The 41,476-nt window shown below is 74.0% G+C and carries 27 protein-coding genes and 2 pseudogenes; 18 read left to right on the forward strand and 11 right to left on the reverse strand.

What is annotated here, in order from left to right:
* Positions 1–76 precede the first annotated feature (76 nt).
* Positions 77–1,624 carry an MFS transporter gene (locus ACWGB8_RS11950; RefSeq protein ID WP_452212709.1) on the reverse strand — a complete coding sequence of 516 codons (1,548 nt, stop codon included), beginning with the start codon at positions 1,622–1,624 and terminating at the stop codon, positions 77–79.
* A 421-nt stretch (positions 1,625–2,045) separates the two neighbouring features.
* Between ACWGB8_RS11950 and ACWGB8_RS11955 the strand changes: the two genes are divergently transcribed.
* The 3 genes from ACWGB8_RS11955 to ACWGB8_RS11965 all read left to right on the forward strand — a co-directional run bounded on the left by ACWGB8_RS11955 (position 2,046) and on the right by ACWGB8_RS11965 (position 4,787).
* Positions 2,046–2,699 carry a TetR/AcrR family transcriptional regulator gene (locus ACWGB8_RS11955; RefSeq protein WP_452212711.1) on the forward strand — a complete coding sequence of 218 codons (654 nt, stop codon included), beginning with the start codon at positions 2,046–2,048 and terminating at the stop codon, positions 2,697–2,699.
* A 263-nt stretch (positions 2,700–2,962) separates the two neighbouring features.
* On the forward strand, positions 2,963–3,646 hold the full coding sequence (locus ACWGB8_RS11960) for a ribonuclease HII (RefSeq protein WP_452212713.1): 684 nt from the start codon (positions 2,963–2,965) through the stop codon (positions 3,644–3,646).
* Positions 3,647–4,352: 706 nt separating this feature from the next.
* Complete coding sequence (locus ACWGB8_RS11965; protein WP_452212715.1) at positions 4,353–4,787, forward strand: hypothetical protein; 435 nt, start codon at positions 4,353–4,355, stop codon at positions 4,785–4,787.
* A 419-nt stretch (positions 4,788–5,206) separates the two neighbouring features.
* Here the strand turns inward: ACWGB8_RS11965 and ACWGB8_RS11970 are convergent, their stop codons facing one another.
* Complete coding sequence (locus tag ACWGB8_RS11970; protein ID WP_452212717.1) at positions 5,207–5,854, reverse strand: hypothetical protein; 648 nt, start codon at positions 5,852–5,854, stop codon at positions 5,207–5,209.
* Positions 5,855–6,346: 492 nt separating this feature from the next.
* On the reverse strand, positions 6,347–8,575 hold the full coding sequence (locus ACWGB8_RS11975; protein WP_452212719.1) for a DEAD/DEAH box helicase: 2,229 nt from the start codon (positions 8,573–8,575) through the stop codon (positions 6,347–6,349).
* A 230-nt stretch (positions 8,576–8,805) separates the two neighbouring features.
* On the opposite strand from ACWGB8_RS11975, the gene ACWGB8_RS11980 reads away from it, so the two are divergent.
* Entirely contained in the window at positions 8,806–10,581 is a 1,776-nt protein-coding gene (locus ACWGB8_RS11980; RefSeq protein WP_452212721.1) for a DUF4192 domain-containing protein, read from the forward strand.
* Between the two features lie 121 nt (positions 10,582–10,702).
* On the opposite strand, the gene ACWGB8_RS11985 is transcribed toward ACWGB8_RS11980, so the two are convergent.
* Complete coding sequence (locus ACWGB8_RS11985; RefSeq protein WP_452212722.1) at positions 10,703–12,016, reverse strand: alpha/beta fold hydrolase; 1,314 nt, start codon at positions 12,014–12,016, stop codon at positions 10,703–10,705.
* Positions 12,017–12,901: 885 nt separating this feature from the next.
* On the opposite strand from ACWGB8_RS11985, the gene ACWGB8_RS11990 reads away from it, so the two are divergent.
* The 8 genes and pseudogenes from ACWGB8_RS11990 (at position 12,902) to ACWGB8_RS12025 (ending at position 24,297) form a co-directional block, all read left to right on the forward strand.
* The gene (locus tag ACWGB8_RS11990) at positions 12,902–15,124 is read left to right on the forward strand and encodes a glycogen debranching N-terminal domain-containing protein (RefSeq protein WP_452212780.1); all 2,223 of its coding nucleotides are present in this window, start codon (positions 12,902–12,904) and stop codon (positions 15,122–15,124) included.
* 370 nt (positions 15,125–15,494) lie between these two features.
* Positions 15,495–15,737: pseudogene (locus ACWGB8_RS11995) on the forward strand (NUDIX domain-containing protein); the annotation flags it as partial.
* Between the two features lie 147 nt (positions 15,738–15,884).
* Positions 15,885–16,388, forward strand: a pseudogene (locus ACWGB8_RS12000) (NUDIX hydrolase); the annotation flags it as partial.
* 497 nt (positions 16,389–16,885) lie between these two features.
* A complete protein-coding gene (locus ACWGB8_RS12005) occupies positions 16,886–18,511 on the forward strand; it encodes an ATP-binding cassette domain-containing protein (RefSeq protein WP_452212723.1) in 1,626 nt (541 codons plus the stop codon).
* A 3-nt stretch (positions 18,512–18,514) separates the two neighbouring features.
* Entirely contained in the window at positions 18,515–19,429 is a 915-nt protein-coding gene (locus tag ACWGB8_RS12010) for a hypothetical protein (RefSeq protein ID WP_452212724.1), read from the forward strand.
* 265 nt (positions 19,430–19,694) lie between these two features.
* Positions 19,695–20,633 (forward strand): FadR/GntR family transcriptional regulator, encoded by a 939-nt coding sequence (locus ACWGB8_RS12015; protein WP_452212726.1) that lies wholly within the window; start codon positions 19,695–19,697, stop codon positions 20,631–20,633.
* A gap of 741 nt (positions 20,634–21,374) precedes the next feature.
* Positions 21,375–23,021, forward strand: coding sequence for an RNA polymerase sigma factor (locus tag ACWGB8_RS12020; protein ID WP_452212728.1), 1,647 nt, complete (start codon positions 21,375–21,377; stop codon positions 23,019–23,021).
* A gap of 382 nt (positions 23,022–23,403) precedes the next feature.
* The gene (locus ACWGB8_RS12025; RefSeq protein ID WP_452212729.1) at positions 23,404–24,297 is read left to right on the forward strand and encodes a S1 family peptidase; all 894 of its coding nucleotides are present in this window, start codon (positions 23,404–23,406) and stop codon (positions 24,295–24,297) included.
* 243 nt (positions 24,298–24,540) lie between these two features.
* Here ACWGB8_RS12025 and ACWGB8_RS12030 read toward each other — a convergent pair whose 3' ends face one another.
* Positions 24,541–24,771, reverse strand: a complete 231-nt coding sequence (locus tag ACWGB8_RS12030) for a DUF7455 domain-containing protein (protein ID WP_452212730.1) — start codon at positions 24,769–24,771, stop codon at positions 24,541–24,543.
* 563 nt (positions 24,772–25,334) lie between these two features.
* Between ACWGB8_RS12030 and ACWGB8_RS12035 the strand changes: the two genes are divergently transcribed.
* The 3 genes from ACWGB8_RS12035 to ACWGB8_RS12045 all read left to right on the forward strand — a co-directional run bounded on the left by ACWGB8_RS12035 (position 25,335) and on the right by ACWGB8_RS12045 (position 29,805).
* Positions 25,335–27,446, forward strand: a complete 2,112-nt coding sequence (locus ACWGB8_RS12035) for a DNA gyrase/topoisomerase IV subunit B (RefSeq protein ID WP_452212731.1) — start codon at positions 25,335–25,337, stop codon at positions 27,444–27,446.
* A gap of 254 nt (positions 27,447–27,700) precedes the next feature.
* Positions 27,701–28,135 carry a DUF485 domain-containing protein gene (locus tag ACWGB8_RS12040; RefSeq protein ID WP_452212732.1) on the forward strand — a complete coding sequence of 145 codons (435 nt, stop codon included), beginning with the start codon at positions 27,701–27,703 and terminating at the stop codon, positions 28,133–28,135.
* A complete protein-coding gene (locus tag ACWGB8_RS12045) occupies positions 28,132–29,805 on the forward strand; it encodes a solute symporter family protein (RefSeq protein WP_452212734.1) in 1,674 nt (557 codons plus the stop codon). Before ACWGB8_RS12040 ends, ACWGB8_RS12045 begins: the two co-directional genes overlap by 4 nt.
* A gap of 77 nt (positions 29,806–29,882) precedes the next feature.
* On the opposite strand, the gene ACWGB8_RS12050 is transcribed toward ACWGB8_RS12045, so the two are convergent.
* The 6 genes from ACWGB8_RS12050 to ACWGB8_RS12075 all read right to left on the reverse strand — a co-directional run bounded on the left by ACWGB8_RS12050 (position 29,883) and on the right by ACWGB8_RS12075 (position 36,828).
* Complete coding sequence (locus tag ACWGB8_RS12050) at positions 29,883–30,785, reverse strand: sucrase ferredoxin (RefSeq protein WP_452212736.1); 903 nt, start codon at positions 30,783–30,785, stop codon at positions 29,883–29,885.
* 24 nt (positions 30,786–30,809) lie between these two features.
* The gene (locus ACWGB8_RS12055; protein WP_452212737.1) at positions 30,810–31,583 is read right to left on the reverse strand and encodes a hypothetical protein; all 774 of its coding nucleotides are present in this window, start codon (positions 31,581–31,583) and stop codon (positions 30,810–30,812) included.
* Complete coding sequence (locus ACWGB8_RS12060; RefSeq protein ID WP_452212738.1) at positions 31,574–32,581, reverse strand: hypothetical protein; 1,008 nt, start codon at positions 32,579–32,581, stop codon at positions 31,574–31,576. Before ACWGB8_RS12060 ends, ACWGB8_RS12055 begins: the two co-directional genes overlap by 10 nt.
* Before the next feature lie 10 nt (positions 32,582–32,591).
* The gene (locus ACWGB8_RS12065; RefSeq protein WP_452212739.1) at positions 32,592–33,875 is read right to left on the reverse strand and encodes a putative T7SS-secreted protein; all 1,284 of its coding nucleotides are present in this window, start codon (positions 33,873–33,875) and stop codon (positions 32,592–32,594) included.
* 31 nt (positions 33,876–33,906) lie between these two features.
* Positions 33,907–34,197 (reverse strand): WXG100 family type VII secretion target, encoded by a 291-nt coding sequence (locus ACWGB8_RS12070; protein WP_452212741.1) that lies wholly within the window; start codon positions 34,195–34,197, stop codon positions 33,907–33,909.
* A gap of 180 nt (positions 34,198–34,377) precedes the next feature.
* Positions 34,378–36,828: a DNA gyrase/topoisomerase IV subunit A gene (locus ACWGB8_RS12075; protein WP_452212743.1), complete on the reverse strand. Its 2,451-nt coding sequence runs from the start codon at positions 36,826–36,828 to the stop codon at positions 34,378–34,380.
* A 217-nt stretch (positions 36,829–37,045) separates the two neighbouring features.
* Here ACWGB8_RS12075 and ACWGB8_RS12080 point away from each other — a divergent pair, with 217 nt between their 5' ends.
* The 3 genes from ACWGB8_RS12080 (at position 37,046) to ACWGB8_RS12090 (ending at position 41,333) form a co-directional block, all read left to right on the forward strand.
* Complete coding sequence (locus ACWGB8_RS12080; RefSeq protein ID WP_452212745.1) at positions 37,046–38,425, forward strand: M16 family metallopeptidase; 1,380 nt, start codon at positions 37,046–37,048, stop codon at positions 38,423–38,425.
* A 23-nt stretch (positions 38,426–38,448) separates the two neighbouring features.
* Positions 38,449–39,816, forward strand: a complete 1,368-nt coding sequence (locus ACWGB8_RS12085) for a M16 family metallopeptidase (RefSeq protein ID WP_452212781.1) — start codon at positions 38,449–38,451, stop codon at positions 39,814–39,816.
* Positions 39,817–40,139: 323 nt separating this feature from the next.
* Positions 40,140–41,333 (forward strand): RtcB family protein, encoded by a 1,194-nt coding sequence (locus ACWGB8_RS12090; RefSeq protein WP_452212746.1) that lies wholly within the window; start codon positions 40,140–40,142, stop codon positions 41,331–41,333.
* The last annotated feature ends 143 nt before the right edge of the window (positions 41,334–41,476 follow it).

A 41,476-nucleotide genomic window follows, 5' to 3' on the forward strand; every position in this document is an offset into this window, starting at 1 on the left:
GGAGAGTGATCTCCCGACCGGCCCGCAGCCGATTCGTTTCTGCGTGCCCGCGCCCAGGTGGGGCGCGGTCAGTGACTCAGTGCATGGCCACACCGGAGCTGCCGGACGGCAGGTCGCTCGCCTTGGCCTTGATGACGAAGACCGCCACCACCAGCGCGAGGGCCGCGAGCACCGCACCCACGATGAACCCGTGCGAGATGCCGGTCGCGAGCACCTCGTTGGCCGCGAGCGTGCCCTTGGGGAACTCGTGCGTCTTCACGAGTTCGGCCTTCTGCAGGTCCGTCGCGGTGGCCATGAAGCCCGGGAGCTGCTTGTCGGCCTCGTCCTTGGCGTAGTGCGCGAAGACGGTGGTCAGGATCGAGAGGCCCAGCGAACCGCCGATCTGCTGCATCGAGTTCAGCAGGCCCGAGGCGGCACCCGTGTCCGCGTCGGCGACGCCGGCCACGGACAGCAGCATCACCGGGACGAAGATCAGACCCATACCGAAGCCGAAGATCACCGTGGGGCCGAGAACCCCGTCGATGTAGCCGCTGTCGGAGTCCATGAAGGTCAGCCAGGTGAGACCGATGGTGACCAGGGCCGCGCCGCCGGCCATGAACGGCTTCGGGCCGTACTTGACCTGCAGCGTGGACGCCAGCTGGGCGGCGATGATGATCGCCACGCTGATCGGGAGGAAGGCGAAGCCGGCCTTCAGCGGACCGTAGTTCAGCGGCCCCTGTACGAACAGCGTGATGTAGAAGAAGATGCCGAACATGGCCGCGGCCAGGCAGAGCATCATCACCAGGCCGCCGGTGCGGTTGCGGTCGGCGAACAGGTGCAGCGGGGTGATCGGCTGCGAGGTGCTGCGCTCGACCGCGAAGAACACGGCCATCAGCACCACACCGAGCGCGAAGGAGCCCAGGGTCAGCGGGTCCGTCCAACCGTCGGAGGCGGCGCGGATGAAGCCGTACACCAGGGCCACGAGGCCGATCGTCGAGGTGAGCGCCCCGGGCAGGTCGAAGCGGCCGGACTGGCGCTCGGACTCGGCGATGTAGCGCGGCGCGGCGACGGCGATCAGGATCGCGATCGGCACGTTGACGAAGAACACCCAGCGCCAGTCGAGGTACTGGGTGAGCAGACCGCCGGCCAGCAGGCCGATCGCGGCACCGGAGCCGGCCACCGCGGAGAAGACGCCGAACGCCTTGTTGCGTTCCGGGCCCTCGTCGAAGTTGGTGGCGATCAGTGCGAAGGCGGTCGGCGAACATATCGCACCGCCGATGCCCTGCAGGGCGCGAGCGGCCAGCAGCAGGGTGCTGTCCTGGGCGAGACCGCCGAGGAGGGAGGCCAGGCCGAAGATCAGCGTGCCTGCGATGAACACCCGCCGCCGGCCGAGGATGTCGCCCGCCCGGCCGCCGAGCAGCAGCAGACCGCCGAAGGCCAGGGTGTAGGCGTTGATGACCCAGGACAGGTCGGTGGTGGAGAACTGCAGCGCGTCCCTGATCTGCGGCAGTGCGATGTTCACGATGGTGGCGTCGAGCACCACCATCAGCTGGGTGGCCGCGATGACGGTCAGGGCCAGGCCCTTGCTCCCGCTCTTCGCCCCCTGTGGTGGTGAGTTCTTCGTCTTGACGGTGGAAATAGCCACGATTGTGCCCCCTGCTGGCTATGTGCTTCGCATGCTGCGGACATCGGTCCGGCATGGTGGTGCGGCTTCGCGCGCGCTATGAAGGAACGGTTGCGTTCACTACTCTGGACGATATCCGGTGCAGGATTGTGAACGCAAGCGTTCTCTAAGGTTGGTGACAATGGCTCAGTTGGCGTGGCGCGGTGGAGCGGCGGGCGGGGTTCAGGCGGGCGGGGTGCAGGCCGGCGCACCGGCCCCGACCTGGACGAACGGCGGTCCTGTCGCGGGTGCTTCGTCCACGGACCCATCCGCGGAGTCGTCTGCGGAGTCGCCCGCGGACCCGTCCGCGCCGGTCTCGCCGTCGGTGCCGGTATTGTCGGCGTCGGTGCCGCCCGGGAGGGTGTCCGGGGCGGCGTGTGGGTCGGTTCCCGGGGTGCCCGTGATGCCGGTCGCGTCGCGGCCGGTGGTGTCGGCGTCGGCCGGCTGCCCCGTGAAGAGTGCGGCCGAGGCGCTGACCCGGCCGATCCGCCGACGGGGCAAAGCACTGGAGGAGGCGATCTTCGAGGCCACACTCGACCAGCTCACCTCCGGCGGATACGCACGGCTGACGATGGAAGGCGTCGCCGGGGCAGCCCGGACCGGAAAGGCCGCGCTGTACCGGCGTTGGGCATCGAAGGTCGAACTGGTCATCGACGCCCTGGACTCCACTCTGCCACGCCCCACCGAAGCCCCCGACCTCGGGTCGGTCCGGAGTGAACTCCTGCAGCTCATCGGCAGTTTCGCTGCCGCCATCAACTCCCCGGCCGGTAGCGCCATGAACGTCCTGATGGCCGAACTCGACCACCAGCAGGCCGAGGTCTTCAAGGACTTCGCGAACGACCGGGTGATCCAGCCGACCCGGGCCACCATCGTCGAGATCCTCCGCAGGGGCGAGGAGCGCGGCGACGTCCGCCCCTGCTCGGCCGCCAGTCCGCTCGTCGCCGACATCGTTCCGGCGATGTTGCTGTACCGGATCAAGACCTGCGGCCGGCCCATGCCGCCCGCCTTCGTGCTGGAACTCGTGGACGAGGTGATGATGCCGCTCGTCCGCCGGTAGTCGGTAGTCGGTAGTCGGTAGCCGGTGGGTGGCGGTTAGAGGGTGACCGGTCGCCCCGGGGCGGCGCTGCAGGGGCGCGGCGGTGCGGTGGTGCCGGGATGCCGTGGGGCGTGCGGGCGTGCGGGCGTGCGGGCGTGGACGGTGCAGAAACGTGGGTGCGTGGACGGGGGCGGTGCTGGGCGTGGGTCTGGCCCCGACGGGGGTCGGACGGCGGTGCGGGCGGGCCTTAGGCTGGAGGTGCCCCGACTGAACGGAAACCCCTGATGCCCGTCGTCCCGCCGACACACTCCGTCGAGCGCTCTCTGCGCCGCGCCGGAGCCCGGATCGTCGTCGGCCTCGACGAGGTGGGGCGCGGAGCCTGGGCCGGACCGGTCACCGTGGGGGCGGCCGTCACCGGGATGCGCAAGCCGCCGGAGGGCCTCACCGACTCCAAGCTGCTCACCGAACTGCGCCGGGAGGCGCTCGCCCCGGTGCTCGCCGACTGGGTCACCGCCTATGCACTCGGTCACGCCACTGCGCTGGAGTGTGACGAGCTCGGCATGACGGCAGCCCTGCGGCTCGCCGCCGTACGCGCGCTCCAAGCCCTGCCCGTCGAGCCGGACGCGGTGATCCTCGATGGCAAGCACGACTACCTCGGCGGTCCCTGGCGGGTGCGCACTGTGATCAAGGGCGACCAGTCCTGTGTCTGTGTCTCCGCGGCGTCCGTCCTCGCCAAGGTGCACCGCGACGGCATGATGGCCGAACTCGGCGAGACGCACCCCGAGTACGGCTTCGCCGACAACGCCGGCTACCCGTCCCCGGTCCACCGCGCGGCGCTGGAGGAACTCGGTCCGACGCAACAGCACCGGACGTCCTGGGCGTTCATGGACGGGCTGCCCAGGTGGAGCCACCTGAAGCGCGGCCGGTTGCACGCCCCGATGGACGAGCAGCTGACGCTCGGCTTCTGAGCCCGACCCGCGGCTGCCCGTTCGGGCTTCGCGCGTGAATCGTCGCTGACGCCCCGTCGGTTCTGTCGGTCGGGCCGTGTGCCGGTCCGTCCGGTGGAGTGTTCCGTTCTGCCCGTCCGTCCTTCGGCCTCCCGGTGGTGTGTTGTGCGCCCGGACACGCGGGCGGGTGGTGTGGAGTCCTCGTCACGGCGGACGCCGTTTGGTCGCCGGGGAGTTGCCCATGGGTTGCCGCCCGGTCGCGGACAAGTCACGGATGCATACGGATGCGCCGATCCGGGTCCCAATGGGTGGGGCGCCCGTGCGCATCCGACCGGCATTTGATAGATATCCGGGTATGCCTGTCTTCCCCGAGGAGCCGGAGATTCATAAGAGCCTCCCGGGCCCCGGCGTTCCCTTCCCCCGCGAGTCGGACGCACAAGCCCTTCGCACCCCTGCTGTTGCCGGCTCGAACGCCGCCAGCCCCACCAACACCACCGGCGGGTCCGCCGTGGCCGGCTCGGCCCCTGCGGGTACGACCGCAGTGGCCGCTGCCCCGGTGCCCGGACCCCGGCCCGCGCCTCCGCGCCCGGCGTCGCCGCGCGCTGCCCGGCCCGGGCCGCCGCCGCGTCCGACGCAGGTCCCGAAGCCGGGTCCCGCGCCGCGCCGCCCTGCCACTGCCGGGCCGGAGGCTGCGGCAGCTCCGCCGGCCGGGAGCCCGGAGATCGCCGTGCAGTACGTGTCGGCTTCGACGGCCGATGCGCTGGCCCGCGCCGACGAGGCCGTGGACCTGCTGCTGGACTCCGACCACAACCCGGCCGACATCCTGGTGCTGACGGTCGGCTCCGCACACCCGTGGGCGCAGCACGAGCTGTCCTTCGGCGCGGCCGAATACTGGGCTCAACTCGCCGAGGGCGGTGACGTGTTCTATGCGGATGCGTTCTTCGCCGATGCCCTCCCTCCGGATGTCTCGTCGAGCCGTCCGGTGCGTCGCGAGGTCGTGGTCCTGGCCGTCAACGGCGGTGGCGCCGGTACGGATTCGGTCGCCGCGGCGTACGAGCGGGCTGTGGCCCATGCGTCGTCGCTGCTGGTGGTGTGCGGTGACGCCGGTCCCGCGGCTCTGGCGGCTGCTGCCGCCGGTTCGGCGCTCGATCGCTCGCTGTAGGTCCGTCCTCCTTGTCGTCGTGGTCCGTCCGGCCACGGTTGTGTTCTCGTCGGGTGCGGTACTGCCCGGTCGTGCGTGTTCGGTGCGGCCGGGTGGATCGTGTCCGGTTGCGTTGCGGCCGTCCGCTCTCGGGTGGGCGGCCGCTGCTGTGCGTTCCCTCCCCGTTCTCGTGGGAGCGGGCGGTGGCGGTGGCGGTGCTGTAGCGGGGCGGGTGCGACGGCGCACCCGGTTGTCCTGGCCTGCGCCGACCCGCTGCGGGCTCGGCCGGCGGCCCCGTCCGTGGGTGGTCGGGTGTCCCCGGCGCCCCGCCGTCCCGGCTGGGCCTGCCCGGGGCCGGGCCGGACGGGGCCGCCGTGCGGCAGCTGCGCGGGACCGCCGCCGGGGTGCCGAGGGGCGTACCGGTGGCGGACCCCGCGGGGTCAGCGGCTGGCGGTCCGCCGCACGGGCTCGCCCGCGGTCACGACCGACGGCGTCCACGACCGGTCCGTCCCGCGGGCGCGCTGCCCGCGTTCGGTGCGCGGGGTGCGGTCCGCTCCGGGCCGCGTCGGGCGCTGCCCTTCGAGGGCGGAGCGCGGTGGCAGCTCGGTCACCGTGTGGACCGGCCCGTCCGTCCATGATCCGGAGTGTGGCGTGCGTCCGCTGCGCTCCTCGCCCAGGATCTGCCAGCCGGCCGGGGCGAGGGTGATGTACGCACCGCAGCGCAGTCCGTGCAGGGTCGCCGCGTCGCGCAGCGCCCACATCCAGGCACCGTCCTGTTCGGTCCAGCCGGCCGTGCCCTCGCGGCAGCGGAGCAGGACGGCCGTCCGGACCGGGGCGGCCAGCCGCAGGTCGTGCGGGGTGACCTGGCGGAGGTGGGAGAGCAGGGCGTTGCGGTGCTGCCAGCCGTCGGTCTGGTGCGGCCAGGGGGCGAAGGAGGCGGAGGCGGTCAGCCGCTGCAGTGTGTCCAGGACGCCCACGACCACGGTGCCGGGTTGCGGCAGGTGGCGCTGGTGCAGCTCCAGGACGAAGTCGCGGGGATCCCGCAGGTGCGGGATCCCGGAGGCGGCCCACGTCTCCAGGTCCACCACCCGTTTGGGACAGGGGCTCCGGGTGGGGGGATACTGACCGCGGTCGATACCGTTGATCACGGTCCTCCTTCCCGACCCACGGGCACGCGGGTAGCTGCGTACGCCGAACACCGGGTCCTTGGGACCGGGCTCTGGGTACGGTCCAATTCTCACGGCAGATGGGTCGGACCGGCAACGATGAAATGATGAACGCCGCCCGAAAGCCCACGTTCTGCCGGATATATTCCACCGCCGTGCGACCGGCACTCAGGTGCCGCCGGACTGTGTTCCGGCCCGCCCGTAGGGCCCTGTCGATCGCCGCTCGCATCTGCTCCTCTCCCTCCTTTCACTTCCGTTGCCGTGCGTTACTCGGGCAGCCATTCGCCCGTTCGAGTGCCGTTCGAACTCGCGTCGCCGTTCTTCCCGCGGTGTGCCCCCGTTCGCCCCGGTGCCGGGCCCGGTAGGAGCGGGCCCGGCCCGAGCGGGTCCGGCCACTTCCGGGGCCGCGGTCGGTCAGCCCTGCACCCCCAGGACCAGCGGCAGCACCGCACTCGCCCCGGCCCTGCGCAGGAGCCGCGCAGCGACGGTGACCGTCCAGCCGGAGTCGACCAGGTCGTCCACGAGCAGGACCGGGCCGCCGGCCCCGGCGATCGCGGCCTCGGCCTCCGGAGGCAGTACGAGCGCGCCTGCGAGCGAGTGCAATCGCTGGGCGCTGTTGCTGCGCGGGCCGTGCGGGGGGCGGCCGCCCGCGTAGGCGACCTGCCCGAGCAGCGGCAGGCGGCCGATCTCCGCGATCCGTGCGCCGAGGCTGCCGACCAGTGCGGGGCGGCCGGCCGAGGCCATGGTGACCACCCCGACCGGACGCTCCAGCCGGGTGCCGTCGGCGTTCTCGGGCCCGGCCCAGCCGCCGGGGCCGCGCGCCCAGTCGGCCAAGACGGCGACGAGGGCGTCGACCATGTCGGCGGGGACGGGTGCGTCCGGGGTCTGCTCGGAGAACAGTGTGCGGAGGCGGTTGCCCCACCCGATGTCGGAGAGCCGCCCGAGCGCGCGGCCCGTCTCGGCCTGCTCGCCGGCCGGGATCCGGCCCTTGAGCGGCACGCCCAGCGCGTCCATCCCGGTCGGCCAGAGCCGGCGGGGCTCGAAGACCACGCCGGGGCGTCCCAGGGCGGCCCGGGCCGCGGCGAGCGTGTCGGCGGATACCTCGGTGCCGTGCGCGGGCCCGGCGCAGGAGTCGCAGCGACCGCACGGGGTGGCCTGCTCGTCGTCCAGCTGGCGGCGCAGGAACTCCATCCGGCAGCCGGTGGTGGCGGCGTACTCGCGCATCGCCCGCTGTTCGGCCTCCCGGGAGGCGGCGACCTTGGCGTACCGGGCGGTGTCGTACTCCCAGCTCTGGCCCGTGGCCGTCCAGCCGCCCTTGACCCGGCGCACCGCGCCGTCCACGTCGAGGACCTTGAGCATGGTCTCCAGCCGGGCCCGGCGAAGGTCGACCCGGGGTTCCAGGGCGGCGGTGGAGAGCGGGCGCCCGGCTTCGGCGAGCGCGTCGATCGTCCGCCGGACCTGCTCCTCGGGCGGGAAGGCCAGCGAGGCGAAGTAGCGCCAGATCGCCTCGTCCTCGCGGCCCGGCAGCAGCAGGACCTCGGCCCGGTCGACGCCGCGCCCGGCCCGGCCGACCTGCTGGTAGTACGCGATCGGGGAGCTGGGGGAGCCCAGGTGCACCACGAAGCCCAGGTCGGGCTTGTCGAAGCCCATGCCGAGGGCCGAGGTCGCGACCAGGGCCTTGACCCGGTTGGCCAGCAGGTCGGCCTCGGCGGTGCGGCGCTCGGCGTCCTCCGTCCGGCCGGAGTAGGAGGCGACCGGGAAGCCGCGCTCCCGCAGGAAGGAGCTGACCTCGTCGGCCGCGGCGACCGTCAGGGTGTAGACGATGCCGGAGCCGGGCAGCCGGTCGAGATGGTCGGCGAGCCAGGCCAGGCGGTGGGCGGGATCGGGCAGGGCGAGCACGCCGAGGGTGAGGCTCTCTCGGTCGAGCGGGCCGCGCAGCACCAGGGCGTGCTCGTCGCCACTGCCGGTGCCGAGCTGCTCGGCGACGTCGGCGGTGACCCGGGCGTTGGCGGTGGCGGTGGTGGCGAGCACCGGGACGCCCGGGGACAGGTCGGCGAGCATGGTGCGCAGCCGGCGGTAGTCGGGCCGGAAGTCGTGGCCCCAGTCGGAGATGCAGTGGGCCTCGTCGACGACGAGCAGGCCGGTGGAGGCGGCGAGCTTGGGCAGGACCTGGTCCCGGAAGTCGGGGTTGTTCAGCCGCTCGGGGCTGACCAGCAGGATGTCGACCGCGCCGGCCGCCACCTCGGCCTGGACGGCGTCCCACTCGTCGGTGTTGGCGGAGTTGATGGTGCGGGCGTGGATCCCGGCGCGGGCGGCCGAGTCCACCTGGTTGCGCATCAGCGCCAGCAGCGGCGAGACGATCACGGTCGGACCTGCGCCGCGGGCGCGCAGCAGGGCGGTGGCGATGAAGTAGACGGCGGACTTGCCCCAGCCGGTGCGCTGCACGACGAGTGCGCGGCGGTGGTCGACCACGAGGGCCTCGATGGCCAGCCACTGGTCCTCGCGCAGGACGGCGGCCGGCCCGGCGAGCTCGCGCAGCACGGCCTCCGCCCGCGTCCGGACCTCGGCGCGGTCGGCGGCCGTCGCGGCGCTGCCGGTGGCGGCGGGGGTGACGGGATTGGTGTGGGTGTCGGGCTGCTCCATGCCGTCCATGTAACCGCGTGAGTCCGACAGGAGGCGAACCGCCGTGTCCGGGCGGCGGTTCCGGGGGCCTCGAATTCGCTTCGGAGCCCGCCTGAATAATCGTCAAATGTGGGCCGGTGGAGTGAACGGCGCAGATCCGGACGAGTATAAGTAATATTCGTAGACCCGGCTCATCCACAGGAAAAAGGGAATTCAAGAAATTCTGGCGGATTCGCGGCAGTCTTCCGGCCATGACCAACGAACGCATCGCACGTCCCATCGGCCCCGTTCCCGGAGCGCAGTCCGTCACCATGCGGGGTCCGGCGGACATGGCCGAGCTGCTGCCCTACCTGATGGGCTTCTTCCCCGACGACAGCATCGTGGCGGTCGGCCTCCAGGGGCCGGACCTCCACCAGGGCGGGGTCATCCGCCTGGACATCCCCGATTCGACGGCGGACTGGCCGACCGTCGCGAAGGAAACGGCCGAGTTGCTGACCGAACTCTCCGCCCAGCGGTACCGCCGTCCCGAGCAGGTGCTGCTCTACCTGTGCCAGGACCCGGGCGACGGGCACGGCCCGCCGACGGTCGAACGGCTCGGTCCGCTCGCCGAACGGTTGCGGACGTCCTTCGAGCAGCGGGGGGTGGTGGTGAAGGAGTCGCTCTGCATCTCCGGCGGCCGCTGGTGGTCCTTCCTCTGCCGGGGCGAGGGCTGCTGCGACCCCGGCGGGAACCCGATCCGCCGGTTCGACCGGGCGCCGGGTCCGGTGTCCGCCGCGGCGGCCTTCGCGGGCCTGGCGCCGCGCGGCAGCCGCAAGTCCATCGTGACGGGCCTGTCCCCGGTCGGTCCGCCGGTCGCCGAGGGCCAGCGGCTGGCCATTGCCCGGGCGCTGGCCGGCGCGCCCGGCGGGGGCGCGGTCGAGACCCTCGGCGGGTCCGCGGAGCTCCGCGAGCAGTCGGCGGCGCTGCTCGACCGGGCGGTCGTGGAGTTCGCGGCGGGAGCCCGCGAGCTCGACGAGGAGCGTGCGGCGGTGCTGCTGGTGGCCCTGCGCGACAGACAGCTCCGTGACCGCGCCGCGGAGTACGCGGAGTCCGGCGAACTCGCACCCGCCCAGCGGCTGTGGCGCTTCCTCGCCAGGCGCTGCGTGCCGCCGTACACCGAGCTGGCCGCGCCGCCGCTCACCCTGCTGGCCTGGACGTCCTGGGTTGCGGGCGACACCGCGACCGCCCGCGTGGTCCTGGCGCACACCCTGAGGCTCGACCCCTCGTACCTGCTCGCCCAACTGCTGTACGAGTCGCTGAACGGAGGCCTGACCCCCGAGCTGCTGCTGGAGGGCGTCCGGGCCGAGCGTGCCCGCAGGGCGAAGACCGCCGGGCTCAGGAGCCCGGCGGAGGAGCTGGGGTCGGGCGACGACCCCGAGGACGGGAGCGAGCCGGTACCCAAGCGGCCGGGTGGCGGGTCGCCCACGCGCGGCGGTGCGTGCCTGCAGATCGAGGCTGCTCCGCCCGTCGGGCCCGGCGCGGTCGAGGCGGCCGCGGGGGCTGCCTCGACCGTCCACCAGGGGGCCGGGGACCAGTACGGGACGAGGCCTGCCGCCGGCGAGCCCGGGCCGGGCACCGTGGACGCCCCGGGCACCGAGGTCTCGACGACGGCGGACATCGGCTCGGATCCCGCCGACACCGGTACCGGCAGCGGAACCGGCCCCGGTCCTGACCCCGGCACCGGCACGGACGCCTTCGGCGCGGGCCCGGCGGGTCCGCTCTCGCCGGGTCTGTCGTCGCCCGGTGCGCCGCCGGTCGGCCCGCCGCCGGTCGGGGGGTACCGCCGGGCCCAGGCGCACCGTGTGCCCGGTTGTCGGCCGGCCGCCGGCCAGGCGGCGCGCTCGGCAGCGTCCTGCGACCGGCCCGCCGCGGGGCCGCCCGCCTCCGCCAAGGTGCGCCTGGGGCGCTTCCCCCGGCAGACCACCGCCGAGGCCCGGCGCAACTGCCGGGGAACGCGGCGCAGGCCCGTCGGGTCACGCCATGTCTGACACCCGGCGGCCCGGGCCGTCCGAGCGGTCCGAGCAGTCCGGGATGCGGCCGGTGGCCGGGCGGGGCGCACGCTCCGCCCGGCACCGGGACCGGCCCCGTCGGCTGCGGCTGGTGCCGCCGCTAGACCTCGCCGCGGACCATCGAGATCAGGCGCTCCAGGACCTTGCCGCCGCTGACCCGGAGCCCGTCGTGCTCCCACTCGTTGGTGATCCATGTCCGCAGTCCGCGCACCGACCGCGCGGTGTCCAGCGAGTCCGCGGTGTCGACGTACATGTCGTCGTGGTAGACCGCCGCCGCCACCGGAACTTCGTTGGCGGCGAGCTGCGCCGGGTCGTACAGGTCGGGCCAGTCCGTGCGGGCCGCGAGCAGTTCCGCCGTCTCCTGCAGCGGGCGCAGCGCCGGGTCGGTCTCGAACAGCGACGGGTAGATCATCTCGCCGGTGAACAGGACCGGGGCCCCGGATTCCAGCGCCGCCCCGGCGTCGAACTCCGGGAACTCCTTGCGGACGCGCTCGGCCGACCAGGCCGTTGCGGCCGGGTCCACCGACCGCTGTCCGTAGATCGATTCGTGCAGTACGGCGTACAGCGGGCCCTCGGCGAACGAGAGCTTGGCCTGGACGCCGGCCAGGAAGGTGTCCGACAGCTCCGGTCCGTCGACGCCGTCGACCCAGGCCTCCTCCAGCAGGTAGTGGAGGACGTCGGAGCCGGAGCCGGAACCGAGCAGCATGCCCAGGCCCTGGAAGGCGCCGACGGTGAGCAGTCCGCCGTCGGGCAGGGTCGCCGGCGACGCGGACAGGTGTGCGGCGATCCGGCGGACCGCCTCGACGTCCTGCGGGTATCGGGCGTAGTGCGCCTCGTTCTTGCGGACCACCCGCGGGTAAGCGGCGCGGTAGACGTCGTCGGCCGAGCTGCGCAGCCCGGCCAGACCGCCGGTGATGAACGCCTCCCTCAGGCCCTGGGGGGCGAACGAGAGGTAGGTGAGGGTGCAGAAGCCGCCGAAGCTCTGTCCGAGGACGCTCCACTTGCGGTCCGCGCCGAGCAGCCGGTGCCGGATCAGTTCGGCGTCGCGCACGATCGAGTCCGCACGGAGGTGCGCCAGATAGTCCGCCTGCTCCTGCGGGCCGCCGCGCCGGGCCAGCGTCTGCCGGTTGGCGGGAGTGGACCGCCCGGTGCCGCGCTGGTCGAGCAGCAGCACCCGGTAGTCGTCCAGGGCGCGGACCAGCCAGGTGTCGCGACCGAGCGGACGGCCGGCCTTGCCGCCGGGCCCGCCCTGGAGGAAGAGCAGCCAGGGCAGCTCGTCCTTCTCCCGGCCCGAGGCCACCACCTCGCGGGCGTACACCGCGATCTGTTCGCCCTGCGGGGCGGAGTGGTCGAGCGGCAGGTGGAAGACGTGGTCGGTCGTGACAATCCCGGGCAGCCGGCTGGCGGTGGACATACAACTCCTCGGTATCTGCTGATCACAGCGGGTCCGGGCGCCGTCCACGGTGTTGCCGGTGCGGGCGCCACGACCCCCGCACCGTATCCTGGCGGCGATCGAGCGCCGGTTCGACGGTTGCCGTCCGCGGCCATCGTCGGGGAGGGCGGCGCATCCGGTCGGCGGCACCGGGTCAGGGTGCGGTTCGACCAGGAACGGCGCCGGACGGCAGCAGGACGGCGGGGGTACGGGCCCGGGGGAACGGCGGCCCGGTCGAGCCGGGTGCCCGACCCGAGCGGCGACCCACGGGGGTGTCGACGCGTTACCTGCGGCCGGTCCCCGGCGTTCAACCCCGCAGGGGGTCGCCGGAGGACGGTGGTGCACGATCGCGGCGACCGCAGCGACGGGCCCGACGCGAGACCGGTCGCGGGCCGTGCCGGACCGGGCTCGCCCCGGCGCATCCGGGCCGGAGCGAGCCTCCGGTACGGGGCGCGCGAACGGACCGGCCTGCGGACCGGCAGCCGTGCCGGGCCGCTCGGCGGGCCCGCCGACGCCCCCGGGGGAGGGGACGCACCGGGCAACGGTCCGCGCGCGGTTCCACGGAGCCGGTGCGACACCGGCAGCAGGACCAGGAAGGACGACGACCACCTGTCGTAGGGAACGACTCGCCGGGTCGCAGGAGAGCAGTACCGGGTGCGGAGACGGACCCGGTCCGGAGCGGCGGCGGTACCGGGCGGTGCCGGGTGCCGCATGGCACGACCCCGCAACGGGTACGGCCGGACACGGCACACCGCCGACGGGACCGGCCCGACGGCACGGCAAGATCAGCACGCGAACGAGCATGCTCGCGGCCCACGGCCTGACCGGCCACCGGACCGCCGAGGGGAGGAGAGTCCGGTGACCGCCATGAGGCCACCACAGGCCATGCCGGCCGAGACCGTGGTCGGCGGCGCGCCGAGACCGGTCGGTCGTCCCGACCAGGGGCCGATCGGCACCGCGTCGGGTATCCCGGGTGCGCCCGGCATGCCCCCGGCCGCACCCGGGATGCCGCCCGGCGCACCGGGTGCGCCCGCGGGCCAGGCCCGACCGGCCGCAGCGCCGCCCCGCCCGCAGCCCGCAGCCATCCACCACGCGGTGCTCTGCGTCAACGCGCCCGCGATGGCGGCGTCCGGCCCCGACGGGCAACTGCGCGGACACGGGTTGCACGGCTTCTACCGGTCCGGCGTCCGGGTGCTGGCCCGGATGGAATTGCGCCTGGGCGGCGTCGAGCCGCTGCCCCTCCAGGGCGCCCTGACGACCGCCGCGCAAGCCCGCTTCATGGGGGCGGTCCGGGTCCCGGGCGACCTCGACCCCGACCCGGCCCTTACCGTCGAACGGCTCCGGCACGCCGACGGCGTCGAGACCGTCACCGTACGCAACAGCGGCAGCCGCCCCGCCCGGCTGCCGCTGGAGATGGCCCTCGGTACCGACCTCGGGCCGGTCGGCGAGATCGCGGCCGGACACCGCCCGCCGGACCTGCCCGGCCAGGTGCAGTCCGCCGGCCTGCGCTGGGCCGGCCCGGGGCACAGCGCCACCGTCTCGGCCAAGCCGTCGCCGCACGCGGTCCTCGCCGGAGCCGGGGTGCTCCGCTGGGACCTGGAGATCCAGCCCGGCGCCCGCTGGTCGGTCGAGCTGCGCATCGAGCTGGAGACGACCGCGCCGGGTCCCCGGCCGCCGGGCGGTCGCGGACCGGGTGTACCGCTGCCGTGGGCCGAGCCCGAGGTGCGCAGCGACGACGCCCGGGCCGAGCTGCTGGTGACGCGCTCGTTGGATGCCCTCGGCGGGCTGCTGTTCGCCGACCCGGACCGGCCCACCGACCTCTACGCCGCCTCCGGGGCCCCGTGGCGGTTCGGGCTCGCTCCGGCGGACGCGCTGTGGGCGGCCAGGCTGACGCTCCCGCTGGGCACCAGGCTCGCCGTCGGCACGCTGCGGGCCCTGGCCCGCCGCCAGCAGCAGCCCCCCGGGCCCGGTCAGGGGGCGGCCGGGCAGGGCGCACCGGGGCGGCGCCCCGACGGCCTGCTGCCCGGCGCCCTCCGGCACGGCGGGCCCGAGCTGCCCCCCACCTGCACGGCGACCGAGGCGACCCTGCTGTTCGTGACGGTGCTGGCCGAGGCCTGGCGCTGGGGCCTGCCCCGGCACGAGGTCGCCGAGCTGCTGCCGACCGCGGAGCGGGCACTCGAAGCCCTGCGCGGGGGCCTGGTCGACGGGTTCGTCACCGACCTGAGCCGCCCGGTGGAGGACCGTGCTGCCCACCCGGTGCCGGCCCGGGCCGAGGTCCAGTCCCAGGCGCACCGGGCCGCTCTGCACGGCGCCGAGCTCCTGGCGGAGTTCGGGCGTCCGGGCGCTGGGGAGTGGCGGGACTGGGCGGCCGACCTGCGCGACCGCTTCCGTGAGCGGTTCTGGGTAGACGACCTCTCCGGCGGGCGTCCGGCCGCGGCGCTCGCCCCGGGCGGGCAGCCGCTGCCCGCGGTGGCCTCCTCCCTCGTCCACCTGCTCGACACCGGGCTCTCCGCCGAGGGCGGTCGGCACGAGAGCCTCCTCGACCGCGAGCAGACCAGGCTGCTGGCCCAGCGCCTGGCCGCGCCGGAACTCGACAGCGGCTGGGGCCTGCGCACCCTGAGCGCCAAGTCCGTCCGGTTCAATCCGCTCGGCCACCGCAGCGGCGCGGTGCGGATCCACGAGACCGCGCTGGCGATCGCCGGGCTGGCCGAGTCCGGGCACGAGAACGAGGCCGGTGCCCTGCTGGAGGGCCTGCTGAGCGCGGCGGCGCACTTCGAGGGCCGCTTCCCCGAGATGTACGCGGGGGAGCAGCGCAGCACCGGCTGCCCGCCGGTGCCGCACCCGGCGGCCTGCCGCCCGGCGGCGCTCTCGGCGGCGGGCGCGGTGCACGCGGTGTTCGCGCTCGCCGGAGTACGGCCGGACGTCCCGGGCGGTCGGGTGCTGGTCCGTCCGGCCAGTACCGCCCCGCTGGGCGAGCTCCAGCTGACCGGTCTGCGGGTCGCGGGCGAGCCCTTCTCGGTGCGGGTCAGCCGGATCGGCGTGGCGATGGTGGAGGAGGCGCCCCCGCAGCTGCAACTGGTCGCCCGCTGACCCTTCGGAGCCGAGCCGTGGGGGTCCGCGCCTCGTCCGTCGGTGCTCGCCGGTCGGTGCTTCGGCGTTCGCCGGCCCGGCGAGTGCGCGCCCCGGCTCCGGGCGTGCGCGGCGGCCGCCGCCGAGCAGCCCTGCGGCCGCCCGCCCGACAGGCCCGGTCCCGCGGCTCGGCGCCGGGCGTTCCGGCCCGCCCGCGTTTCGCACCACCCGGACGCGCCGACCACCCGGACGCACGACACCACCCGGAAGGCCCGGGAGGCCCCTTCTGCCCCCGCCGCCGAGCGGGACGAAGGGGGCTCGATGGTGGCCGAAGGAGCCCGTCGTGCACCGGCCTGTGCTTATCGTCAGAGAGACGACTATGATCGGGTCCATGTCGCGTTATGACCCGTCGGCCTTCCCCCCGTTCGCTGTCACGGTCGACCTGGTGGTGCTGACGGTGCGGGATCACGCGCTGTGTGCCCTTCTGGTCCGCCGGGGCGAGCCCCCCTTCCAGGGCTACTGGGCCCTGCCCGGAGGCTTCGTGCGCCAGGACGAGGGACTGGCCGAGGCCGCTTCCCGGGAGCTGGCCGAGGAGACGGGTCTGCGCGCGCACTCCGCCCCGCTGCACAGCGAGGCCGGCTTCGGGGCGGCGGGCCACGGGGCTGTCGTCCACAGCGGGGTTGCCCACGGCGCCGTTGCGGGCGTCGGCGGTACCCAGGGCGTGGTGAGCCACGGGGTGCCCGGACCGGGGGGCGTGTCCCACGGGCCGGCGGGTGCCGCCACGGCGGGCGCCCACCTCGAACAGCTCGCGACCTACGGCCATCCACAGCGCGACCCCCGGATGCGGGTGGTCAGCGTGGCGTACCTGGTCCTGGCACCTGACCTGCCGACACCCCGTGCGGGTGGGGACGCGAGCGGTGCGCGCTGGGCGCCGGTGAGCGAGCTGCTCGGACAGGCGCCGGTCGACGGCGTCCCGCTGGCCTTCGACCACGGCCTGATCCTGGCCGACGGGGTGGAGCGGGCCCGCTCCAAGATCGAGTACTCCTCGCTGGCGACGGCCTTCTGCCCGACCGAGTTCACCGTCGGCGAGCTGCGCCGGGTCTACGAAGCGGTGTGGGGCGTGGTGCTCGACCCCAGGAACTTCCACCGGAAGGTCACCGGAACGCCCGGCTTCCTGCTGCCCTCCGGCGGGACCACCACCCGTCAGGGCGGTCGCCCGGCCCAGCTGTTCACCCCGGGCGGAGCCACCGTCCTCAACCCGCCCATGCTCCGCCCGGAAGCCTGAGCGGCGGTCGGCCGACTGCCGCCCGGATCCCAGCCGCCCAGCCCCAGGCCCAGACCCCGGCCATCCGGCACTGCAGCCACGAGAACCGCAGTGCCGAGTGCCGAAGCGGCGGGGCGCATGCGCGGGGTGTCACAGGCGCACCGTGCGAGCGCCTTGCCCGGCCTGCCCCTCGCTGCCGGCGCCCCGCCCCGTGACCCCACCGTCGGCCCCGCCGGCACCCGGCCCACCGCCACGGGCTCCCCACCCACCGGCCCGCCACCCCTGCGGCCAGCCGCCCACCCACCGCCACCGACGCGGCTGCCTGCCCGCCCGTCGCAGGATCGGATTGTCCCCTGATCGGGTGAGGTGTGCGGACGGTCGGCCCGCCCCGCTCCCGTAATGCCCGGAATCGCCGTCAACGGCCCCTAATGTGCTGGCGCGGGGGCGAGCGGGCGGAAAGCGCCGACGGTGCCGCAACGTGCGGACCGGGTCGGCCGAGGGCATGGGAGCAGCCAGCGATGATCCAGATCACCGGACTGACCAAGGTGTACCGAAGGGGCGTCCCGCCGACGGTACTCGACCTGACTTTCGACGCCAGGCCCGGCCTGGTGACGGCGCTGCTGGGTCCCGAGGGTTCCGGGAAGTCCACCGCGCTGCGGCTGATGCTGGAACTCGAACGCGGCCAGGGTGTCACGCTGTTCGACGGCCGGACCTACCGTCGGCTGCGCCGTCCGGAGCGTGAGGTCGGCGTCCTGCTGCCCGATCCGGGTCCGGGTTCGGCGGTGGGCGACGGCACTGCCACCGGCCACCCGGGGCGGACGGCCCGCGGACACCTGCGGATGCTGGCCGCGGCGGTCGGCGTCCCGGTCGGCCGTGCCGACGAACTGCTGGAGCAGACCCGTCTGGCCACCGTGGCCGAGCAGCGCCTGCGGGCCTTCTCGCCCGGCATGCACCGGCGGCTGGCCCTGGCTGCCGCCCTCCTCGGAGATCCGCGCACCCTGCTGCTGGACGCGCCCACGGAGGGGCTGTCGCCGCGCAATGTCGAGTGGTTCCACTCCTTCCTGCGCTCCTTCGCGGTGGCCGGCGGAACGGTGCTGGTCACCACCCGCACCCCGCAGGAGGCCGCGCGGCTCGCCGACCGGGTCGTCACCCTCGACCAGGGCCGGCTGATGGCGGACCAGCCGGTGACCGAGTTCCGCCGCACGCGGCTCAGTCCGGAGGTCGCCGTCCGCGGTCCGCAGATGGCGCGGCTCGCCGATCTGCTGGTCGGCCAGGGGGCCGAGGTGCGACGGGACGGCGGGGCGGGGCTCGCGGTGTCCGGCGTCGGCCGGACGGAGATCGGCGAACTGGCCTACCGGCACGGCATCCTGCTCCACGAGCTCGCCGACCGCGTGGTGGAGCAGCCCGCGCCCCGGGCGGTGCTCCCGGCGGCCTCCGGCCGCTCCGGACACCTCCAGGTCCGGCGTCCGGACGTCCGCCGCGGCACGCACCCGGAGACCCGCACGCAGTCGCAGGCGGAGTCCCGCGTGTCGGAGTCCCGTAGGGAGGCCCGCCCGGAGACCCACACGCAGACCCACACGCCGACGTTCGCGGAGCCGCATACGGATGCCCGCACCCAGGTGGACGCCCGCCCCGCCGACCTGCCGACCACGCGCCGTACGGAGGCGGTGCCGGCACCGGCCGCCGACGCGCGGCCCACCGCCGGCACAGCGCTTCCGGTGCCCCTCCCCGTGCCGGCCGCTGCGCCCGTACCGGTGTCCGCGCAGTTCCCCGCGCCGCTGTCGGTCCCGTCCCCGGTGGGGGCAGCCGCGGGGTCGGTCGACGCACCCGGCCCGAGGTCGGCGCCCGACCGGGGCGCCGCTTCGGTCAGGCGCACCGACGAGTCCGACACCTCGCCGACCGTCATGGTGGACCGCCTGTTCCGGAAGAGCGCCACCGATTCGGGCGGCCGCGCGGTATCCGTCCCGGCCCACCGCACGGACGGGGACACCGTCCGGCTCGGCCGGATCAGCCGCCAGGACCCCGGACTCCCCACCGCACCCGCACCCGCCGGCACGCACGGCCCGAGCACCCCCACCCCGAGCACCCCCACCCCGACCGGCACCACCCCGACCGGCACCACCCCCGAGCAGCGGAGCGAGTGACCCGTGCGAGTACTGGCCTATGAGCTGCGGCGTCTGCGCGGCCTGCGTTCGACCTGGCTCCTCCTCGGTGCCGTGCTGCTCTGTGACGCGGTGGTGGCGGCGGTGCTGGCCCACCAGACGCCCGACGGCCCGGTCGGCGGCGCGGCGGGGGTGCGGTTGCTGACGGCGGCGGTGCCGCTGATCCCGCTGCCGTTCGCGGCGCTGGGGGCGGGCGTGCTGGGCGCGCTGTCCTACGGGCACGAGGTGCGCTACCAGGGGCTGGCGGCCTCGCAGGTGTCCTATCTGCGCCGGGTCCGGCTGCTACTGGGCAAGCTGACGGTGGTGGGCGCGGTGGCTGCGGTACTGGCCGTCCTCACGGTGGCGGTGGACGCGGTGGCCGCCCACCTGGCACTGGCACCCGGGGCGACGGTGGCGGCGCTGGCGGACCCGTCCGCCCTGTCGGTCCGGACGTCGGGCCTGCTCGCCCGGGCGGGGCTGTCCGGGCTGGGCGACCTCCCGGCCGTGTTCGCGCCGCTGGCGCTGGGCACCGGCGCCGGTGCCCCTGCGGCGCTGCTGGCCTTCGTCCTGCTCGTGGTGGTGGCGGGGTGGACGGGCGTACTGACGGCGTCGCTGACCCGCAGTGCGGCGGCCGGGATCCTGATGTTGTGTGCGCTGCCGCCGCTGCTGGAGTCGGGAGTGGCGCTGCTGCTGCGCCAGACGGGAGCCGCCTGGCCGGCCCGGGCGGCCGAACTGCTGCCGTTCCAGTCGGGCTTGGAGTGGGCGTACGCCTGGGTGTACCGCGGTGGCCACCGGGTTGCGGACGGACCTGACGGCGGGTCCGCCCTGACGGACCCGGTCCTGCTCGCGGCGGTGGCCTCGCCGGCGGTCGTCCTGCTGGTGCTCGCGCTCCTGCTCCAGGCCCGCCGCCGCGCGCTCTGACCCGAGCCCCGTCCCGGCGTCCCGGCGTCCCGGCGTCCCGGCGCCCCCCGCGCCGCCCCCGCACCGCAGAGCTCCCCGCCCCCGCACCGCCCGGCGTTCCGCACCGGCCCTCCCCGCTCCTCCCCGCTCCTCCCCGCGCCTGCCCCAACTGCGGTGCGGGGAGGGCCGGGGCGGCGGTTCGCCAAGATCGACCAGCAGTGACCGTATTGAGCGTTTCTTCCTGATAAGAAGTCAATTATCCAGTCACGGTCGATCACCCTTTCGTGTGCTTTTCACGAGAATTCTCAAGCTGCGGCCGCCGATCGCCGACAAAGGAGCTGTGAGTACCCTTGCGCACCCCACCATGACCAACGCCCGTACCGCCGACGGCGCCATCCACGGCACCGGCCACGGCGATCTGGACCGCTTCTCGTACGCCGACCGGCCCGTGCCGCCCCCGCCCCGCTGGGAGGGCGCCGAGTCCGACCTCGTCCGGGTCGGCCGCAAGACCACCAGCAGCCGGGGCCGCGGGCTGCACGGCCAGCTCGTGCAGCAGCTCGGCCAGATGATCGTCTCGGGGGACCTCGGCGCCGACCGCCCGCTCGTCCCCGAGGAGATCGGCCAGCGGTTCGAGGTGTCCCGCACCGTCGTCCGGGAGTCGCTGCGCGTGCTGGAGGCCAAGGGCCTCGTCAGCGCCCGGCCGAACGTCGGCACCCGGGTCCGCCCGGTCGGCGACTGGAACCTGCTCGACCCGGACATCATCGAGTGGCGCGCGTTCGGCCCGCAGCGCGACGAGCAGCGCCGGGAGCTCTTCGAGCTGCGCTGGGCGATCGAGCCGCTGGCGGCCCGGCTCGCCGCGGGGCACGGCCGGGAGGACGTCCAGCAGCGGCTGGTCGAGCTGACCGAGATCATGGGCCACGCCGCCGCCCAGGCCGACCTCTCGACCTACTCGCGGGCCGACGCCGAGCTGCACGCGCTGGTCCTGCAGATGGCCGGGAACCGGATGCTGGAGCACCTCTCCGGCATCGTCTCCTGCGCCCTCCAGGTCTCCGGCGGCCCCGGCACCACCTGCGAGCGGCCGTCCGAGTCGTCGGTCAGCCTGCACGCCCGGCTGGTGGACGCGCTCGGTACCGGCGACGGTACGGCGGGCGAGGCCGCGATGCGGGCGCTGCTCACCGTGCACCCGGAGATCGAGCCCTCCGTCCCCGCCCCGCGGGAGCACTGAGCCGACCCGCGCCCGCCCCGCACCCCGCCACCCCGTGACCGCCACCCGGCCCCCGGCTGCACCCCACGCGCAGCCGGGGGCCGCCGCACACCACCGGTCGCCCCGCCCGACCCCGCGCCGCAGCCACCCCCTCACCCGCCCCGGAGCCCCGCCCGCCCCGGCCCCGCCCGCCCCGGTACCTCGCTGGGCCCCGGCTCCCACCCGACCCAGCGCCGAGTTCGTCCGCCCCCGCACCGAGATCCGCCACCGCCCTGCACCCGACCCCACCCCCGACCACGAGGCCCCCGACCACCCCGCCCCTGCCCCCGCCTCCGATCGCCCCGACCACCGCCCCACTCGACCCCCGCCCACCTCCCCCGAGGGGTTTTCGCTCGCGATGCGGCACGATGGAAGCGGCCCCCGTTGTGGCGGACGGACCCCGCGCGACCCCTGCGGAGGATCCGACGCCACCCCGGCGGATCCCGGCGAGCACCGGCCGAACCCGGTGTGACCCGCGACACGAAGGCCATGCGTAACACTTGACGGGTAGCAGCGATGTGTACGGAGCGGAAGCAGCTCCGGAATACCCCAACATGTCAGAATGCTGTGTTGGTGTGCGGCGCTGCTGCCGTCCTGCAAACCCAGTCCTGAAGCCCGAGTCGGTCGGAATCGACACCGCGCGCCCGGCGCGCGATCTCCTTCCCCGCCCGCTCGGGCGGCCGGTACGGGTTTCGAGTCCACTCATCGTCCGAGAGGTTGTTCGTGTCGGCCAGCACATCCCGTTCGCTCCCCCCCGAGATCGCCGAGTCCGCGGCTCTCCTGGCGCTCATCGAGCGGGGCAAGGCCCAGGGGCAGATCGCCGGTGACGACGTGCGTCAGGCCTTCGAGGCGGACCAGATCCCGGTCACCAAGTGGAAGAACGTCATGCGCAGCCTCAATCAGGTGCTGATTGAGGAGGGCGTGGACCTCATGGTCAGCGCGGCCGAGCCGGCCGGTGCCAAGCGCAAGAGCGTCGCGGCCAAGAGCCCCACCAAGCGCACCGCCACCAAGGCGGTCACCACGCGGACCCCGTCCGCCCCCACCAAGCCCCCGGTGCGGATCGCGCCCGGTGCCCCGGTCGCCGCCCCGGTGGCGGTCCCGGCCGCCGCGGCCCCGGTCAGCACCGTGTCCGCCGAGGTCCCGGTCGAGGGCTCGGTCGCCGGCGTCGCCGAGGCGAAGGCCCCGGCGAAGAAGGCCGCCGCTCCGGCGAAGAAGGCCGCGGCCAAGAAGACCGCTGCCCCGGCGAAGAAGACGGCCGCCAAGAAGACCACCGCCGCCAAGGGCGGCAAGGGCGACGAGGAGCTGCTCGGCGAAGAGGAGCTGCTGGAGGACGTGGCGCTGCCCGGCGACAAGCCGGGTACCGAGGGCGAGGCCGGCGGTCCGGAGGAGGAGTCGGAGGGCTTCGTCCTCTCCGACGACGACGAGGACGACGCGCCCGCGCAGCAGGTCGCGGTCGCCGGTGCCACCGCCGACCCGGTCAAGGACTACCTGAAGCAGATCGGCAAGGTCCCGCTGCTCAACGCCGAGCAGGAGGTCGAGCTCGCCAAGCGCATCGAGGCCGGCCTCTTCGCGGAGGACAAGCTCAGCGCCGCCGACAAGCTCGCCCCCAAGCTCAAGCGCGAGCTGGAGATCATCGCCGAGGACGGCCGCCGCGCCAAGAACCACCTGCTGGAGGCCAACCTCCGCCTGGTGGTCTCGCTGGCCAAGCGCTACACCGGTCGCGGCATGCTCTTCCTGGACCTCATCCAGGAGGGCAACCTCGGTCTGATCCGTGCGGTCGAGAAGTTCGACTACACCAAGGGCTACAAGTTCTCCACCTACGCGACGTGGTGGATCCGCCAGGCGATCACCCGCGCGATGGCCGACCAGGCCCGCACCATCCGTATCCCGGTGCACATGGTCGAGGTCATCAACAAGCTGGCCCGCGTCCAGCGCCAGATGCTCCAGGACCTGGGCCGCGAGCCCACCCCGGAGGAGCTGGCCAAGGAGCTCGACATGACCCCGGAGAAGGTCATCGAGGTCCAGAAGTACGGCCGCGAGCCCATCTCGCTGCACACCCCGCTGGGTGAGGACGGCGACAGCGAGTTCGGTGACCTGATCGAGGACTCCGAGGCGGTCGTCCCGGCCGACGCGGTCTCCTTCACCCTGCTCCAGGAGCAGCTGCACTCGGTGCTGGACACCCTGTCCGAGCGCGAGGCGGGCGTAGTCTCGATGCGCTTCGGCCTGACGGACGGTCAGCCGAAGACGCTGGACGAGATCGGCAAGGTCTACGGGGTCACCCGTGAGCGCATCCGCCAGATCGAGTCCAAGACGATGTCGAAGCTGCGCCACCCGTCGCGTTCCCAGGTGCTGCGCGACTACCTGGACTGATCCGGTCCAGTAACTGCACCAGTCGTAACGGCGAGGCCCGGAGCACACCGCTCCGGGCCTCGCCGCATGCGCGGGTGCGATCCGCGAGCCGGTCGGCGAGCCCGGTCGGCCCGCCCGCCTGCGCCCGTCCGCGACCGACGGAGCCCGCTGTGACCGACGGCACCCCCTGCGTCTGCGGGCACCCCACGGTGCCTGACGCCACCCCTCGCCCGCTGGCCCCACCCCCTGCGGCCGACTGCGTCAGCGGGCGGGTGCTGGTTGTCGCTCGTCCGGGTGGCTGTCGGCCGGGAGCCGGTCGCGTACGGTAGTGGTTCGCCTACGCTGTGCCGGTTGCCTGCTGCCGAGCCAACCTGGAGACACGGTGCTGCCCTACCCGGACCGCGTGGACCTGCCGATTGCCGTCCCGCCACCGGCCCGGCTCGGCGACGGTGCCGGGCGCGCGAACCGCCGCCCCGGTCGCCGCCGGGCGGCCGTCCTGGCCCTGCTGGCCGCACTGCCCGTGCAACTGCTGGTGGTGGGGGCCGCGGCGCCGGCGGAGGCGCAGCGGCGGGTGGTCGGCGGTACGGCGGTGTCGACGAAGGACCACCCGTGGATGGTGGCGCTCTCCAGCCGCCGGCTGTTCGGCAGCGGCCGCTCCGGCCAGTTCTGCGGGGGTGCGCTGCTCACGCCGACCAAGGTGATCACGGCGGCGCACTGCTTCTACGACGAGTCCTCGGGCAAGCGGGTCGAGCGCCCGGGGCTGACGGCCGTGCTGGGCCGGGACGACCTGCGGGGTTCGGCCGGGCGCGAGGTGGAGGTGCGGTCGGTGGTGGTCCACCCCGCGTACGACTTCCACACCAACATGAACGATGTGGCGGTGCTCACCCTCGCCGATCCGCAGCCGACCCGGCCGGTGATCCGGACGGTCGGCCAGGGCGAGACCGGGCCGTACGCGGCGGGCACGCCGGCGCGTGTCTACGGCTGGGGGGACACCGTCGGCAACGGTAGTTACTCGCCCACGCTGCGCGGGGTGGAGGTGCCGATCGTCTCGGACCAGGCGTGCGTCCGTGCGTACCCGGGTGGGGCGGATGGCCGCTTCGAGGCCCGGGGCATGGTGTGCGCGGGGCACGAGCAGGGCGGCAAGGACGCCTGCCAGGGGGACAGCGGCGGGCCGCTGGTCGTCGACGGCCGACTGGTCGGCCTGGTGTCCTGGGGGACGGGTTGCGCGGAGGCGGCCCACCCGGGCGTTTACACCCGGATCGCCTCGGTGGCGGACTGGGTGCGCTCGGTGGTCTGACGCCGGAGGCGGCCGTCCGGATCCAGAGAGCCCCGATCCAGCGGGCCCCGATCCAGTAGCCCCGGATTCAGCCGCCCAGAATGCATTGAGAGCCGGGTGCAGTGGAGCCGGATCCGCGGCGGCCCCGGATGCAGCGGAGCCGGGCGGCGGGCCCCCGAAGGGACTCGCCGCCCGGCCCGACGGTCGCGCAGAGTGCGCGACCGAACACAGCTCGACGCTGGTTCTGCTGCTGAGGCGCCTGGATCAGCGCTCGTCGTCGGAGGCCGTGTTGCTCGTGCCGCCGAGCCGGCCGGTCTCGTCCTGTATCTCCACGGCGATCTTCTTGAGCTCGGGCTCGAACTTCCGGCCGTGATGGGCGCAGAAGAGCAGCTCGCCGCCGCTGGCGAGTACGACGCGCAGGTAGGCCTGGGCGCCGCAGCGGTCGCAGCGGTCAGCCGCGGTGAGCGGGCTCGCAGGTGTCAGAACAGTAGTCACGTCGCCTCTTCTCTAGCTCGACGAGCTGTCGTACCAGGGTCAACATCCAACCAGGCCGAAAACGTTCCCGCTCGTGGCTTTTCTTCTCTGAGGATTCTGCTGTGTTGATGAGGACGTGCCCCGGGGGCCGGTGGTTCATGCGTACCGAATCCCAGGATCCGCCCATCGCTCGAACGCCCGATCGGGACCGGGTGCGAGGTCCGCGTAGCATAATCCTCTGCTGGGTTGGAGCATAAGCCCCGTCCCAGGCCCCGGTAGCCTGCATAACGGCAGTTCCGGAGCCTGCGGCCGGGCCCACGGTCCGCCAGGACCGGTGGTACCGGGAGGAGATGGCGCCCCGGCGGCCCCGATCCCGCGGAGGCCTTGTTCGCGCAGCGCGTACAAGCTGCGCGGGACCGGCTCTCCGTGCTGTGCACCCTGCGCAGGGGTGTACATACGGAGTGGAACGGATGTCGGTCCGCTGTGCTGGACTGGAACGACCGGTGCCGGTACGGGCCGGGCGGCGCCGGACCGCACCGGCCCCACCGAGCGACGAGACAGAACTTCACCGAGGAGAGTGCCGCGTGAGTGCCGAAACGACCGTGCCGTCCGCACTGCTGGCCGGCGACGACGGTTCCAACTACACCGCTCGGCACCTGCTCGTCCTGGAGGGCCTGGAGGCGGTCCGCAAGCGCCCCGGCATGTACATCGGCTCGACCGACAGCCGCGGCCTGATGCACTGCCTCTGGGAGATCATCGACAACTCGGTCGACGAGGCGCTCGGCGGCTACTGCGACCGCATCGAGGTGGTCCTGCACGACGATGCCTCCGTCGAGGTCCGCGACAACGGCCGCGGCATCCCGGTGGACGTCGAGCCGAAGACCGGGCTGTCCGGCGTCGAGGTCGTCATGACCAAGCTGCACGCCGGCGGCAAGTTCGGCGGCGGCTCCTACGCGGCCTCCGGCGGTCTGCACGGCGTCGGCGCCTCCGTGGTGAACGCGCTCTCGGCCCGTCTGGACGTCGAGGTCGACCGCAGCGGCCACACCCACGCGATCAGCTTCCGGCGCGGCACCCCGGGCATCTTCACCGAGAGCGGCCCCGACGCGCCGTTCGAGCCCGCGAACGGCCTCGCCAGGGCCCGCAAGGTCCCGAAGACCCGCACCGGCACCCGGATCCGCTACTGGGCCGACCGGCAGATCTTCCTCAAGGACGCCCGGCTCTCCCTGGAGCACCTGCACAACCGCGCCCGGCAGACCGCCTTCCTCGTCCCCGGGCTGACCATCGTCGTCCGTGACGAGCGGCTCACCGAGAGCGAGAAGGTCGAGGAGAGCACCTTCCGCTACGACGGCGGCATCGCCGAGTTCTGCGACTTCCTCGCCCCCGACAAGCCGATCTGCGACGTGCTGCGGCTGCACGGCGAGGGCACCTTCAAGGAGACCGTGCCCGTCCTGGACGAGCTCGGCCACATGACGCCCACCGAGGTCACCCGCCACCTCGGCGTGGACATCGCGCTGCGCTGGGGCGCCGGCTACGACACCACGCTGCGCTCCTTCGTCAACATCATCGCCACCCCCAAGGGCGGCACCCACGTCACCGGCTTCGAGCGCTCGCTCGCCAAGACCGTCAACGAGGCGCTGCGCTCGGCCAAGCTGCTGCGCGTCGCCGAGGACGACGTCACCAAGGACGACGCCACCGAGGGCCTGACCGCGGTGGTCACCGTCCGGCTGGCCGAGCCGCAGTTCGAGGGCCAGACCAAGGAGGTGCTCGGCACCTCGGCGGCCAACCGGATCGTCGCGGCGGTCGTCGCCAAGGAGCTCAAGGCCTTCCTGACCTCCGCCAAGAAGGACGAGAAGCTCCAGGCCCGCGCCGTGCTGGACAAGGTCGTCGCCGCGGCCCGCACCCGGGTCGCCGCGCGTCAGCACAAGGAGGCGCAGCGCCGGAAGACCGCGCTGGAGACCAGCTCGCTGCCGGCCAAGCTCGCCGACTGCCGCAGCGACGACGTCGACCGCAGCGAGCTCTTCATCGTCGAGGGCGACTCTGCGCTCGGCACCGCGAAGCTGGCCCGCAACTCCGAGTTCCAGGCGCTGCTGCCGATCCGCGGCAAGATCCTCAACGTGCAGAAGGCGTCCGTGAGCGACATGCTCAAGAACGCCGAGTGCGCGGCGATCATCCAGGTGATAGGGGCCGGCTCCGGCCGCACCTTCGACATCGACCAGGCTCGCTACGGCCGGGTCATCTTCATGGCCGACGCCGATGTCGACGGCTCGCACATCCGCTGCCTGCTGCTGACCCTCTTCCAGCGCTACATGCGGCCGATGGTCGAGCAGGGCCGGGTGTTCGCCGCGGTGCCGCCGCTGCACCGGATCGAGCTGACCAACCCCAAGCGCGGCCAGGAGAAGTACCACTACACCTACTCCGACTCCGAACTGCGCTCCACGCTGCTGGAGTTCCAGCGCAAGGGGCTGCGCTGGAAGGACCCGATCCAGCGCTACAAGGGTCTCGGCGAGATGGACGCCGACCAGCTGGCGGAGACCACCATGGACCCGCGCCACCGCACGCTGCGCCGGATCAACCTGGGCGACCTGGAGCAGGCGGAGAAGATCTTCGACCTGCTGATGGGCAACGACGTCGCCCCGCGCAAGGAGTTCATCGTCGACTCGGCGGCCACGCTGGACCGCTCGCGGATCGACGCCTGACGCCCCGCCCTTCGCCCCACCTGACGCTCCGTCGGGCCGTGTGCGCCCCCGCTCCGGGACCTCCCGGGGCGGGGGCGTCGGCGTTCACCGGCTCGCAGTTCACCGGGTCGCAGCAGTAGTCGTACCGGCGTCGGTGGGATGATCTGTCAGGAGCTGTCACCTTATTGAGTGAACGTATCTGCTGCCGGGCTCGGGGGCGTGCGCAGACGACCATCATGGTGCGGTCAACAGCGCCCTCCGGCCCAGGAGCAGCCGTGCCGCACCAGCAGACGAGTGGTCCCGCCCAGGGGCACAGACCCGATTCGCCGCCCCCCGGGACCGATCCCGCCGACCGGGGGAACGCCCGCGCCGACGCCCACGCCCGCGCCGACGCCGGCGGCGTCGAGGTCTACCGCTCGGTCCAGGAGAGCCAGGCGTTCCAGGAGATCCGTCGCAGCTACCGGGCCTTCGTCTTCCCGACCAGCGGGGCCTTCCTGGGCTGGTACCTGCTGTACGTCGCGGCCCAGGCCGCCGCCCCGGACATGATGCGCAGCCGGGTCGTCGGCCCGCTCAACGTCGCCTGGCTGCTGGGTCTGCTGCAGTTCGCCTCGACGTTCCTGCTGGCCTGGCTCTACGCCCGCAACGCCCGTACCAAGCGCGACCGCGCGGCCCTGGAGCTGCGCTGGGACACCCAGGACCAGCTGCGATGAGAACCGCCACCCCGCCGCCCGTCGCGCCCGCCGGCGACCACCACGGCCTGGCCGTGCTGCTGTTCGCGGTCGTCGTCCTGGTCACCCTCGGCATCACCCTCTGGGTCGGCCGGCGCGGCCACGCCGCCGAGGACTTCTACGCCGGCGGGCGGGACTTCAGCCCGCTGCAGAACGGCTTCGCGCTCTCCGGCGACTACCTGTCCGCCGCCTCCTTCCTGGGCGTCGCCGGGCTGATCGCCCTCTACGGCTACGACGGGGTGCTGTACAGCGTCGGCTTCCTGGTCGCCTGGCTGGTGGTGCTGATGCTGGTCGCCGAACTGGTCCGCAACGCCGGCCGCTACACCCTGGCCGACGTGCTGGCGCTGCGGTTGCGGCGGCGCAAGGTCCGCGCGGCGGCGGGCGGGGCCAGCGTCGTCGTGACGCTGCTCTACCTGGTGGCCCAGATGGTCGGGGCGGGCAGTCTGGTCGCCCTGCTGCTGGGCACCGACAGCGGCGCGGCCAGGACCTGGACCATCGTCGGCGTCGGCGCCCTGATGATCGTCTACGTGACGGTCGGCGGGATGCGCGCCACCACCTGGATCCAGATCGTCAAGGCCTGCCTGCTGATGGCCGGTTCGGTCCTGCTCACCGTGCTGCTGCTGGTGCGCTTCCACGGGGACGTCCCCGAGCTGATGCGCCAGGCCGCCGACCACAGCGGGGCGGGCCGGCGCTACCTCGAACCGGGCCTCAAGTACGGGGGCAGCGCGGTCAGCCGGCTGGACTTCTTCAGCCTCGGCCTGGCGCTCGTGCTGGGCACCGCCGGGTTGCCGCACATCCTGTCGCGGTTCTACACCGTGCCCACCGCGCGGGCCGCCCGGCGCTCCACGATCTGGGCGATCGGCCTGGTCGGCGGCTTCTACCTGATGGCCATCCTGCTCGGCCTCGGAGCCACCGCCCTGGTCGGCTCGGCGGACGTCCGGGCCGCCAACCCGGCAGGGAACACCGCCGTGCCGCTGCTGGCCCTGGTGCTCGGCGGCGGCAACGGCAGCACCGGGGGAGTGCTGCTGTTCGCGCTGATCTCGGCGATCGCCTTCGCCACCATCCTCGCGGTGGTCGCCGGGCTGACCCTGGCCTCCTCGGCCGCCTTCGCGCACGACCTCTGGGCGGGCGCCTGGCGGGGCCGGCCCCGGCGGGGCGGGCGCACCGGGGTCCCGCGGCCGCGGAGTACGGGCGGTGCGGGCGCCGAGCACGAGGAGGTGGGGGTGGCGCGGATCGCGGCCGTGGCGATCGGCGCGCTCGCGATCGCGCTCAGCCTCTTCGCCCAGCAGCTGAACGTGGCCTTCCTGGTCGGTCTGGCCTTCGCGGTCGCGGCCTCGGCCAATCTGCCGGTGCTGCTCTACAGCCTGTTCTGGCGCCGGTTCACCACGAAGGGCGCGGTCTGGTCGGTGTACGGCGGGCTGGTGCCTGCGGTCCTGCTGGTCGTGTTCTCGCCGGTGGTCTCGGGCAGCCCCACGGCGCTGTTCCCCGGGGTGGACTTCCACTGGTTCCCGCTGGAGAACCCCGGTCTGGTCTCCATCCCGCTCGGCTTCCTGGCCGGCTGGGTCGGCACCGTCACCTCGCCGGAGCCCGCCGACCCGGACCGCTACGCCGAGCTGGAGGTCCGCGCGCTCACCGGGACGGGCGCGGTCTGACCCGGGACCCCGGAACCCCGGAACTCCGGAACTCCGGACCATGGAACCCGGATCCCCGGGCGCCGGGTGCGGGGGCGTCAGCGCTCCCGCACCGCGACCACGTCCATCCGCGACGGCAGGCCCGCCGCCTTGCCGCAGCTCTCCGGGCGGGCCGGCTCGCTGACCGCCTCGGCCACCTCGACGTCCCAGCCCCGGCCGTCCCGGTGCCGGACGCCGATCAGCCAGCGCCCCGCGGCGGCCTCCTGCCGGTCCAGCGTCAGCACGTCCAGCCGGGTCTCGCCGGTCGCCAGGCGCACCGCGTGCTCGGCGGCCTGCCCCGGACGCGCCCAGCCCGAGCAGCCCCGCGACCACTCCGGCACCAGGTGGCCGGAGGCCGTCGCGGAGAGCACCTCCTTGGCGCTCTCCGGGGTCAGCCGCCCGTAGGCGTAACCGCCCGGCAGCACCAGCATGGTGGGGGAGAAGCGGTGCCCGCCGAGGTGCGTCACCTCCCACACCTCGCTGTGGCCCGCGGACACCAGCTGGGCGGCCAGCGGGCGGCCCAGCAGGGCGCAGCAGCGGTCCCGGCGGCCGTTGGTGCACACCAGGGCCACCGGGCCGCCGACGTGCTCGGTGCCGAAGCCGCCGTGGTCGCCGGCGCCGAGCGCCGCGAAGTCCAGGGCCAGCAGGTCGGCCGGGTCCGCCACCGAGCCCCGCCGCACCCACCCGCGGCCGGGTACCGCGTGCGCGACGATCACCTCGTGGCGGGCGGTCGGGAGGCAGTCCGCGTGCCGGCCGGGCCGCCGGATCAGGGCCACCCGCACGCCCGTGCCCTCGGCCGCCGCTTCCAGGGCGCGGCCGGTCACGGCGTCGAGGTGGCTCTCGACCGGCGCCTTCGCGCCCCAGGGTCCGTTCTGCTCCAGCAGCAGCCAGGTGGTCGCCGTGGCCGCGGTGGCGGCGAGCGGCTCGGCGAGTTCACGCGACAGCGTGGTGCAGGTGCTCACGAAGGCCAGGCTACCCTCGCCGGCTCAACCGAAGGCGGCCCTGACCCTGCCGTCCGGGGTGTCGCTCCGCCGGAGCCCGAGTCCCGCCGGAGGCCGCGCCGCCGCCCCGTCGCCCGGCCCGTTGCCCGCCTGGTCGCCCGCGGCGCCGGCAGCGACCGCGGCAGGGTTTGCGGCAGGACCGGTCGGGAGGTCGGCGAACTCCAGGTGGATGCTGCGGACGAGGTCGGCGAACAGCTCCGAGTACAGCTCCCAGTCCTGGGTGCAGGGCGTGCTCAGCTCCATGGACAGCAGCTGCCGGCCGTTCGGCAGCGGCAGGTGCACCTGGATCACCGAGGTGCTCAACAGCTCGCCGGCGACCCGGTTCTGCACCGCGTCGACCAGCACCGCCGCCCGCCCGGCGGGCAGGTCCACGGTGGTCACCTCGGCGTCCGGACGGGCCGTCGCCAGCGCGGCGACGGACCGCTCCACCGCCTCCTCCGGGCGCACCCCGCCGAGCGGCTGCACCGAGGCCACCACCGAGGCGGTGCTCGCCCGGCCCTCGACCTCGGTCAGGCAGAGCCCGGCGTAGATCACCCCCGCCCCGGCCATCGGCGGGATCAGCTCGGACAGCAGCATCGCCCAGCCCATCCGGGTCTCGTCCGGCTCGGACGGCAGCACCTCGCACACCAGCTCCCAGAGCTGCTCCGCGACCTCGTCCTCGGTGCCCAGCACCGGCACCTCGTGGAAGGCGAGCGGGGTGACGAAGCGGATCTGCAGATCCGGGTCGGGGGAGTGCGCATCGACGGCAGTCACGTCCACCGCTTCGACCTTTCCGTGGTGTCCAGCCAGGACGGCAGCCGCGGTACGGCGAGCCCGCACCGGTGGGCGTGTTCGAGGAGCGCGACGTAACCGACCGCGCGGGCCCGCAGGCCGCTGCGCGCCCGCGCCACCAGGGTGGCCGTGAGCCGGACGGCCGAGCCGAGTGCCACCGCGCCGAACAGGCCCGCCGCCACCAGCGCCGCCCGCGCCCCGCCGCCGCCCCCGGCCGCCGCTCCGGCGACCGCCGCGTCCGGGCGCAGCGTGGCCGCCACGAACAGCGCGCCGCCCGCCGCCAGCAGCGCGGCGATCAGCACCGCGATGTGGAACGTCACCCGGCGCCAGGCGCGCCGCTGCTCGGCCAACAGCGCCCGGACAGCCGGCTCGTCGAGGTAGTCGATCCCGTGGCGGGCGCCCAGCCCGGTCGCGTACTCGCGCAGCACGGGGTGCCCGGCCACCGCGGCCACCGGGACGAACGGCCGCGGGCCGTCCCCGTCCGGGTCCTCGGGGCCGCCGAGGGCCCGGGCCCGCTCGGCGCTCCACTCCGGCGGCACCCGGACCGGCGCGGTGCGCTCCCGGGCCAGCTCCAGCAGCCCGGTGTACGCGACGAAGTGCGCGAACGCCTCCCGCCGGCCCCGGCCCTGCCGGTAGCCCGCCACCCAGACCAGCACCCCGACCGGCACCGCCAGACAGGCCGCCACCAGCCCGGCCAGCTGCCCGGCGGACGGCGCCGGGCCGAGGCCCGCCCCGAGCACGCCCGCGACCACCGCACCGCCCAGGACCAGGATCCCGCCCGCCTCGTCGTGCCAGCCGCCGGCGCCGCGCAGCCGCTCGTGGCGCCGCACGACGTCCCGCGCGGTCGCGTCGTCCAGCAGATCGATGCCGTACAGCGCGCGGACGCCCTGCGCGGCCTCGGCGACCTCGGGGATCGCCGCGAGTTCCCGCCCCGACAACGGCAGTTCCCCGGAGGGCGGTTCGGGCCGGGCCCGGTGCTCGGTCATGGCTCCCCGCTCAGGCGACGGCGCGCAGGAAGGGGCTCGCGGACGGGCGCACCGCCGCCGCGGGCGCCGTCGGCGAAGCCTGCTCGGAGCGCTCGGCGGCGTCCTTCGCCAGCGCCAGCTCCAGCGTGAACGCCTTCACCGGCAGGGTGATGTTCCGCGGGTCCACCCCCTCGTAACCGAAGCGCCGCAGACCCGCGTTGATGCCCTTGGTGCTCAGCGGGTTGGCGGTCATCTCGAACAGGCCGCTGCCGGCCGCCCGGGTCCGCTCGCCCAGCCCCGCGCCCCGGCTCAGCCGGACCGGCGCGGCCAGGTTCATGGCTGGCGCCTTCACCAGCTTGTTGACCGCCCCCGCGCCGTACACCTTCGGCGCGGTGCGTCCGGCCGTCGCGAAGCCCTTGATCGCCCCGACCCCGGGGATCACGCCGAGCGTGTCCACCCCGATGTCCAGCCAGGAGACGTCCTTGCCGCGGCTCTTGCCCACCCCGTGGCCGATCAGCGCACCGGCGCTGGTCAGCATCGCGGCGCCGCCCAGCACCGCCGCGCCCGCCTGGCCGACCACCGGGATCCAGGAGATCGACAGGGCCGCGATCGCCAGCCCCGCCGACACCCGCGACAGCAGGTCGGCGTGCTCGACCAGGAAGTCCAGCGAGCCCTCCCAGGCCTGCTTGGCGCCGTCCAGCAGCCGCTTGAACACGCTCGGGTCCGGCGGGTGGTTCTCCGCCGCCTCCAGCACCGCCCGGGCCGCGGCCTCGGCCTTCTGCCGGTGGTCCTCCAACTGGCGGCGGGCCCGCGCGACGACCTCCTCCAGCTGCCGCCGGCTGCGCGCCCCGGCGTCCTGGGCCGCCTCGAAGCGCGCCTGCGCCCGCTCCAGCGCCCCGGCCGGCGCCTGCGCGTCCGGGCGGCCGTACGCGGTCACGGCCCGGCCCAGGTCCGCGGCCTCCGCGTCCGCCTGCGCCACCCGGCCGCGCAGCTCGACCGCCTCGGACTCCATCGCACCCCCGGCGGTGACCATCCCCGCCAACTGGGTGTGCCAGGTCTTCAGCGCCAGCGAACACGCCGCCATCGAACGGTGGCCCTGGTCCAGGTACTTCGGCAGCTCACCGAGCCGCTTCGCGAACTTCTCCGCGGCCTCGCCCTCCCAGCCGCCGCCGGCCGTGCCGACCGCCGCCAGGGCGTGCCGCAACTCCTCCAACTCCCGGGCCACGGAGTCCACATCCGCGTACATCCGGGCGATCGCCCCGGGATCCCCCGGTGCCGGGCAGAAACCGAGGCCCGGCCAGTTCTGGTCGCTCATACCGTCCGCACTCCCCCTGCTGCGCCGCGACTCAGGTCGCGAGTCCCCCGGCGACGGCCTGCTCGGTCTCCCCGTACGCCTTCAGCGTCGCGTCGAGGCCCTCCCGCAGCCCGGTGGCGAGCCGGGCCATCCGGCCGATGCCGTCGTGCCACTCCTCCTCGAACTCCCGGACCGCGGAGTCCAGTCGGGACGAGCCCGTCTGCCCGCCGCGCCCCAGGCTCTCCAGGCGCTCGGCCACCGAGCCCATCCGCTCGCCGCACTCGCCGAGCTGCCGCGACACCGTCCGCATCCGCGCCAGGTCGATCCTGAAGCTGTCGCCCACCGGTCCGCCCCCACGTCCGTCCGTCGAAAACCGCTGGCGCGAATCTAGCCCATGGGGTGTCAGAACTCCCAGGCGCACCCCGTGTTGCACCGCCCGGCGGGGAGCGCACGGGTGCCGGGGACGGCGCAGGGGCGCCGGACCGGCGTCCGACACCCCTGCACCCGCCGCGCGCCGCTCCCGCTACGCCGGACCGGCCACCACCGCGACCGGCGTGGTCACCGGCGTGCCCGAACCGTCACGGCGCGGATCCCGCTCCGGCAGCTCCACCGGAGCGCCCTTCGCCGTCGCCGCCCGCGCCGGGGCCGCACCCGCCCACGCGAACGCCAGCCCGTCCTCGCCGCGCAGGAACCGCTGGCAGCGCACCCCGCCCGTCGCCCGGCCCTTGCGCGGGTACAGCTCGAACGGCGTCACCTTCCACGAAACCTGCTCCGAACCGCTCAGCGTGTCCGACGCCGCCGCCACCGAGACGACCACCGCGTCCACCGCCGGGTCCACCGCCGTGAAGGACAGCACCCGCGCCCCGTCCGACAGCTTGATCCCCGCCATACCGCCCGCCGGACGGCCCTGCGGACGCACCTGGCCCGCCGGGTAGCGCAGCAGCTGGGCGTCCGAGGTGATGAAGACCAGGTCCTCCTCGCCGGTCCGCAGCTCCACCGCGCCCACCAGCTCGTCACCCTCCTTGAGGGCGATCACCTCGAACTCGTCCTTGTTCGCCGGCCACTCCGGCACCACCCGCTTCACCACGCCCTGCACCGTGCCCAGCGCCAGCCCCGGCGAGGACTCGTCCAGCGTGGTCAGCGCCAGCACCCGCTCGCCGTCCTCCAACTGCAGGAACTCGCCGACCGCGGCCCCGCCCGCCAGCGACGGCGACGGGGTCGGCGGCAGCGCCGGCAGGTCGATCACCGGCAGCCGCAGCACCCGGCCCACCGACGTCACCACACCCACGTCCGCCCGCGCCGTCGCCGGCACCGCCGACACGATCACATCGTGCTTCGCCCGCTTCTCCGACACCTCGAACGGCTCGCCGTCCGCCGTCCGCGCCAGCAGACCCGTCGACGACAGCAGCACCCGGCACGGGTCGTCCGCCACCTCCAGCGGCACCGACAGCGCCGCCGACGGCACCGCCCCCGCCTCCAGCAGCACCGTCCGCCGCTCCGTCCCGAACTGCTTCGCCACCGCGCCCAGCTCGCCCGACACCACGCTGCGCAGCTTGGCGTCCGACTCCAGGATCTCCGTCAGCTCCGCGATCTCGCGGTTCAGCTTTGCCTGCTCCTCCTCCAGCTCCACCCGGTCGAACCGGGTCAGCCGGCGCAGCGGGGTGTCCAGGATGTACGCGGTCTGCACGTCCGACAGCCCGAAGCGCTCCATCAGGCGCTCCTTCGCCTGCGCCGCGTTGTCGCTGGACCGGATGATCGCAATGACCTCGTCGATGTCGACCAGCGCCACCAGCAGGCCCTCGACCAGGTGCAGCCGCTCCTGGCGCTTGCGCCGCCGGAAGTCGCTGCGCCGCTTCACCACCGTGAACCGGTGATCGACGTAGACCTCCAGCAGCTCCTTCAGCCCCAGCGTCAGCGGCTGGCCGTCCACCAGCGCCACGTTGTTGATGCCGAAGGTCTCCTCCATCGGCGTCAGCTTGTAGAGCTGCTCCAGCAGCGCCTCCGGCACGAAGCCGTTCTTCACCTCGATCACCAGCCGCAGCCCGTGCTCGCGGTCGGTCAGGTCCTTGACGTCCGCGATGCCCTGCAGCTTCTTCGCGTTGACCAGGTCCTTGATCTTCGAGATGACCTTCTCCGGGCCGACGTTGTACGGCAGCTCGGTGACCACGATGCCCTTGCGCCGGGCCGTCACCGCCTCCACCGACACCGTCGCCCGGATCTTGAACGTCCCGCGGCCCGTCTCGTACGCGTCCCGGATGCCCGACAGGCCGACCACCCGGCCGCCGGTCGGCAGGTCCGGGCCCGGCACGAACCGCATCAGCGTTTCCAGGTCCGCGTTCGGGTGCTTGATCAGGTGCCGGGCGGCGGCCACCACCTCCGACAGGTTGTGCGGCGGCATGTTGGTCGCCATGCCGACCGCGATCCCCGTCGCACCGTTCACCAGCAGGTTCGGGAACGCCGACGGCAGCGCCAGCGGCTCCTGCTCGCTGCCGTCGTAGTTCGGACCGAAGTCGACGGTGTCCTCGTGGATCGACTCCACCATCGCCATCGACGCCGCCGTCAGCCGCGACTCCGTGTACCGCATCGCGGCCGGCGGGTCGTCGTTGCCCAGCGAACCGAAGTTCCCGTGGCCGTCGATCAGCGCCAGCCGCATCGAGAACGGCTGCGCCATGCGCACGACCGAGTCGTAGATCGACGCGTCGCCGTGCGGGTGCAGCCGGCCCATCACCTCGCCCACCAGGCGGGCGCACTTCACGTGCCCCCGCTCCGGGCGCAGGCCCATCTCGTTGGCCTGGTACAGGATCCGCCGGTGCACCGGCTTCAGACCGTCCCGCGCGTCGGGCAGCGCGCGCGAGTAGATCACCGAGTAGGCGTACTCCAGGAAGGAGCCCTGCATCTCGTCCACGACATCGACATCGAGGATCCGCTCCTCGAAATCTCCGGGCGGCGGGGTCTGCGAACTGCGGCGGGCCATCGCGGCGGGGCTCCCTTGCGTCTCGTCTGCGGCTTCCGTCCATCAGGGCACGGCGCCCCCATTGTGACCCCTCCCGCCGACACCGCCCGCCAGCGCCCCTCTTCCGCCCCTGGCGAACGCCCGATCCGCGCGGACACAATCCCGGCTCCCGTGCGTTGCACCACAATGGGGGACGCCCAACCAGCCCCCGACCCGACGACGGGAAGGACCCGAGCGCATGGCCCACCCGGCCCCCGCCTCCAACCAAGGCATCGCCATCACCGAGCACCGCCTGGCCAACGGCCTGCGCGTGGTCCTCTCCGAGGACCACCTCACCCCGGTCGCCGCCGTCTGCCTCTGGTACGACGTGGGCTCCCGGCACGAGGTGAAGGGCCGCACCGGCCTCGCCCACCTCTTCGAGCACCTGATGTTCCAGGGCTCCGCCAACGTCTCCAACAACGGCCACTTCGAACTGGTCCAGGGCGCCGGCGGCTCGCTCAACGGCACCACCAGCTTCGAGCGGACCAACTACTTCGAGACCATGCCCGCCCACCAGCTGGAGCTCGCCCTCTGGCTGGAGGCCGACCGGATGGGCTCCCTGCTCGTCGCCCTCGACGACACCTCGATGGAGAACCAGCGCGACGTCGTCAAGAACGAGCGCCGCCAGCGCTACGACAACGTCCCGTACGGCACCGCCTTCGAGAAGCTCACCGCGCTGTCCTTCCCCGACGGCCACCCGTACCACCACACCCCCATCGGCTCGATGGCCGACCTCGACGCCGCCACGCTGGAGGACGCCCGCGCGTTCTTCCGCACCTACTACGCGCCGAACAACGCGGTCCTCGCCGTCGTCGGCGACATCGACCCCGAGCAGACCATCGCCTGGGTCGAGAAGTACTTCGGCACCATCCCCGGCCACGACGGCAAGCAGCCCCCGCGCTCCGGCGAACTGCCCGACACCATCGGCCGCGAGATCCGCGAACTCGTCGAGGAGGACGTCCCCTCCCGCGCCCTGATGGCCTCCTACCGGCTGCCCCACGACGGCACCCGCGAGGCCGACGCAGCCGACCTCGCCCTCACCATCCTCGGCAGCGGCGAATCCAGCCGCCTCTACAACCGCCTGGTCCGCCGCGACCGCACCGCCGTCGCCGCCGGCTTCGGCCTGCTGCGCCTCGCCGGCGCCCCCAGCCTCGGCTGGCTCGACGTCAAGACCTCCGGCGACGCCACCGTCGAGCAGATCGAGACCGCCGTCGACGAGGAGCTCGCCCGCTTCGCCGCCGACGGCCCCACCGCCGAGGAACTCGAACGCGCCCAGGCGCAGATCGAGCGCGAATGGCTCGACCGGCTCACCACCGTCGCCGGCCGCGCCGACGAACTCTGCCGCTACGCCGTGCTGTTCGGCGACCCCAAGCTGCTCAACGAGGCCCTCCCCAAGGTGCTCGACGTCACCGCCGAAGAGGTCAGGGCCGTCGCCCAGGCCCGGCTGCACCCCCAGAACCGGGCCGTCCTCGCCTACGAGCCCACCACCGCCGACGACACCGCCGAGGGCGACGGGGCCGACCCCGCGGACGCCGTCGCCGCCGACGCCACCGCCGCCGCCGAGGAGACCGCCGAATGAGCAACACCGACCACGTCCCCGCGATGACGTTCCACCCCCAGCCGCAGCCCGGCACCCCCGGCCCGTGGGCGTTCCCGGCACCCGAGCGCACCACCCTCGGCAACGGCATCACCGTCCTGCACTGCCACCGCCCCGGCCAGCAGCTCGTCGCCGTCGACGTCCTCGTCGACGCGCCCCTCGCGGCCGAGCCCGAGGGCCTCGACGGCGTCGCGAGCATCCTCGCCCGGGCGCTCAACGAGGGCACCGACAGCCTCACCGCCGAGGAGTTCGCCGCCGAACTCGAACGCGCCGGCGCCACCCTGGACGCCCACGCCGACCACCCCTGCATCCGGGTCTCCCTGGAGGTCCCCGCCTCCCGCCTGCAGCGCGGACTCGGCCTGCTCGCCGACGCCCTGCGCGCCCCCGCCCTGCCCCAGGACGAGATCGAGCGGCTGGTCGCCAACCGCCTCGACGAGATCGTCCACGAGCAGGCCAACCCCGCCCGGCGCGCCGCCAAGGCCCTCTACGCCGAGCTCTTCGAAGCCGCCGACCGGCTCTCCCGCCCGCGCAGCGGCACCGCGGACACCGTCAAGGCCATCGACCGGGCCGCCGTCAAGGCCTTCTACGACGCCCACGTCCGCCCCGGCACCACCACCGTGGTCGTCGTCGGCGACCTCGACGGCACCGACCTGCCCGCCCTGCTCGAAGCCACCCTCGGCAGCTGGACCGGCGACACCGCCGAGCCCGCCGCCCACGCACCCGTCACCGCCGACGACACCGGCCGCGTCGTCATCGTCGACCGCCCCGGCTCCGTGCAGACCCAGCTCCTCATCGGCCGGATCGGCCCGGACCGCCACGACCCCGCCTGGGCCGCCCAGATCCTCGGCACCTACTGCCTCGGCGGCACCCTCACCTCCCGCCTGGACCGCGTCCTGCGCGAGGAGAAGGGCTACACCTACGGCGTCCGGGCGTTCGCCCAGCCGCTGCGCTCCGCCGCGGACGGCTCCGGCCGCGCGCTGCTCGCCGTCAGCGGCTCGGTGGACACCGCCTCCACCGCCCCGGCGCTCGCCGACACCTGGACCATCCTGCGCACCCTCGCCGCCGAGGGCCTCACCGACGCCGAGCGCGACGAGGCCGTGCAGTTCCTGGTCGGCGTCGCCCCGCTCAAGTACGAGACCGCGGGCTCGGTCGCCGGCACCCTCGCCGACCAGGTCGAGCAGCACCTGCCGGACGACTTCCAGGCCGAGGTCTACCGGCAGCTCGCCGAACTGCCCACCGCCGCCGCCACCGAGGCCGTCGTCGCCGCCTTCCCGCCGGACCGCCTGGTCACCGTGCTGGTCGGCGACGCCGCGGTCATCGCCGACCCGGTGAAGAACCTCGGCATCGGCGAGGTCACGGTCGTCACCACCTGATTGCGGACCGAAACCCCTCCCGATCACCGATCGGGCCGGGCCCGGTGGAGCTTCCCGCTCCGCCGGGCCCTTCGCGTTAATCCCCTTGCGGGGCCCGGCCGCGCCGTGGGTAGATGTCCCCGGCAGACGAACGCGCGACAGTTCGAAGGGAGGCGGTCACCATGCGGGTCGAGCGAACCATACGGCGCTCCCCACGGCCGCCCTACCGATGCCCCCAGGCCGCCTGAGCGCAGCCCACCCCTGATCTTCCCCGCGCCGCACCGGGATTCGACGTGCGGCAGCACCCTACGCTTGAACCCACCGACCTTGGAGGTCGTTCAACCATGTCGTACACCGAGGTACCCGGCATCCGGGTCCCGATCCGGATGTGGACCGACCCGGCGACGGTCGAGGGCCAGGCCATGCAGCAGCTGCGCAACATCAGCTCGCTGCCCTGGCTGCACGGCCTCGCCGTGATGCCGGACGTCCACCTGGGCAAGGGCGCGACGGTCGGCTCCGTGATCGCGATGAAGGGCGCCGTCTGCCCCGCGGCGGTCGGCGTCGACATCGGCTGCGGGATGAGCGCGGTCAAGACCTCGCTCACCGCGGGTGACCTCCCCGAGGACCTGTCCCGGCTGCGCAGCCGGATCGAGCAGGCCATCCCGGTCGGCCGCGGACTGCACAGCGACCCGGTCGACCCGCGCAAGCTGCACGGCTTCGCGACGGCCGGCTGGGACGACTTCTGGCAGCGCTTCGACGGTGTGGCCCACGAGGTGAAGTGGCGCCGCGAGCGGGCCGCGCAGCAGATGGCGACCCTGGGCGGCGGAAACCACTTCATCGAAGTGTGCGTCGATACCACCGGTGCCGTCTGGCTGATGCTGCACTCCGGTTCGCGCAACATCGGCAAGGAGCTGGCGGAGCACCACATGGGCGTCGCCCAGTCGCTCCCGCACAACCAGGGCCTGGTCGACCGCGACCTGGCGGTGTTCATCGCGGACACCCCGCAGATGGCCGCCTACCGCCAGGACCTCTTCTGGGCGCAGGAGTACGCCAAGAACAACCGGGCGCTGATGATGGCGCTGTTCCAGGACGTGGTGCGCCGCGAGTTCGCCAGGGCGAAGGTCTCCTTCGACGAGGTGATCAGCTGCCACCACAACTACGTCTCGGAGGAGCGCTACGACGACGTCGACCTGCTGGTGACCCGCAAGGGCGCGATCCGGGCCGGCTCCGGCGACTTCGGGATCATCCCGGGCTCGATGGGCACCGGTTCGTACATCGTCCGCGGCCTGGGCAACGAGGCGTCGTTCAACTCGGCCTCGCACGGAGCCGGCCGCAAGATGAGCCGCAACGCCGCCAAGAAGCGCTTCACCACCCAGGACCTGGTCGAGCAGACCAAGGGTGTGGAGTGCCGCAAGGACAGCGGTGTGGTCGACGAGATCCCGGGCGCCTACAAGTCGATCGAGAAGGTCATCGAGCAGCAGCGCGACCTCGTCGAGGTGGTCGCCCACCTCAAGCAGGTCGTCTGCGTGAAGGGCTGACCGGTACCCCGGTCCGGAACGCCGCAGGGGTGCCCCGCCGGGGGGGGGGGGAGCCCCGCGGGCGCGGCTGGGGGTCGGCGGGCGCCGGACGCCGGGGGGACGTGGAGAGACGATGCGTCGACCACAGGGACGTCGGCGGCGCC

The sequence above is a fragment of the Kitasatospora sp. NPDC054939 genome, assembly GCF_053610105.1.

Excerpts from the sequence above, each read along its gene's own strand:
- ACWGB8_RS11955 (WP_452212711.1), top strand. The coding sequence starts at position 2,046 with ATGCCGGTCGCGTCGCGGCCGGTGGTGTCGGCGTCGGCCGGCTGCCCC.
- ACWGB8_RS11975 (WP_452212719.1), bottom strand. The coding sequence starts at position 8,575 with ATGGAGCAGCCCGACACCCACACCAATCCCGTCACCCCCGCCGCCACC.
- ACWGB8_RS11980 (WP_452212721.1), top strand. The coding sequence starts at position 8,806 with ATGACCAACGAACGCATCGCACGTCCCATCGGCCCCGTTCCCGGAGCG.
- ACWGB8_RS11990 (WP_452212780.1), top strand. The coding sequence starts at position 12,902 with ATGAGGCCACCACAGGCCATGCCGGCCGAGACCGTGGTCGGCGGCGCG.
- ACWGB8_RS12080 (WP_452212745.1), top strand. The coding sequence starts at position 37,046 with ATGGCCCACCCGGCCCCCGCCTCCAACCAAGGCATCGCCATCACCGAG.
- ACWGB8_RS12075 (WP_452212743.1), bottom strand. The coding sequence starts at position 36,828 with ATGGCCCGCCGCAGTTCGCAGACCCCGCCGCCCGGAGATTTCGAGGAG.
- ACWGB8_RS12045 (WP_452212734.1), top strand. The coding sequence starts at position 28,132 with ATGAGAACCGCCACCCCGCCGCCCGTCGCGCCCGCCGGCGACCACCAC.
- ACWGB8_RS12065 (WP_452212739.1), bottom strand. The coding sequence starts at position 33,875 with ATGAGCGACCAGAACTGGCCGGGCCTCGGTTTCTGCCCGGCACCGGGG.
- ACWGB8_RS11960 (WP_452212713.1), top strand. The coding sequence starts at position 2,963 with ATGCCCGTCGTCCCGCCGACACACTCCGTCGAGCGCTCTCTGCGCCGC.
- ACWGB8_RS11985 (WP_452212722.1), bottom strand. The coding sequence starts at position 12,016 with ATGTCCACCGCCAGCCGGCTGCCCGGGATTGTCACGACCGACCACGTC.
- ACWGB8_RS12060 (WP_452212738.1), bottom strand. The coding sequence starts at position 32,581 with ATGACCGAGCACCGGGCCCGGCCCGAACCGCCCTCCGGGGAACTGCCG.
- ACWGB8_RS12090 (WP_452212746.1), top strand. The coding sequence starts at position 40,140 with ATGTCGTACACCGAGGTACCCGGCATCCGGGTCCCGATCCGGATGTGG.
- ACWGB8_RS12005 (WP_452212723.1), top strand. The coding sequence starts at position 16,886 with ATGATCCAGATCACCGGACTGACCAAGGTGTACCGAAGGGGCGTCCCG.
- ACWGB8_RS12085 (WP_452212781.1), top strand. The coding sequence starts at position 38,449 with ATGACGTTCCACCCCCAGCCGCAGCCCGGCACCCCCGGCCCGTGGGCG.